The sequence below is a fragment of the Morganella sp. HSTU-ASny43 genome (assembly GCF_022819185.1).
Lineage (GTDB): Bacteria > Pseudomonadota > Gammaproteobacteria > Enterobacterales > Enterobacteriaceae > Morganella > Morganella morganii.
The window spans coordinates 1-57,671 of record NZ_WSPG01000025.1 but is presented as its reverse complement, the minus strand read 5'-3'; the positions used below and the strand labels follow the sequence as shown (position 1 = coordinate 57,671).

The 57,671-nt window shown below is 51.1% G+C and carries 52 protein-coding genes; 27 read left to right on the top strand and 25 right to left on the bottom strand.

What is annotated here, in order from left to right; genetic code table 11:
* The first annotated feature begins 9 nt into the window (after positions 1 to 9).
* From trmA to GN208_RS13525, 6 genes are all read left to right on the top strand, one after another.
* Positions 10 to 1,110, top strand: a complete 1,101-nt coding sequence (trmA, locus tag GN208_RS13550) for a tRNA (uridine(54)-C5)-methyltransferase TrmA (protein ID WP_004237997.1) — start codon at positions 10 to 12, stop codon at positions 1,108 to 1,110.
* 434 nt (positions 1,111 to 1,544) lie between these two features.
* On the top strand, positions 1,545 to 2,234 hold the full coding sequence (locus GN208_RS13545) for a DUF4198 domain-containing protein (protein WP_004237996.1): 690 nt from the start codon (positions 1,545 to 1,547) through the stop codon (positions 2,232 to 2,234).
* A gap of 51 nt (positions 2,235 to 2,285) precedes the next feature.
* Positions 2,286 to 2,756 carry an Additional component NikL of nickel ECF transporter gene (locus tag GN208_RS13540; protein ID WP_227718617.1) on the top strand — a complete coding sequence of 157 codons (471 nt, stop codon included), beginning with the start codon at positions 2,286 to 2,288 and terminating at the stop codon, positions 2,754 to 2,756.
* A gap of 13 nt (positions 2,757 to 2,769) precedes the next feature.
* Positions 2,770 to 3,402 (top strand): cobalt transporter CbiM, encoded by a 633-nt coding sequence (gene cbiM, locus GN208_RS13535; protein ID WP_004237994.1) that lies wholly within the window; start codon positions 2,770 to 2,772, stop codon positions 3,400 to 3,402.
* Complete coding sequence (locus GN208_RS13530; RefSeq protein ID WP_004237993.1) at positions 3,395 to 4,111, top strand: energy-coupling factor transporter transmembrane component T; 717 nt, start codon at positions 3,395 to 3,397, stop codon at positions 4,109 to 4,111. Before cbiM ends, GN208_RS13530 begins: the two co-directional genes overlap by 8 nt.
* A complete protein-coding gene (locus GN208_RS13525) occupies positions 4,026 to 4,670 on the top strand; it encodes an ABC transporter ATP-binding protein (protein ID WP_015422339.1) in 645 nt (214 codons plus the stop codon). Before GN208_RS13530 ends, GN208_RS13525 begins: the two co-directional genes overlap by 86 nt.
* Before the next feature lie 66 nt (positions 4,671 to 4,736).
* Here GN208_RS13525 and GN208_RS13520 read toward each other — a convergent pair whose 3' ends face one another.
* The 4 genes from GN208_RS13520 to GN208_RS13505 form a co-directional block, all read right to left on the bottom strand.
* Complete coding sequence (locus GN208_RS13520; RefSeq protein WP_004237991.1) at positions 4,737 to 6,071, bottom strand: NCS2 family permease; 1,335 nt, start codon at positions 6,069 to 6,071, stop codon at positions 4,737 to 4,739.
* A 129-nt stretch (positions 6,072 to 6,200) separates the two neighbouring features.
* Entirely contained in the window at positions 6,201 to 6,974 is a 774-nt protein-coding gene (locus tag GN208_RS13515) for an amino acid ABC transporter permease (protein ID WP_004237990.1), read from the bottom strand.
* 1 nt (position 6,975) lies between these two features.
* Positions 6,976 to 7,713: an amino acid ABC transporter permease gene (locus GN208_RS13510; protein WP_004237989.1), complete on the bottom strand. Its 738-nt coding sequence runs from the start codon at positions 7,711 to 7,713 to the stop codon at positions 6,976 to 6,978.
* 77 nt (positions 7,714 to 7,790) lie between these two features.
* Positions 7,791 to 8,624 carry an ABC transporter substrate-binding protein gene (locus GN208_RS13505; RefSeq protein ID WP_004237988.1) on the bottom strand — a complete coding sequence of 278 codons (834 nt, stop codon included), beginning with the start codon at positions 8,622 to 8,624 and terminating at the stop codon, positions 7,791 to 7,793.
* A 630-nt stretch (positions 8,625 to 9,254) separates the two neighbouring features.
* Here GN208_RS13505 and GN208_RS13500 point away from each other — a divergent pair.
* Genes GN208_RS13500 through GN208_RS13480 form a run of 5 tightly spaced genes read left to right on the top strand, consistent with a single transcriptional unit; the run spans position 9,255 to position 14,910 of the window.
* A complete protein-coding gene (locus tag GN208_RS13500; protein ID WP_243828443.1) occupies positions 9,255 to 9,842 on the top strand; it encodes a fimbrial protein in 588 nt (195 codons plus the stop codon).
* 55 nt (positions 9,843 to 9,897) lie between these two features.
* Positions 9,898 to 10,590, top strand: coding sequence for a molecular chaperone (locus GN208_RS13495; RefSeq protein ID WP_004237986.1), 693 nt, complete (start codon positions 9,898 to 9,900; stop codon positions 10,588 to 10,590).
* Positions 10,591 to 10,604: 14 nt separating this feature from the next.
* Positions 10,605 to 13,115: a fimbria/pilus outer membrane usher protein gene (locus GN208_RS13490; protein WP_087770044.1), complete on the top strand. Its 2,511-nt coding sequence runs from the start codon at positions 10,605 to 10,607 to the stop codon at positions 13,113 to 13,115.
* 9 nt (positions 13,116 to 13,124) lie between these two features.
* Positions 13,125 to 14,204, top strand: a complete 1,080-nt coding sequence (locus tag GN208_RS13485; protein WP_004237983.1) for a fimbrial protein — start codon at positions 13,125 to 13,127, stop codon at positions 14,202 to 14,204.
* Positions 14,205 to 14,217: 13 nt separating this feature from the next.
* Positions 14,218 to 14,910 (top strand): molecular chaperone, encoded by a 693-nt coding sequence (locus GN208_RS13480; protein ID WP_004237982.1) that lies wholly within the window; start codon positions 14,218 to 14,220, stop codon positions 14,908 to 14,910.
* A 32-nt stretch (positions 14,911 to 14,942) separates the two neighbouring features.
* Here the strand turns inward: GN208_RS13480 and GN208_RS13475 are convergent, their stop codons facing one another.
* The 9 genes from GN208_RS13475 to greB all read right to left on the bottom strand — a co-directional run bounded on the left by GN208_RS13475 (position 14,943) and on the right by greB (position 22,768).
* On the bottom strand, positions 14,943 to 15,203 hold the full coding sequence (locus GN208_RS13475; protein WP_004237981.1) for a zinc-ribbon domain-containing protein: 261 nt from the start codon (positions 15,201 to 15,203) through the stop codon (positions 14,943 to 14,945).
* Positions 15,204 to 15,327: 124 nt separating this feature from the next.
* Positions 15,328 to 16,098: a phosphate signaling complex protein PhoU gene (phoU, locus tag GN208_RS13470; protein ID WP_004904690.1), complete on the bottom strand. Its 771-nt coding sequence runs from the start codon at positions 16,096 to 16,098 to the stop codon at positions 15,328 to 15,330.
* 13 nt (positions 16,099 to 16,111) lie between these two features.
* Positions 16,112 to 16,888 (bottom strand): phosphate ABC transporter ATP-binding protein PstB, encoded by a 777-nt coding sequence (gene pstB, locus GN208_RS13465; RefSeq protein WP_004237979.1) that lies wholly within the window; start codon positions 16,886 to 16,888, stop codon positions 16,112 to 16,114.
* Between the two features lie 31 nt (positions 16,889 to 16,919).
* Positions 16,920 to 17,807: a phosphate ABC transporter permease PstA gene (gene pstA / locus GN208_RS13460; protein WP_004237977.1), complete on the bottom strand. Its 888-nt coding sequence runs from the start codon at positions 17,805 to 17,807 to the stop codon at positions 16,920 to 16,922.
* A 1-nt stretch (position 17,808) separates the two neighbouring features.
* On the bottom strand, positions 17,809 to 18,765 hold the full coding sequence (gene pstC, locus GN208_RS13455) for a phosphate ABC transporter permease PstC (protein WP_004237976.1): 957 nt from the start codon (positions 18,763 to 18,765) through the stop codon (positions 17,809 to 17,811).
* A gap of 80 nt (positions 18,766 to 18,845) precedes the next feature.
* Positions 18,846 to 19,886, bottom strand: a complete 1,041-nt coding sequence (pstS, locus tag GN208_RS13450) for a phosphate ABC transporter substrate-binding protein PstS (RefSeq protein ID WP_004237974.1) — start codon at positions 19,884 to 19,886, stop codon at positions 18,846 to 18,848.
* 295 nt (positions 19,887 to 20,181) lie between these two features.
* Positions 20,182 to 21,516 (bottom strand): two-component system sensor histidine kinase EnvZ, encoded by a 1,335-nt coding sequence (gene envZ / locus GN208_RS13445; protein WP_004237973.1) that lies wholly within the window; start codon positions 21,514 to 21,516, stop codon positions 20,182 to 20,184.
* The gene (gene ompR, locus GN208_RS13440; protein ID WP_004237971.1) at positions 21,513 to 22,232 is read right to left on the bottom strand and encodes a two-component system response regulator OmpR; all 720 of its coding nucleotides are present in this window, start codon (positions 22,230 to 22,232) and stop codon (positions 21,513 to 21,515) included. Before ompR ends, envZ begins: the two co-directional genes overlap by 4 nt.
* 50 nt (positions 22,233 to 22,282) lie before the next feature.
* Positions 22,283 to 22,768, bottom strand: a complete 486-nt coding sequence (gene greB, locus GN208_RS13435; RefSeq protein WP_004237970.1) for a transcription elongation factor GreB — start codon at positions 22,766 to 22,768, stop codon at positions 22,283 to 22,285.
* Between the two features lie 185 nt (positions 22,769 to 22,953).
* Here greB and GN208_RS13430 point away from each other — a divergent pair, with 185 nt between their 5' ends.
* The 4 genes from GN208_RS13430 to GN208_RS13415 all read left to right on the top strand — a co-directional run bounded on the left by GN208_RS13430 (position 22,954) and on the right by GN208_RS13415 (position 28,489).
* Complete coding sequence (locus GN208_RS13430; protein WP_004237968.1) at positions 22,954 to 25,284, top strand: Tex family protein; 2,331 nt, start codon at positions 22,954 to 22,956, stop codon at positions 25,282 to 25,284.
* 325 nt (positions 25,285 to 25,609) lie between these two features.
* On the top strand, positions 25,610 to 25,837 hold the full coding sequence (gene feoA / locus GN208_RS13425) for a ferrous iron transporter A (RefSeq protein ID WP_004237966.1): 228 nt from the start codon (positions 25,610 to 25,612) through the stop codon (positions 25,835 to 25,837).
* 84 nt (positions 25,838 to 25,921) lie between these two features.
* Positions 25,922 to 28,240, top strand: coding sequence for a Fe(2+) transporter permease subunit FeoB (gene feoB, locus GN208_RS13420; protein WP_004237964.1), 2,319 nt, complete (start codon positions 25,922 to 25,924; stop codon positions 28,238 to 28,240).
* A gap of 15 nt (positions 28,241 to 28,255) precedes the next feature.
* Entirely contained in the window at positions 28,256 to 28,489 is a 234-nt protein-coding gene (locus tag GN208_RS13415; protein ID WP_004237963.1) for a FeoC-like transcriptional regulator, read from the top strand.
* A 29-nt stretch (positions 28,490 to 28,518) separates the two neighbouring features.
* Here the strand turns inward: GN208_RS13415 and bioH are convergent, their stop codons facing one another.
* Positions 28,519 to 29,289 (bottom strand): pimeloyl-ACP methyl ester esterase BioH, encoded by a 771-nt coding sequence (bioH, locus tag GN208_RS13410; RefSeq protein ID WP_243828442.1) that lies wholly within the window; start codon positions 29,287 to 29,289, stop codon positions 28,519 to 28,521.
* Positions 29,290 to 29,325: 36 nt separating this feature from the next.
* Here bioH and gntX point away from each other — a divergent pair, with 36 nt between their 5' ends.
* The 6 genes from gntX (at position 29,326) to glpD (ending at position 34,486) form a co-directional block, all read left to right on the top strand.
* A complete protein-coding gene (gene gntX, locus GN208_RS13405) occupies positions 29,326 to 30,009 on the top strand; it encodes a DNA utilization protein GntX (protein ID WP_061057574.1) in 684 nt (227 codons plus the stop codon).
* A 61-nt stretch (positions 30,010 to 30,070) separates the two neighbouring features.
* Complete coding sequence (gene nfuA, locus GN208_RS13400) at positions 30,071 to 30,649, top strand: Fe-S biogenesis protein NfuA (protein ID WP_004237958.1); 579 nt, start codon at positions 30,071 to 30,073, stop codon at positions 30,647 to 30,649.
* 119 nt (positions 30,650 to 30,768) lie between these two features.
* Positions 30,769 to 31,095 carry a thiosulfate sulfurtransferase GlpE gene (gene glpE, locus GN208_RS13395; RefSeq protein WP_004237957.1) on the top strand — a complete coding sequence of 109 codons (327 nt, stop codon included), beginning with the start codon at positions 30,769 to 30,771 and terminating at the stop codon, positions 31,093 to 31,095.
* A 14-nt stretch (positions 31,096 to 31,109) separates the two neighbouring features.
* Positions 31,110 to 31,943: a rhomboid family intramembrane serine protease GlpG gene (gene glpG / locus GN208_RS13390; RefSeq protein ID WP_004237956.1), complete on the top strand. Its 834-nt coding sequence runs from the start codon at positions 31,110 to 31,112 to the stop codon at positions 31,941 to 31,943.
* 83 nt (positions 31,944 to 32,026) lie between these two features.
* The gene (locus GN208_RS13385; RefSeq protein ID WP_004904672.1) at positions 32,027 to 32,785 is read left to right on the top strand and encodes a DeoR/GlpR family transcriptional regulator; all 759 of its coding nucleotides are present in this window, start codon (positions 32,027 to 32,029) and stop codon (positions 32,783 to 32,785) included.
* A 213-nt stretch (positions 32,786 to 32,998) separates the two neighbouring features.
* Positions 32,999 to 34,486: a glycerol-3-phosphate dehydrogenase gene (gene glpD, locus GN208_RS13380; RefSeq protein WP_004237954.1), complete on the top strand. Its 1,488-nt coding sequence runs from the start codon at positions 32,999 to 33,001 to the stop codon at positions 34,484 to 34,486.
* A 48-nt stretch (positions 34,487 to 34,534) separates the two neighbouring features.
* Here glpD and GN208_RS13375 read toward each other — a convergent pair whose 3' ends face one another.
* Together GN208_RS13375 and GN208_RS13370 are read right to left on the bottom strand one after the other, a co-directional pair.
* A complete protein-coding gene (locus GN208_RS13375; protein ID WP_004237953.1) occupies positions 34,535 to 35,167 on the bottom strand; it encodes a LysE family translocator in 633 nt (210 codons plus the stop codon).
* 222 nt (positions 35,168 to 35,389) lie between these two features.
* Positions 35,390 to 36,820, bottom strand: coding sequence for a DUF4026 domain-containing protein (locus GN208_RS13370; protein ID WP_015422345.1), 1,431 nt, complete (start codon positions 36,818 to 36,820; stop codon positions 35,390 to 35,392).
* 212 nt (positions 36,821 to 37,032) lie between these two features.
* On the opposite strand from GN208_RS13370, the gene GN208_RS13365 reads away from it, so the two are divergent.
* The gene (locus GN208_RS13365) at positions 37,033 to 37,944 is read left to right on the top strand and encodes a DNA-3-methyladenine glycosylase 2 (protein WP_004237951.1); all 912 of its coding nucleotides are present in this window, start codon (positions 37,033 to 37,035) and stop codon (positions 37,942 to 37,944) included.
* Positions 37,945 to 37,988: 44 nt separating this feature from the next.
* Here the strand turns inward: GN208_RS13365 and poxB are convergent, their stop codons facing one another.
* The gene (gene poxB / locus GN208_RS13360) at positions 37,989 to 39,710 is read right to left on the bottom strand and encodes a ubiquinone-dependent pyruvate dehydrogenase (RefSeq protein WP_004237950.1); all 1,722 of its coding nucleotides are present in this window, start codon (positions 39,708 to 39,710) and stop codon (positions 37,989 to 37,991) included.
* Positions 39,711 to 40,387: 677 nt separating this feature from the next.
* On the opposite strand from poxB, the gene GN208_RS13355 reads away from it, so the two are divergent.
* Complete coding sequence (locus tag GN208_RS13355) at positions 40,388 to 41,566, top strand: M20 family metallopeptidase (RefSeq protein ID WP_032098644.1); 1,179 nt, start codon at positions 40,388 to 40,390, stop codon at positions 41,564 to 41,566.
* A gap of 75 nt (positions 41,567 to 41,641) precedes the next feature.
* On the opposite strand, the gene GN208_RS13350 is transcribed toward GN208_RS13355, so the two are convergent.
* On the bottom strand, positions 41,642 to 42,619 hold the full coding sequence (locus GN208_RS13350) for a LysR substrate-binding domain-containing protein (RefSeq protein WP_004237948.1): 978 nt from the start codon (positions 42,617 to 42,619) through the stop codon (positions 41,642 to 41,644).
* Between the two features lie 210 nt (positions 42,620 to 42,829).
* A complete protein-coding gene (locus GN208_RS13345) occupies positions 42,830 to 43,141 on the bottom strand; it encodes a helix-turn-helix transcriptional regulator (protein ID WP_004237947.1) in 312 nt (103 codons plus the stop codon).
* 1,231 nt (positions 43,142 to 44,372) lie between these two features.
* Here GN208_RS13345 and proP point away from each other — a divergent pair.
* Together proP and phrB are read left to right on the top strand one after the other, a co-directional pair.
* Complete coding sequence (gene proP, locus GN208_RS13340; protein ID WP_004237946.1) at positions 44,373 to 45,875, top strand: glycine betaine/L-proline transporter ProP; 1,503 nt, start codon at positions 44,373 to 44,375, stop codon at positions 45,873 to 45,875.
* Positions 45,876 to 45,939: 64 nt separating this feature from the next.
* A complete protein-coding gene (phrB, locus tag GN208_RS13335; RefSeq protein WP_004237945.1) occupies positions 45,940 to 47,379 on the top strand; it encodes a deoxyribodipyrimidine photo-lyase in 1,440 nt (479 codons plus the stop codon).
* Here phrB and GN208_RS13330 read toward each other — a convergent pair.
* Positions 47,376 to 49,022 (bottom strand): sigma 54-interacting transcriptional regulator, encoded by a 1,647-nt coding sequence (locus GN208_RS13330; protein ID WP_004237944.1) that lies wholly within the window; start codon positions 49,020 to 49,022, stop codon positions 47,376 to 47,378. The genes phrB and GN208_RS13330 overlap by 4 nt on opposite strands.
* 703 nt (positions 49,023 to 49,725) lie before the next feature.
* Between GN208_RS13330 and megL the strand changes: the two genes are divergently transcribed.
* A complete protein-coding gene (megL, locus tag GN208_RS13325) occupies positions 49,726 to 50,922 on the top strand; it encodes a methionine gamma-lyase (protein ID WP_004904656.1) in 1,197 nt (398 codons plus the stop codon).
* 242 nt (positions 50,923 to 51,164) lie between these two features.
* Positions 51,165 to 52,448, top strand: coding sequence for an amino acid permease (locus GN208_RS13320; RefSeq protein ID WP_004237942.1), 1,284 nt, complete (start codon positions 51,165 to 51,167; stop codon positions 52,446 to 52,448).
* Between the two features lie 352 nt (positions 52,449 to 52,800).
* Here the strand turns inward: GN208_RS13320 and GN208_RS13315 are convergent, their stop codons facing one another.
* The 5 genes from GN208_RS13315 to atoD form a co-directional block, all read right to left on the bottom strand.
* Positions 52,801 to 53,133 carry a helix-turn-helix transcriptional regulator gene (locus tag GN208_RS13315; protein ID WP_243828441.1) on the bottom strand — a complete coding sequence of 111 codons (333 nt, stop codon included), beginning with the start codon at positions 53,131 to 53,133 and terminating at the stop codon, positions 52,801 to 52,803.
* Positions 53,134 to 53,689: 556 nt separating this feature from the next.
* Positions 53,690 to 54,871 carry an acetyl-CoA C-acetyltransferase gene (locus GN208_RS13310; protein ID WP_243828440.1) on the bottom strand — a complete coding sequence of 394 codons (1,182 nt, stop codon included), beginning with the start codon at positions 54,869 to 54,871 and terminating at the stop codon, positions 53,690 to 53,692.
* 27 nt (positions 54,872 to 54,898) lie between these two features.
* Positions 54,899 to 56,221, bottom strand: a complete 1,323-nt coding sequence (locus GN208_RS13305; RefSeq protein ID WP_015422346.1) for a TIGR00366 family protein — start codon at positions 56,219 to 56,221, stop codon at positions 54,899 to 54,901.
* Positions 56,218 to 56,883 carry a 3-oxoacid CoA-transferase subunit B gene (locus tag GN208_RS13300; RefSeq protein ID WP_015422347.1) on the bottom strand — a complete coding sequence of 222 codons (666 nt, stop codon included), beginning with the start codon at positions 56,881 to 56,883 and terminating at the stop codon, positions 56,218 to 56,220. Before GN208_RS13300 ends, GN208_RS13305 begins: the two co-directional genes overlap by 4 nt.
* Before the next feature lie 10 nt (positions 56,884 to 56,893).
* A complete protein-coding gene (gene atoD, locus GN208_RS13295; protein ID WP_004237936.1) occupies positions 56,894 to 57,544 on the bottom strand; it encodes an acetate CoA-transferase subunit alpha in 651 nt (216 codons plus the stop codon).
* Positions 57,545 to 57,671 lie beyond the last annotated feature (127 nt).

Sequence of the window (57,671 nt, the reverse complement as noted above, 5' to 3'; positions counted from 1 at the left end):
CGACGCGCCATGCATAACACGTTACCTATTGAAAATTATGAAGAACAACTTGCGGAGAAGGTAAGAAGTCTGCAAACAATGATGCAGCCTTTTCAGGCGCCGGATGCTCACGTATTTGCGTCACCAGTTTCACACTACCGGATGCGCGCCGAATTCCGTATCTGGCATGAAGGGGATGACCTCTGGCATATCATGTTTGATCAGCAGACCAAACAGCGTATCCGGATTGATACCTTCCCGGCCGCAAGCCAGCTGATTAATGACATGATGCAGGCCATTTTGCCGTTACTGAAACAGACTCATCTTCTGCGTCATAAACTTTTTCAGATTGATTATCTGTCGACACGCAGCAACAAAATTATTGTTTCCCTGCTCTATCATAAAAAACTCGATGACAGCTGGACAGAGGCCGCTAAAACATTACGGGCACAATTGCAGTCACAGGGTTTCGATTTACAGTTGATTGGCCGTGCCTCTAAAACAAAAATCATGCTGGATAATGATTATGTTGATGAAGTTTTACCGGTCGCAGGTAAAGAGATGATTTACCGCCAGGTTGAAAACAGCTTCACGCAGCCGAATGCAGCGGTCAATATTCATATGCTGGAGTGGGCACTTGCCGCGACAGAAGGTTCACAGGGCGATTTGCTGGAGCTGTATTGCGGTAACGGTAATTTCTCACTGGCGCTGGCGCGTAATTTCCGCCGCGTGCTGGCAACCGAAATTGCCAAACCGTCAGTGGCTGCCGCGCAATATAATATCGATGCTAACCATATCGATAATGTGCAGATTATCCGTATGTCCGCGGAAGATTTCACACAGGCGATGCAGGGCGCGCGTGAATTTAACCGCCTGGCGGGAATTGATCTGTCCTCTTATGAATGTAATACCATATTTGTCGATCCGCCGCGCAGCGGACTGGATGCGGAAACCGTTAAACTGGTTCAGGGCTACGAGCGGATTCTGTATATTTCCTGTAATCCGGAAACATTATGTGAAAATCTGGAAACACTGAACCAGACACATGATGTCGTGCGGCTGGCGCTGTTTGATCAGTTTCCGTACACCCCGCACATGGAAAGCGGCGTTTTGTTGATCCGGCGCGGATAAGTTGTTACGTGTTTCCCCGGAAAGTTCTTGATCATTGATCAGGAACTTTTTTACTTTATGAGTTTATATCAATTATTTCTTTATGATCTCCGGCTGGCGCCCCGGTTTTCTTGATTCATCAGAATGATCCACTGAGCCCGCTGATAAACGGTGAAAAATACATCATAAAGTGACATTTAAATCCTGTAAATATTCATTCAACGAATATTCATTACACTCATAACATTTCAGAGACAAAAAATAACCCTCACGCAATAGATTAACAACCCGCCCAAGACCATTAAAAAAAACGTTTGCGGTAAATAAATATTTAACAATTTACTGTGAGCTGTTCCTGATATTAATTATTCTTCTGAATTTAAGGTCTTATTTTCATTTTCACTCATCTATACTCGGCCGTAAATAATCCCGCAACTTAATCGAAAGGTATTTTTATGTCTCTGAAGAAAATGACGTTAATTTCAGCCGCCCTGTTATTTGGTAGTTTTCAGGCAAATGCGCACAATATTTGGATTGAACAAACTGACGGCTCTGATTATGTTGTCCGTTTTGGTCATAATCCGACAGAAAAATATCCGGAAAATAAATTAAAACCGGTTCAGGCTGTAATGCATGACGGTAAAGTGGAAACCGTCAGTACCACCTTTAAAGATGGCGAAGCTTACTTTGTCATGCCTGAGAATGCGTCAATTATATTATTAGGTTACGACAACGGTGTCTGGAGTAAATTAAAGAATGGCCGCACCGTTGAGAAAAATAAAATTGAAGTACCGGATGCGGAGTTCAGCAAGAACCCGATTAAATTCAGCAAAAATATCGTTAAGTGGGATGACAACGCTACAAAAGTCTTTAACACCCCTTATGAGCTGGTACCGATGACTAAACCGGTGGCCGGTCAGGAGTTTGAGATCAAAGCCCTGAAAGATGGTCAGCCGCTGGAAGGCATGAAAATCGCCAAAAGCGAAGAAGACCCGGGTGTGCTGACCAACAAAGACGGCCTGGCAAAATTCAAAGTTGAAAAAGGCGCCAATAAAGTTTACGCCGAATACAAACTGGATACACCGGATAATAAAGAGTACGGATTCCAGCAGCTTGAATATGTTTTATCTTTTGACGCTGAGTAATTAAACGTTATGAAATCTGTTTATTTATTTGCTATTTTACTGATTAACGGGGTGCTGTTGGCAACAACAGCACAAGCTCACTCCATGCATGTGGTTGCACAGCTGGAAGGTAATGTGATCAGCGGCCAGTCTTATTATTCTGATATGTCTCCGGCAAAAGATACTTATGTCGGTACGTATCTGAAAGGCCACGAAGATGATGAAATATCCGGTAAGACTGATGAAAAAGGGTATTTCAAAATCGAAGTCCCGGCGACAGGTGATTATATTCTCTATGTTGAAGGTGATGAAGGGCATAAAGTGGAAACGGAAGTGCCGGTTATTTCCGCTGCAGCCAACACCGGCAGCAGTGATTCCTCTTCCGGTTATATTCAGATCCGCCAGGATATTGACCAGCTGAAGAATAAAATCTATCTGCAGAATATTCTCGGTGGTGTGGGCTATATCGTGGGTATTTTCGGTGTGATTGCATTCTTCCGTGCCCGTGAATTAACAAAGCAGGCCGCTAAAAACGCCGCATAACAGGAGGAAGACCATGCATTTATCTGAAGGCGTATTACATCTTCCTGTTCTGGCCGGTGCCGGTGTGGTGGCTGCGGCCGGGGTTGCCATCGGCATCCGCCAGCTGGATACCTCGCGTCTGTCACTGGCAGCCCTGTTCGGGGCGGCATTCTTTGTTGCCGGTACCATCCATGTGCCGATCGGGGTCAGCAGTGTGCATCTGATCTTAAACGGACTTGCCGGATTGTTCCTCGGCTGGGCGGTTTTCCCGGCATTCCTGATTGCCCTCGCGCTGCAGGTGCTGTTTTTCTCCTTCGGCGGCTTTGCGGTTCTCGGGGTTAACCTGTGTAATATCTCTATCCCGGCGCTGCTGGTCTATTACCTGTTCCGTAACTCCCTGCGTCCGGGGCTGAGTCAGGGACGTCTGGTTTATCTCGGGGTAATGGCCGGGGTTATCGGTACGCTGGGTACGGTGTGCCTGACCTCGCTGGCACTGGTGCTCGACAGCGGTAAATCCTATATCGATCTGGTCTGGCTGCTGTTTATCGGACACCTGCCGATTTTTGTCACCGACTCCCTGATCAGTGTGGGGATCCTGCTGGCGCTGGCCAAAATGCGTCCGGCCTCCCTGATGGTCAATCAGCCCGGGCAGCATACCTATGGATAAATGGCTGCCTCCTCACCGGCGCCTGCTTCTTGCTGTTCTCTGGGCTTTTCTGCTCAGCGGTATCCGGCAGACCGACTGGCTTATTGCCGGTCTGTCGGGTGCTTTTCTGCTGTTTGTTGTCTGCCGCCGCCGTCAGTTGGGCCGTTCACTGCTGACGGTGCTGAAACTGAATATTTTCATCCTGTTTGTCTGGCTGACACTGCCGTGGAAAATTGAGAGTCAGGGCATTGTTCAGTCCCCGGCCGGGGTGTTTCTCGCCCTGCAAATCACGCTGAAAATGAATGCGATTCTGCTGTTTGTCTCTGCGATGCTGACAAACATGACAGATATCGATCTGGCGTGTGCGGTGAAACGTTATCCCCTGCCCGATAAACTGATAAAGCTGTTTATTCTGACTATCCGTTATATCGCGATTTTCAGCGAAACCAAACAACAGCTTGAAACGGCCATGAAAGCCCGGGGATTCCGCAAAGGGATGAATAAACGGACATTTACCATGTTGTCCCAATTGGTCGCCCTGCTGCTGATCAAAGCCATGCACAAAGCGGAAACCACTGAAATGGCGCTGAAAGCCCGGGGTTTTTACGCGCGTCCGTCTTCTGTTAATACAAAAAGGTCTGTTAATGACGTCCCAAAATCCCCTGATTCAGGTCAGCAATCTGGTTGTCAGCCGCAACAATGCGCCGATAATTCAGGATCTGAGCTTTGAACTGAACGCCGGAGAACGGCTTTTTCTGTGCGGTGATATCGGCAGCGGGAAATCAACACTGCTGCACACACTGTTAGGTTTTATCCCGTTCACCGGGGATATTTCGGTTTTCGGTAAATCCCGTCTTTCCGAAGATGATTTCACAGAGGTGCGCGGCCCTCTGGGATTGCTGTTTCAGCATCCGGATGATCAACTGTTCGGCCCGGGTGTGCTGGATGATGTGATGTTTGGTCCGCTGAATATGGGGATGACACAGGATGCGGCGCGGGAACGCGCTTTACAGTGCCTGGAAATGCTGGATATTGTCCGGCTGAAAGACCGCGCTGTGACTGAGATTTCCGGCGGAGAGAAAAACTTCACCGCACTGGCCGGTGTGCTGGCAATGTCGCCGTCTGTTCTGTTGCTGGATGAGCCGACCAACGGACTCAATGAGAAAAATATTCAGCGTCTGGAAGACATTCTTACACAACTGGATCTGCCGATGATTGTGGCCTCGCATAATCAGCAGTTTACACAGCGGATGGCGCACTGCGTGATCCCGTTCCCCTGCCGCTCCTGAGCCTGATATAAAAAACCCCCGGCAGCGGTTGTCCGGCTGCCGGGGGTCTGTTCAGACGGATCGTAATCAGGCGTCCACAAATACCATTTTAAGAATAAACAGCAGCGATACCACCACCACACACAGGTTCAGCTCACGCCAGCGGCCGGTACCCAGCTTCATTGCGCAGTAAGCGATAAACCCTAATGCAATCCCTTCTGTGATAGAGAAGCTGAACGGCATCATCACGGCAGTCACAAACGCCGGAACGGATTCGGTCAGATCATTCCAGTTTACCCGCACCAGGCTGGAGGTCATCAGCACACCGACATAAATCAGTGCCCCTGCAGTCGCATAGGCCGGCACCATTGACGCCAGCGGTGAAATAAAGATAGCCGCGAGGAACAGCAGGCCGACCACGATAGCTGTCAGGCCGGTACGCCCGCCGACAGAAACCCCGGAGGTACTTTCAATAAATGCGGTAACAGAGGACGTCCCCATCGCAGAACCGGCGACGGAGCTGATGCTGTCCACATACAGCGCTTTTTTCATGTTCGGGAAACGACCTTTTTCATCCGCCAGCCCGGCCTTATCAGTCACGCCGATCAGGGTGCCGGAGGAGTCAAACAGGTTCACCAGCATAAACGAGAAGATAATCCCGGCGAGAGATAAATCCAGCGCGCCCATAATATCAACATGGCCGACAACCGAGGTGATTCCCGGCGGCACATCAAACACGCCCTTGTAGGTCACATCCCCGAGGAAAAGTCCGATGGAGGTTGTCACCACAATCGATACCAGCACCGCAGCATGGATATTGCGCGCGGCCAGAATGGCGATAATAAAGAAGCCCAGTGCACCCAGCACCACACTGTGATCGGTAAACTTACCGATAGTCACCAGGGTATCCGGGTTCGGCACAATAATACCGGCGTTTTTCAGCCCCATCATGGCGATAAACAGCCCGATACCACTGGTGATACCGACCCGCAGACTCAGCGGGATATGGGCAATCAGCCAGTAACGGATGCGCAATAAGGTCAGGATAAACAGCCCGACCGCACCCCAGAAAATCGCGCCCATCGCCACTTCCCAGGAGTAGTGCATCGCGCCTACCACCACAAAGGCGAAAAAGGCATTCAGCCCCATTGCCGGCGCAACCGCCACCGGCAGGTTAGCAAATAGCCCCATTCCGATACTGCCGATGGCAGCGATCAGACAGGTGGTGACAAACACCGCTTTGATGTCCATCCCGGCGAACGAGAGGATCTGCGGGTTTACAAAAATGATATACACCATGGTGAGGAAGGTGGTCAGCCCGGCAATAATTTCTGTGCGGACAGTGGTACCGTGTTCCTGTAATTTGAACACGCGCTGGAGCAGGCCCTGATGAGGATCAGTGCCGGAAGTCGGAGTAGTCATGAATAAGAAGTCCCGGAAATTTGTTTTTTTCGGCTTATCCTACCGCATCGTTTTCAAAAAGAAAACGTTTGCGTTTCATTGCGGGAAAATCCCGGCCATTAACCGTACCGGGATTGTTACTGATCAAACTTATGATGAACAGGATGCCGGTTTTTCTGACAGCCGTACCGGTTTCTCTCTTCCCCGGCCAAACAGACGGGCAAGCCACGACTGACGGGGCTGCCGCTGTAATGAATAACGGCGCATCAGCGCATTTGCCCCCAGTTCCAGCCCGGAACACATCACAAAATAGATAAAAGCAACAAACAGGAAAATCTCTGTCGGGTAGACCATACTGCGGTTATTGACCTGAGACGCAAGGAACGACAACTCCCCCACACCGACGATATAGGCCAGCGAGGTATCTTTAATCAGCGCAATCCACTGATTAATAAAGGACGGGATCATCATCCGCAGCGCCTGCGGCAACACGATATGCCACAGCACTTCCCACCGGCTGAAACCGAGAGACATCCCCGCCTGCCACTGCCCTTTGCCTATTGCCAGAATACCGGCCTTCACACCGTGGGCGATATAAGCCGAGGTAACCAGCGCCAGTGCGCAGACGACCGTGGTAATTTCCGGCACATCCACACCAAAGGCAATCGGCAGCAGGAAATAGACCCAAAATATCAGCATAATGATGGGAATAGCGCGGAAAAACCCGAGAAATGCCGCAAACAGGTTTACCCACCAGCCACGCAGCATTGCCAGCATCACTCCGCCGATAGTCCCGAGCACCACGGAAATGGCCCCGGCAATCAGGCTGATCACCAGCGTCAGTGCCGCACCCTCAAGCGGACCGTCCGGGAAAGTGCCGAACAACAGATATTCCCAGTTATCACGAATTACGGAAAAGTCCATCTTAATGCCCCTGTGCCAGTGCCCGTTGTGTCCGCCACTGCCCGAAGGCTTCCATTACGGCAATAATGGCGATATAGAGGATCGTCGCGACTCCGAAGGCTTCAAAGGTTTGTAAGGACTGACTTTCCACCTGACGCGATGCATAAGAGAGTTCAGCCACACCGATCGCCATAGTCAGGGACGAGTTTTTCACCACATTCATATACTGCCCGAGCAGCGGCGGCATGGCGATTCTGACCGCCTGCGGCAGCACCACATAGCGCATGGACTGCCACGGAGTCAGCCCGAGCGCCAGTGCGGCTGATTTTTGCTGCCGTCCGATACCGGCAATTCCCGCCCGTAGTTCTTCCGCAATGAACGGCGCAGAATAGAGTGTCAGCCCGAACCACCCGGCGATAAATTCAAATGACGGCCATGCGAGTGTCAGCCCGGCCAGTTCAATTTCATGCGGCGTGTTCAGCCAGATTTTCAGCGCCTGCGGCAGGATTTCTCCAGAGGCGAAATACCAGAAAAACAGCTGTACCAGCAGCGGCGTATTACGGAATACACTGGTGTAAGCACTGACTAACCAGCGGAGCGGTGCGAGCTGGCTGTCCCGCCCGGCCACCAGCAGGAAACCCAGCAATGTCGCCGCGAGAATCGTCCAGAATGAGATAAGCAGGGTGATCACAAACCCCTGCCCCAGCCATCCCAGATATTCCGGCGCAAGTAAGTGCGCACTTATAAATTGCTCAAACATCCGCTAATCCCGTCTGTTACCGCACAAATGCAGGAAGCCTCACCGGAGTGAGGCCTGATTCAGAAAACACACTCACGTTATTTCGGCTGGTCAGCCAGCGGAGCAAACTTAAATTCACCGCGCGGTTGTTCGGCTTTGGTGCCCGGACCAAACCACTGGTTATAAATCTGCTGTGATTTGCCCTCACTTTCGAGTTTCAGCAGGGTTTTGTTCACTGCTTCCACCAGACGGGTTTCTCCTTTCGGTGCTGCCAGCGCCTGGTATTCACGGGTCAGACTGAACGGAGAGAGTTCAAACTCCGCTTTTACTGACTCCGGCAGGTTACCGAGCAACCCGACCAGTTTGGCATCATCCTGTGTGATAGCATCGACGTTACCATTGCGCAGTGCTGCGAAGGCCAGCGGGGTATCATCATAAGAAATCACTTTGGTGCCCGGATATTTCTCGCGCAGCGTCACTTCCTGAACGGTACCTTTATCCGCGCCGATGCGCAGTTTTGCCACATCTTCCGGGGTTTTCAGCACACCTTTGCGGGCAATAAATTTTTGTCCGGTCTGAAAATCAGGAATGGAGAAATCCACCTGTTTGGCGCGCTCACCGGTAATGGTGAAATTCGCCCCGATTAAATCCACTTTGCCGGAGACCAGCAGCGGAATGCGGTTTGCCGGGTTAGTCGGACGCAGTTCCAGCTTCACGCCGAGATCATCGGCAACAGCCTGTGCAATATCCACGTCATAACCTGCCAGTTTTTTGGTCTGCGGGTCGATAAATCCGAACGGCGGGTTGCTGTCAAAAACCGAAATGCGGATCACGCCGGCTTTCTGAATATCATCAAGCTTATCAGCCTGTGCTGTACCACTTACTAATGCTAAACCGGCAAGCAGAGCCGGAACAAATAATGTCGGTTTCATACACCCCCCTGGAATCAGTCACGGAAAACGTCAATTTGTGTAAATCACCATCTCACGCTATCAACTCCTGCTTAGTTCCTGAAATACTAAGAAAGAATAATTCCATAACTGATTGTTCTAAGATGAATACAAGAACAGAGCCACTCTCCTCAATAACAAGCTATTATCTTTAATTTATCCATTTTTATTAAAAAAATTAATTACATTACTTATGATTATTTATCGAAATAAAATCATACGTTATTTTTTCTACGGAAATATTCACTGACCATGATAAGAGATACTAAACGCTCCATACAGCTGTTAATTAAAATTAATATCTAAAAGAAATTACTTATCAGAAAACCGTTAATAAACAATCACATCTTATTATTTGTATATTTATCTTTCCATTACCACCAAAATAAAAAATGAATACGAACTTATAAAAAATACAAGTTCTGAAAATGAAAATTTATAAACCTTGACAATAATCACATATCTGTAAATTTAAAAATTAAGAACTGGTAAATATCCCTAATGATTATAGATTTAAAGAGACTGATTCTTATTAGTCTCTTTAAATGAAAATCCGCAAAAATAGCCTCTTATTTTTGTCAGTCTGGTATCTTATTTTTACCGGAGTTAACCATGTTAAAGAAAACGCTTATTACGGCATTAGTTTCTGCCGCCTTTTTTTCAGGCTCAGCGTCTGCGGTCACTGCTGCGGGCCGGATTATAAACATCACAGGTGCTATCAGTGACACCACCTGTACTATTAACGGAGGCAACAGCGCCGACTTCGCCGTATTATTAGATCCGATTACAGTAACGGATGCCGGGGTAACCGCAAATACCGTCATTACCAAAAATCAGAAAGCATTTACCATGACATTCTCTGATTGTGCACCTGCTTCAGTCCCGCCCGGAAGTAACCTGAAAATACATTTCGCGTCCCCCAACAATATATCGTCAACCGGAAACTACCTGATTAACGATACCGTTAATGAAGGGGATCCGTCTGTCGCGAAAAATGTCGGGTTCAGTTTATCGTCAACAACCGCACCGTCAGTGGCACTTTCACTGAATGCGGCGTATGACACCGGAGTGAAGGGAGATAAAACCGCACCAGCATCGGATCAGGTGACATTAATTGCCAGTTATTACAAAACCAATACCTCTCCTGCAAAAGTCGGGCCTGTACATTCCAACGTGATTTATACAGTCTCTTATTTATAACCATTGTCAGACAGTCAGGCTTGTCAAAAAGCCTGACTGTTTACAGGGGAATATAATGAAACGCCGATTCTTTTTTCTGATGATGCTTATTTTATCAGGTAATGCTACCGCCAATATCGTGATTAACGGAACGCGGCTTATTTATCATGAAGAAAATGACAGCATTACTGTTCAGCTGAATAATAACAGCCAGACATCATCATTAGCCCAGAGCTGGACAGATGACGGTGACATTAATGCCACACCGGAAAACAGCAGTTCCCCGTTTTATGTTTATCCGCCGATTGTCAAAATAGACGGAATGCAGGGACAGCAGCTTAAAATAAAGAAAAATAATGAAAAACTACCGGATGACCGGGAAAGTGTCTTTTATCTCAGTGTGCTGGATATTCCGGCCACGCCCGCCAATGCCAAAGGAAAAAGTGTGTTACAGGTGGCCCTGCGGTCACGGATAAAGCTGTTTTACCGCCCAGCCGGGCTGACGGCAAATCCGGAAACGGTTATTGATAATATTCAGTGGAAGCTCAACGGTGACCATTTATCCGTCACTAATAATTCCCCGTATCATTTTACCATTGCGGCGGTCAATGCTAATGACAGCAGCCACACCTGGCTGGCCGCCTCCGAAATGATTCCGCCATTTTCTGAAAAACAATTACCACTGAAAAATAAACCCGCAGCCCGTAATGCCTCAGTGACCTATGTGGATGATTACGGTGTGTATAAGTCGAAGAATATTACCTTCTGACGGACGATAATAACGTGAAAACACAACACTGCCTGCCGATTCTGATTATTGCCGGATTATGGAGCTATCCCCGCGAAGGCTTCACGGAAGAGTTCGATACCACCCTGCTGGCCGGTGAATCCGCTAAAGGGGATATTTCACGTTTATATCAGGAAAATACACTGCCGTCCGGCGATCAACTGATGGACGTTTATGTCAATAACACCTGGAAAGGTCAGTTTACCGTTGAAGTAGGGGAGCATAATAATGCCCTGAATTTTCAGCCGGAAGATATTAATAAGCTCGGGCTGAATCTTTCTGATGACGCGAAAACATTATCCGCAGAGAAACAGCCGGTTCCGGCAGATGATCTGACTTCCGGACTGACTTACCACCTGAATAAAAGTACATTACGGTTAGATTTGTCCGTGCCGCAAATCGGGGTAAAGACCGCCGATGCCGGTTATATTGATCCGGAATTATGGGATCACGGGCAGCCCGCCGTTATTCTCGGCTATAACGTTAATTACTATAACGCCAGACAAAAAAAGAATAACAAACAGAGCAATGACAGCTTTTTTGCCACAGTAAACTCCGGGCTGAACCTCGGTGTCTGGCAATTCCGCGATGAATCGGTTTACACCTCTTATTCCGGCGGACATAAAGGCTGGAAAAATAACAGCCGTTATCTTTACCGTCCGATCAGCCGTATTTTATCTGCGCTGACGCTGGGGGATTTTTATACGCCGCCTTCTATGTTCGGCAGCTTTAAATTCAGAGGCGCATCACTGGGAACGGATATGAATATGCTGCCGCCGTCCGGCCAGGGATTCGCACCAATCATCCGGGGTGTTGCTCAGACCAACGCCCTCGTCAGTATTTACCAGAACGGCAATCTTATTTTTCAGGAAAACGTACCGCCGGGTGAGTTTATGTTCCGTGATATTCAGCCGACCGGCGGCAGCGGCGATTTTTCCGTCATTATTCAGGAAGCAGACGGACGGAAAGAATCATTTACCGTCCCCTTCTCCGCTGTACCCGATATGCTGAAAGAGGGAATTTATAATTACAGTCTGACCGCCGGTCAGGCACGCCTGGATAATACACACTACCGCCCGGAGTTTGTGCAGGGGGAATTCCGTTACGGGCTGAATAATACCGTGACACTGTATACCGGCGGGATTGCCGGAAAAGATTACCGCTCTCTTTTGGCGGGCAGTGCCTGGAATCTGCCGTTCGGTGCGCTTTCTGTTGATGTGACACAGGCGGATGCGGACTTTAAAACCGGCCGCAAAAGCGGCCAGAGCTACCGTATCGCCTACAGTAAGTTTGTCAGCACCACCTCCACCAACCTGACTCTCGCGACATACCGCTACTCCACCGGGAATTTTTACAGTTTCACCGATGCCATCTATCAGCAGGATAACTACCGGGCGTGGGATGCTTACCGTAATGAGCAGGAAAACCTCACCGATAACACGCCGCGTCAGATACCGGATCTGATGACAATGGATGCCATGCGCGGTGCTCGCGCTAAAAATACCTTCACCGTGAATTTAAATCAGTATCTGGGAGAGAACCGGGGGGTGATTTATATCTCCGGCACACACCGGGATTACTGGAATTCCGGCGGCAGCAACCGGGAATATCAGCTTGGATATTCAAACAGTTATAACGAGATCAGCTATACCGTGTCTGCATCACGCACCCGCAATTTTGATGATAAAAATGAAACCCGGTTTTACCTGAATGTCAGCGTGCCGATTTCTGTTTTCGGTAAAAGTGCATCACTCAGCAGCGGTATTTACGCCACCGATTCCCGTTATCAGCAGGCTACTGTCAGCCTGAGCGGCACAGCCGGTAAAGATGATTTGGTTAACTACACGCTGACCGGCTCAAACCAGAACGGCGGCAGTAATCTTGCAGGCGCAAACCTTACTTACCGTAACCCGTACAGCACCCTGTCCGGCTCATTCAGTGAGGGTAACGATTACCGTCAGGCGGGCGCCGGGGCAAAAGGAACTATCGTCGCGATCCCGGGCCACATCGCCATGTCCGGTGACACCGGCAATACCTATACCATTATTGATGCCCCGCAGGCCGGTAACCGGATGGTGAATTCGGATAAAGCATCCCTGACAAACAGTGATGGTGTGGTGCTGATGACACAATCTGTTCCTTACCGCGCCAATTCTTACACTCTGTCAGACACAGAAAAAAGTTCCGGTGCCGAAGTGACCGGTAATATCGGCCAGGTCAGCCCGTATAAAGGTGCGGTCAGTTATATCCGCATGGAAACCGATCCCCGTCAGACTTTCATTCTGCGGGCGGCGCGGGAAAACGGCAGCACACTGCCGTTCGGCACAGAAGTGACTGATGAGCAGCATCAGCCGCTGGGATATGTCGGGCAGTCAGGGCTGCTCTATCTGAAAAGCGGGCAGTTGCCGTCATCACTGATCATAAAACTGACGGCAGACGGGAAACAGCAGTGTGTTATCCGCAATCCGGTGGTCACACCGGATAAAAATCACAATATCTGCCGGTAAAAGGAAACAATGATGAAAACATCCGCCGCTGTATTACTTTTATTCCTGACGGTGATAAGCAGCAGGGCGGCTTATGCCACCTGCTCGGTAACATCCACCCAGACAGCACCGGCCGTGGCGCTGGATCTTTCGGCTGATCTGATCGGCGCCACCACAACCGTATCCAAAGTATCTCAGACCAACTTCAGCGGCCCGTTTACCTGTACGACAGCATTGCCGCTGTTTCCGAATACCATCGGGATCGACTCTCCCTTTAATGGCCGGACAGCGACAATCGGGTTTAATAACGGCGCACAACTCGTCAATATCACCCTGACCGCACTGACAAAAAATAATGTTTCCGGCCTGGCGGCCGGTACTCACAACGGAACAGAACTCAATACCGGTTTCACACTGCGTTTTGATCTGGTCACCACGCCGACCGGCAACTACACCAAAGTTCCGGGTAATACTGTGACGATCACACCGGTCATTTTTGCCTCTGATGCCACCACCCTGGGGCTGGTGGGCTGGCTGGCAGCACTTCTCAATAAGATTTTGCAGTTTTTACTGACACTGCAATGGCCGTCCGATCCGAATGATATGTTTTTGCAGCCGGTGCAGATTACTTACAATCCGCCGGTGACCACCTGTACCTTTACCAATGCCGGGCTGACCGTCAGCCTGCCGCTGATGAGTATCAATGCCGTTAAAACCACGGATAAAGCCGGATACACCCCGTTCCGCCTCAATTTTACCTGTGGCGGCCTCCTCCCGGGTAACACCGCGTCCCGGGATATTGCCATGTTCCTGTCGTCGTCCAATTTACAGCCGTCCGATAAAACCGTGCTGACCAATACCATTTCCGGCGGTGCCGGTGGTGTCGGCTTCCGGGTGGTGAAAGCCAATAATCTCAGCAGTCCGGTACAGTTTTCTGACAGTGCCAATGCTCAGGGCAGTGCCACCAGCATTTTCACTGCCGCCAAAGGCAGCGCGGTTTCACCAGCGTTCTCTGTCGATCTCGGCGCGTATTATTATCCCTACAATCCGACTGCGGTAACACAGGGAAAAATAAGCAGTTCCGCGACTCTGGTTTTTTCCTACAACTGAACCGGTGGAGGACATGATGCGGACAGGCATTCTGATCATTCTGCTCCTGTGCATACAGGTGGGATACGCTGGTGTTGTCATCAATACCACGCGGGTGATTTTTCCGGGTAATCAGGAAAATACAGAAATCCAGCTGACCAACAGCGGGGACATGCCGTCACTGGTGCAGAGCTGGGTGGATGAGGGGGATATCAATTCCTCGCCGGAAACCAGCAGTGCACCCTTTATGGTGGTACCGCCGGTGACGCGGATTGCAGGGAGCGGCGGACAACAGCTGAAAATCCGTGTTCTGAAAAATAATCTTCCCCGCGACCGGGAATCGGTTTTTTATCTCAATGTGGTGGATATTCCGGCGAAGACGGCCACCACCGGTAATACCCTGCAATTTGCCCTGCGGACACGGATAAAGCTGTTTTACCGGCCGGATGATCTTTTGCAGCCGCCGGATGCAGTCCCGGAACAGATTTCAGCCTCGTTATCAGGAGAAACACTGATTCTGAAAAACCCCACGCCTTACTATTTCACATTATCCGCGCTCGTCTCCGGCGGAGATAATGCGCCGTCACATATCAGCACCGTGATGCTCGCCCCTTATTCAGAGAGCCGGGTGGCATACACCGGGCATTTATCTGCGGGAGAGTCCGTCACGCTGATCAGCATTAATGATAAAGGGCGCAATGTGCGGACAGAGAAAAAGCTGAACTGAGAATGCCGGTCAGGTAATGACCGGCTTTTGCATTACGGGTTGAGTGCATTACCGCACCGGCCGCAGAAGCGGCTGTCCGACGGGTAACCGGTACCGCACTTCTGACAATATCCGCTGATATTCTGCGGAGTATTGTTGTTTAACAGCTCCGGATAACCATTATTGTCACGGCCATGCTTATTGTAACCCGTATTACCATGTTTGCTGCCATGACCGCTGCTGCCGTGGCCGCCGCTGCGGTTCCCGTGACCGGATCCGCCTCCGCTGTTAAAAAACCGGCTGAATAAACCCATCGTACACCTCCGGAAACACTGTTTTGTCTGTTTCAGAAAGTATAAACCCCGGAGTTAACTCCAGGGTCAAATCAGAACAGGGACTTTTACAAAAACAGACAATATCGCCGGAGAAACCACCCGGTTATGCCGGATCATTCCCTTTTTCGCCGTTATTACTGTGTGCGGAGACTTCAATCACATGCTCGCCGAGCAGGATACGTTCCACATCATCCCCTTTCACATGACGGAAATCCTGTCCCTTCACATAATAGAAGATAAATTCGCAGATATTCTGGCAGCGATCACCGATACGCTCGATAGAGCGGGCACAGAACAGCGCGGTCAGGACACTCGGGATAGTGCGCGGATCTTCCATCATATAGGTCATCAGCTGACGGACAATCCCTTCATATTCCTGATCCACTTTCTGGTCTTCGCGGTAGATGCGGATAGCTTCCTGAATATCCATACGCGCAAAGGCATCCAGCACATCATGCAGCATCTGAATGGCATGGCGGCCGAGGGATTCCAGACTGACCAGCAACGGCTGATGCTGCTGTGAAAATTTTTCCAGCGCGGTTTTGGCAATTTTATCCGCCACATCCCCGATCCGTTCCAGTTCGGCGATGGTTTTGGAAATCGCCATAATCAGGCGCAGGTCGCTCGCGGTCGGCTGGCGTTTGGCAATAATGCGGACACAGGCTTCATCAATCATCACTTCCATGATGTTGACCTGCTTGTCACCAGCGATAACCTCACGCGCCAGGTCTTCGTCCTGGTTATGCATGGCGGTGATCGCTTTGCTGAGCTGCTCTTCCACCAGCCCGCCCATTGTCATCATTTCTGTGCGGATATGCTCTAATTCAGCATTAAACTGCCCGGAAATATGTTTATTGTGATTCAGATTTTCCATGATTGTCTCCGCATCAGCCATAACGACCGGTGATGTAATCTTCGGTTTGTTTCTTGCCCGGGGTGGTAAACAGAGTATCAGTATCACTGAATTCAATTAGTTCGCCCAGATACATAAATGCAGTGTGGTCAGAACAGCGCGCCGCCTGCTGCATGTTATGCGTGACGATCACCACGGTGTATTCCGATTTCAGCTCGCTGATAAGCTCTTCAATACGCCCGGTGGAGATAGGATCCAGTGCCGAGCACGGCTCATCCAGCAGGAGAACCTCAGGGCGGATAGCAATACCGCGGGCAATACACAGACGCTGCTGCTGACCGCCGGAGAGGCTGTAGCCGCTCTGATGCAGTTTATCTTTGGTTTCGTTCCACAGTGCCGCTTTGGTCAGTGCCCACTGTACCCGCTCATCCATCTCGGCGCGCGGCAGTTTTTCAAACAGACGGACACCAAAGGCAATATTGTCATAAATAGACATCGGGAACGGTGTTGGTTTCTGGAACACCATGCCGACTTTGGCGCGTAATAACGCGATATCCTGGGTATCGGTCAGAATATTGGTGCCATCCAGCAGGATTTCGCCTTCCGCACGCTGTTCATTATACAGTGCGTACATTTTGTTGAAGGTACGCAGCAGGGTCGATTTCCCGCAACCGGACGGGCCGATAAAGGCCGTGACTTTATTTTTGGCGATATCCAGCGAAATGTTTTTCAGCGCGTGGAACTGGCCGTAATAGAAGTTCAGATCACGAACCTGAATTTTGCTTTCAGTTACGTTTTGAATTTTACTCATGACTCTCTCTCATTCATCCGCAGTCATTTAATCAGTGCTTTTTCTTCGCAAACAGCACACGCGCCACGATATTAATTAACAGCACACACAGTGTGATCAGCAGGACACCCGCCCAGGCCAGACTCTGCCACTCCGCAAACGGACTCATGGCAAACTTGAAGATAGTGACCGGCAGGTTGGCAATCGGCTGCATCAGATCCGTACTCCAGAACTGGTTGGAGAGGGAGGTAAAGAGCAGCGGCGCCGTTTCCCCGGCAATACGGGCAATCGCCAGCAGCACCCCGGTGATAATCCCGGAGACCGAGGCTTTCAGGGTAATCGCTGAAATCATTTTCCATTTTGGTGTGCCGAGGGCATACGCCGCTTCGCGCAGGCTGTCCGGCACCAGACGCAGCATGTTTTCCGTGGTACGGATAACAATCGGGATCTGTAACAGTGCCAGGGCAATCACCCCCGCCCAGCCGGAGAAGTGCTGCATCTGCATCACCACGATGGTGTAAACAAACAGTCCGACCACAATCGACGGTGCGGATAACAAAATGTCATTAATAAACCGGGTGACTTCCGCCAGCCAGGATTTACGGCCGTATTCCGCCAGATAAATCCCGGCAAGAATACCCAGCGGTGTCCCGATAACGGTCGCCCATAAGATCAGCAGGCCGGAACCGACAATGGCGTTCGCCAGACCCCCGCCTTCGGTATTCGGCGGCGGTGTCATTTCGGTGAACAGCGCCAGCGACATGCCGTCCATCCCTTTGGTGACGGTCGAGAACAGGATCCAGATTAACCAGAACAGCCCGAATGCCATCGTGGACATGGATAAAAACAGGGCAACGCGGTTTTTCTGACGGCGCCAGAACTGGCGTTTCTGCCGTGCGCTGATATCCACTTTTGGTTGTTGAATATTCATTTCAGCCATCTCAGCGCCCCTCTTTCTTATTCAGACGCATCACCATAAATTTGGAGATAGCAAGGACGATAAAGGTGATGACAAACAGAATCAGCCCCAGCTCCATCAGTGCCGCAGTGTGCAGCCCGGATTCCGCTTCCGCGAACTCGTTTGCCAGCGCCGAGGTAATACTGTTGCCCGGCATATACAGCGAGAAGCTGTCCAGCTGATAGGTGTTACCGATGATAAAGGTCACCGCCATGGTCTCCCCCAGGGCACGACCCAGACCCAGCATCACGCCGCCGATCACCCCGTTCTTGGTGTACGGCAGTACAATCCGCCAGATCACCTCCCAGGTGGTACAGCCGATGCCGTAAGCCGATTCTTTCATCATCACCGGCGTCTGCTCGAACACATCGCGCATCACCGAGGCAATATACGGAATGATCATGATGGCGAGGATAACGCCCGCCGCCAGGATCCCGATCCCGAAGGCCGGACCGGAGAACAGCTCGCCGACAATCGGGATGCTCGACATCACCTCGCCGACCGGCTGCTGGAAATAGGTGGCAAACAGCGGGGCAAAGACAAACAGTCCCCACATGCCGTAAACGATACTCGGAATAGCGGCTAACAGCTCGATCGCGATACCCAGTGGACGGCGCAGCCAGTTCGGTGCCAGTTCTGTCAGGAACAGCGCAATCCCGAAACTCACCGGGACCGCAATCAGCAGGGCGATAACCGAGGTCACGATGGTGCCGTAAATCGGTACCAGTGCCCCGTACTCTTCCGCCGGCGGGTTCCACTCTTTATTCCATAAGAAACCTAAGCCGAATTTTTCAATGCTCGGCCATGACGCAATAATCAGTGAAATAATAATTCCGCCAAGTAACAATAGCGTAATCAGCGCTGCCAGTTTTACCAGAGCACTGAAAAGTTGGTCGCCGCGTTTGCCTGGTGGTTTCATTGCCGTTTTCAGTTCGGCCATAGTCGCTTCCGTTTTTACACAGATCCCCCCGGTGCGGGGGGATCAATTACTGATAAATCGTTACTTCATCATCTGCCGTATCAGTACAGCGGCTTACCGCTGCTGTCTTTGACACTGGTTTTCCATGATGCACGGACCTGTTCAATCACTTCTTTCGGCAGTACCGCGTAATCCAGTTTTTCTGCCTGCTCACCGCCGTTCTTGTATGCCCAGTCAAAGAATTTCAGAACTTCCTGACCTTTGGCAGCATCTTTCTGATTGGTATGAACCAGGATGAAGGTGGTGGAAGTAATCGGCCATGCATTCGGACCCGGCTGGTTAGTCAGATCCTGAGCGAAGCTTTTTGACCACTCGGCTTTACGTGCTGCGTTACTGAAGCTTTCGCCGGTCGGGGATACCGCATCACCGTCCGCAGAAATCAGTTTGGTGTAAGCCAGTTTATTCTGTTTGGCGTAGGCGTATTCCACGTAACCGATAGAGCCCGGCAGACGCTGAACGAATGCTGCGATACCGTCGTTGCCTTTACCGCCCAGACCAACCGGCCAGTTAACGGTAGAACCTGCACCGACCTGCTCTTTCCAGTCAGGGCTGACTTTTGACAGGTAGCTGGTGAAGACGAAAGAGGTACCGGAACCATCCGCACGGCGGACAACCGCGATATCCTGATCCGGCAGCTTAACTGACGGGTTCAGTTTGGTGATCGCTGGGTCATTCCATTTTTTGATTTTACCCAGGTAGATATCACCCAGGGTTTTGCCGTCGAGCACCAGTTCACCGGACTTCAGACCCGGCAGGTTGACGGCCAGTACCACACCGCCGATCACGGTCGGGAACTGGAATAAATTATCTGCGGCCAGTTTATCTTCGGACAGCGGCGCATCTGACGCCCCGAAATCAACGGTATTGGCCACAATCTGCTTCACACCGCCGGAGGAACCAATCCCCTGGTAGTTAACTTTGTTACCGGTTTCTTTCTGGTAAGTATCAGCCCATTGCGCATACACCGGCGCAGGGAATGTTGCACCCGCCCCGGTCAGACTGGTCGCGGCAAATGCAGAAAATGCAGAGAGAGAAAGTGTCGCTGCCATAACAGTGGCTACTGCGGTACGCATCGGTTTCATGATCCCTCCTGACGGGATTTATAGATAATGACGATAAACGTTGTATCTGGTTAATGTCGGAACATGAGGGAAAATAGGACAATCTGGTGACAATAATATGTAGGTTATATGACAGTTTTATGACATTGCAGGTGCGCGGGGACACAAAACCGGAAAAATGACGGGGAAACACAAAAACGAGGCAAGGCTGTAATTTTATGATTTTATTGATATTAAAAGTAAAACCCCTGCGATAATTGCTTACCGCAGGGGTTTATGACAGTCATATGACGATGACATGCTGCTGTCATAATAATTAATCATCTCTGTCATCCGGCAGCGGCAGCATCACGCGGATACGGAATCCGCCGCGCTGACTGCGGCCGACATCAATTTTGCCGTCATGCGCATCCACAATCCGGCGCAGAATTGCCAGCCCCAGCCCGGTACCTTTATTACTGCGTGCTTTTTCACCCTGCACAAACGGCTGGAACAGATCCGGAATATCCGCCTCGTCAATACCGTTGCCGTCATCTTCCACCTGGAACCAGGCGAAATGCTCATCACTGCCGCTGCTGACACGGATCCAGCCGTTGCCGTAGCGGGTGGCATTGACCAGCATATTGCCCAGTGCGCGTTTAATCGCAATCGGGTTACCGGTGAGATAAACCGGGGCCTGAATAACATCATTCTGAATCGTCACATCCGAGTGGATGTGCGCTTCAATCACCTCATTGAGGACAGATGTCAGTTCCAGATGCACCATCTCCATCTCACGGCCGGTGCGCAGATACGCCATAAACTGCTCAATGATACCGTCACACTCTTCAATATCATTGTTGATGGATTCCGCCAGATAATCGTCATCCGGGTTCATCATTTCCGTTGCCAGGCGGATGCGGGTCAGCGGCGTGCGCAGATCATGGCTGACACCGGCCATCAGCACGGTGCGATCCTGCTCCAGAGTTTTGATATCTCTGGACATCTGGTTAAACGAGCGGATAACCGAGCGCACTTCTGCCGCCCCGGCTTCCCGTACCGGAACCAGCGGACCGCCGGTACCGATTTGCCGGGCTGCGGATTCCAGCTCGGTCAGCGGACGGTTCTGATAGCGGATAAACACCCAGACACCTGCAAAGACAATCAGCAGAAAGGCAAAAATATAACGGAAGACCGGCGAGAACTGATCCTGACCGATTTCAGTCAGCGGCACTCTCACCCAGACATCCGGGGCAATATAGGAGTTCAGCCACAGCACGGGATAATCGCGGCTGACTTCCAGCCGGACATCCGCATAACCGTCCAGATAATGGCTCATCTGTTTACTGAGGGATTCAAAATGACGCGCCCAGCGCAGTCCGCCCTCATCGGCTGTCTTTTCGGTAAAAAAGGTAATGCCCAGCTCTTCATAAATTTTCTTACGCAGCGCCGGAGAAACACGTACCGCGGTTCCGTCCTTCAGCACCATCTCTTCGCTCATCAGTGTGCGTACTTCATAGGCCAGCACCCGGTTAAACTGCTGCAGGCTGGGCATCACAATGAAGTTCACAACGGCCAGATAACTTGTTGTTATGGTTGCAAACAACAGAAAGATGACCAGAAATAACGAGCGCGAAAAGGTGCTCCTCGGCGAGAACCGCAGCCGCTTCATGCCTTGTTGCCGTCCGGAACGAACACGTAACCCAGTCCCCAGACGGTCTGGATATAACGCGGATGTGTCGGATCTTCCTCAATCATGCGGCGCAGACGGGAAATCTGCACGTCGATTGAACGTTCCATCGCACTGTACTCACGGCCGCGCGCCAGGCTCATCAGCTTATCGCGGGACAGCGGTTCACGCGGGTGTGACACCAGCACTTTCAGCACGGCGAACTCACCGCTGGTCAGCGGCATGTTTTCATCTTCATGGAACATCTCACGGGTGCCGAGGTTCAGTTTGAACTTACCGAACTGAATCACCGCATCATCCTGGGATGGTGCACCCGGCAGTTCATTCGCCTGACGGCGCAGCACAGCACGGATACGCGCCAGCAGTTCACGCGGGTTAAACGGCTTCGGAATATAATCATCCGCACCGATTTCCAGCCCGACGATGCGATCCACTTCTTCCCCTTTCGCCGTCACCATAATGATCGGAATCGGGTTATTCTGGCTTCTCAGACGGCGGCAGATAGACAGCCCGTCTTCGCCCGGTAACATCAGATCCAGGACAATAAGATGGATAGATTCACGCGTCAGCAGGCGATCCATCTGTTCCGCATTCGCGGCGGTACGGACCTGGAAACCCTGCTCACTCAGATAGCGCTCAAGCAGCGCACGCAGACGCATGTCATCATCAACGACAAGGACCTTATAACTTTCCTGCATGTTTGACTCCCGGGTTCATTTTTTCATGCAACTCTTCAGATTAATTGTGCCTATTCAGCAATCGGCTGATAGCGGATAGACAAAATGACATAATTCACTTCACCGTTAGGTGTTATTACCGTTACTTCATCATCCGCCTGTTTTCCGATTAATGCCCGGGCCACAGGGGAATCAACAGAAATCCATTTCTTTGCCGGGGAAAATTCATCGGGTCCGACGATGCGAAAAGTCTGAATTTCTTCATCATCATTTTCCAGTTCCACCCACGCCCCGAAAAATACTTTTCCTTCCTGGCGGGGATCCGGCTCGACTATCTTTAAGTTATCCAGACGTTTTGAAAGAAACCGGACGCGTCTGTCTATTTCACGCAGACGTTTCTTTCCGTATATATACTCGGCATTTTCCGAGCGATCCCCCTGTGCAGCGGCTTCTGACACTGCCTGAGTGACCTGCGGACGTTCTGTTTTCCAGAGATATTTTAACTCCTGATCCAGCGCATCCCATCCTTCACGGGTAATCAGGTTACTTTTTGCCATATGTTACCTAAACAAAAAATAAATTATTTAAATAAATTGTAATACTAAATGCATTTTCTGAAAGATAACAGCTATGCATAATTCATTTATATTACTTTATATCGGCTGGTAATTCCCGTTTTGAACACGTATAACTGTCCCCTGAAATTTTTTTACGTCAATTTATCGCAGCCGGAAAGAATATCATGATGAATGAATCTCTGAGCCAGATTATTGCCGGTGAACTGAATGCGCAAACCCGCCAGGTCACCGCCGCGATTACCCTGCTGGATGAGGGAAATACTGTCCCTTTTATCGCCCGCTACCGGAAAGAAGTCACCGGCGGCCTGGATGATACTCAGCTGCGTCAGCTGGAAACCCGTCTCAGCTACCTGCGCGAACTGAACGACCGCCGCCGGGCCATCCTCAAATCCATTGAGGAACAGGGCAAACTGACCCCTGAACTGGCGGGGGCGATTAACGGCACGCTCAGCAAAACAGAGCTGGAAGACCTCTACCTGCCTTACAAACCCAAGCGCCGCACACGCGGACAGATTGCGGCGGAAGCCGGTCTGGAACCGCTGGCAGACACTCTGTGGCAGGATCCGTCACAGGATCCGGAAATCCTCGCCGCCACCTATGTGGACAGCGAAAAAGGGGTTGCCGACACCAAAGCCGCCCTCGACGGCGCCCGCTACATCCTGATGGAGCGTTTCGCGGAAGATGCCGGTCTGCTGGGGAAAGTCCGTGATTATCTGTGGCGCAATGCGCATCTGGTTTCCGTTGTGATCAGCGGAAAAGAGGCGGAAGGCGCAAAATTCAGTGATTATTTCGATCACCATGAACCGATTGCCAATGTCCCGTCACACCGCGCTCTGGCGATGTTCCGTGGTCGCAATGAAGGCATTCTGCAACTCTCCCTCAATGCCGACCCGCAGTGTGAGGAGCCGCCGAAAGAGAGCTATTGCGAAGAGTTAATCCGCGATTATCTCGGCTTCCGCTTTAACAATGCTCCGGCGGACAGCTGGCGCAAAGCGGTGGTGAGCTGGACATGGCGGGTCAAGGTGCTGCTGCACCTGGAAACCGAGTTAATGGCCGCGCTGCGCGAGAAAGCAGAAGATGAGGCAATTAATGTCTTCGCCCGCAACCTCAGTGATCTGCTGATGGCGGCACCGGCCGGGATGCGCGCCACAATGGGGCTGGATCCGGGTCTGCGTACCGGGGTGAAAGTCGCGGTGGTCGATGCCACCGGTAAAGTGCTGGCCACCGACACCATTTATCCGCACACCGGCCAGACTGCCAAAGCAGCGGCATCCGTCGCGGCGCTCTGCCTGAAATACCATGTGGAACTGGTGGCGATCGGTAACGGGACAGCATCCCGTGAAACTGAACGTTTCTTTGCCGATGTGCAGAAGCAGTTCCCGGATATCAAAGCCCAGAAAGTGATTGTCAGTGAAGCCGGTGCCTCCGTTTACTCTGCGTCAGAACTGGCAGCGGCAGAATTCCCGGACCTGGATGTATCACTGCGCGGTGCCGTTTCTATCGCCCGCCGGTTACAGGATCCGCTGGCCGAACTGGTGAAAATCGACCCGAAATCCATCGGGGTCGGCCAGTATCAGCATGATGTCAGCCAGACACAACTTGCCCGTAAACTGGATGCGGTAGTGGAAGACTGCGTAAACGCCGTCGGCGTTGACCTCAACACCGCATCTGTCGCCCTGCTGACCCGCGTTGCCGGGCTGAGCAAAGTGATCGCACAGAATATTGTTGACTGGCGTGATGAAAACGGCCGTTTTGCTGACCGCAAGCAGCTGCTGAAAGTCGCGCGTCTCGGCCCGAAAGCCTTTGAGCAGTGCGCCGGGTTCCTGCGTATTGCCGGCGGTAAAAATGCGCTGGATGCCTCCACCGTTCACCCGGAAGCCTATCCGGTGGTGGAAAAAATCCTGCAGGCCACACAGAAAACCCTCAGTGATCTGATGGGTAACAGTGATGTGCTGCGCAATCTGAAAGCACAGGATTTTGTCACTGAACAATTCGGTGTGCCGACCGTTTCCGACATCCTCAAAGAACTGCAAAAACCCGGTCGTGACCCGCGTCCGGAGTTTAAAACCGCCACCTTTGCCGATGGCATTGAAACCATGAATGATTTGCGTCCGGGCATGGTTATGGAAGGCGCGGTCACCAACGTCACCAATTTCGGTGCTTTTGTGGATATCGGTGTTCATCAGGACGGACTGGTGCATATCTCCTCGCTGGCCAACCGCTATGTGGAAGATCCGCATACCGTGGTCAAAGCCGGGGATATCGTCAGTGTCAAAGTGCTGGATGTGGATATCGCCCGTAAGCGTATCGCGCTGACCATGCGGATGGATGAGGAGCCGGAAACGGCAGCCCGCCGCGGTGGCGGCGGCAGCGATAAACCACGGGCGGAAAAGCGTCAGAACAACCGCCCTGCCCGTAACGGTAATAATGACACCTCTGCCGGTAACAGTGCGATGGGTGATGCCCTCGCCGCGGCATTCGGTAAGCGTAAGTAATTCCCCTGCTATCATGTACGCGGCAGCCCCGGCTGCCCGTACATTTCCCTCCTGTTAGTCACATATTGCGTTAATTAGTCGTAAAAATTGTTATTAACGTAAATCAATACGTGAAATATCTGCTCTCAATTGTTTTATACGCCGGATATCTTGATGCACATCAAACTTTGCTGGTTAATTTTCGGGCTAAATAGGTAAAATATTGTTGGTTATGATTTGCATTTACAGTATCAATTAAATTTGTAAGGGATATTTTTCTGCCAAACTGTTCGTGCAATAATCATTTGCAATATCATTCCTGTTTGCATGGTTAACCGGAGCCTTTATGACACTTCAGCCACAACACAGTTATAAAATTCTGGGCTTTTCCGGGCAAATCAGCCCGGCATACCGTCAGAAATTATTGTCTCTGGGCATGCTGCCCGGCTCTGTTTTCCGGGTGATCCGCAGCGCACCGCTGGGCGATCCGATCCAAATCGAAACCCGGCACGTCAACCTGATGCTCAGAAAAAAAGACCTGGCGCTGCTGATGCTTGATGACGTGCAGGCGTAATCCGCCGCACATCCCGCGCTGACTCACTCTTTTCCCTCTGCCGCCGGCAGAGGGGTTTGTATTTATTGATTGGCATACGACACTATGAAAGCACTCACCCTGGGACTCATCGGTAATCCCAATTCAGGGAAGACCACGCTGTTTAACCAGTTAACCGGATCCAAACAACGCGTCGGCAACTGGGCCGGTGTAACTGTGGAACGGAAAATCGGTTATTTCACCACGCCGGAACACAAGATTGAGCTGGTGGATTTACCCGGCACCTATTCACTGACCACCATCTCTGAACAAACATCCTTAGACGAACAGATTGCCTGCCACTTTATCCTCAGCGGTGAAGCGGACATGCTGATTAACGTTGTCGACGCATCCAATCTCGAGCGTAACCTGTATCTGACGCTGCAGCTGCTGGAACTGGGTGTTCCCTGCATTATTGCCCTCAATATGCTGGATATCGCCGATAAAGCGAATATCAATATTGATGTCAAAGCGCTGTCAGAACGCCTCGGCTGCCCGGTGATCCCACTGGTTTCCACCCGCGCGTCCGGTATCTGTGAGCTGAAAGCCGCGATCGACAAACACACAATGACACCTCATGAAGTGCTGGTGAACTATCCGGCTGCGCTGCTCGACAGCATGAACACTCTCGCACAGTCGATTCCTGCGGAAGAGTTCAGCGCCACACAGCGCCGCTGGCTGGCACTGCAAAGCCTGGAGGGGGATATCTACAGCCAGGCACGCGCCGGTTTCACCCCGGAGCATGTGCAGTCTGTCCGTGACGCGATGCAGGCACAGCAGCAGGAAGAGCCGGAACTGGTGATTGCGGATGCCCGTTACCAGACCATCGCGGATATCTGCGAAACAACCATTGATAACAGCCATTCCGAGCCGAATAAACTGACCGCAGCGATGGACAGAATTGTCCTCAACCGCTGGCTGGGCGTGCCGGTATTCCTGTTTGTGATGTATCTGATGTTCGTGCTCGCCATCAATATCGGCGGGGCATTGCAGCCGCTGTTTGAAGGCGGTTCGGAAGCCATTTTCATTAACGGCACACAATGGCTGGGGATGACGCTCGGCTTCCCGGACTGGCTGACCATTTTCCTCGCCCAGGGGGTCGGCGGCGGTATCAACACCGTGCTGCCGCTGGTACCGCAAATCGGGATGATGTACCTGTTCCTCTCTTTCCTGGAAGATTCCGGTTATATGGCCCGCGCGGCATTTGTGATGGACAGACTGATGCAGGCACTCGGACTGCCGGGTAAATCCTTCGTGCCGCTGATTGTCGGTTTCGGCTGTAACGTGCCGTCCATTATGGGTGCCAGAACCCTGGATGCACCGCGTGAACGTCTTATCACCGTCCTGATGGCACCGTTTATGTCCTGCGGCGCGCGGCTGGCTATCTTCGCGGTTTTCGCGGCTGCCTTCTTCGGCAAAAACGGCGCGAGCATCGTGTTCTCCCTGTATATCCTCGGGATTGTGGTGGCTATCCTTACCGGTCTGCTGCTCAAACACACTATTATGCGCGGCGAAGCATCACCGTTTGTGATGGAACTGCCGGTGTACCACGTACCGCATATGAAAACCCTGTTTATGCAGACCTGGCAGCGCCTGAAAGGCTTTGTGGTGCGTGCGGGTAAAGTCATTATTGTCGCCAGTATGGTAATCGGCGCACTGAACAGCTTCAGTTTCTCCGGTAAACCGGCGGACAGCATTAATGATTCCGCACTGGCCTCAGTCAGTAAAGTGGTCACTCCGCTGCTCAGCCCGATTGGTGTCACCAATGATAACTGGCAGGCGACTGTCGGCCTGATCACCGGTGCGATGGCAAAAGAAGTTGTGGTCGGGACACTGAATACCCTCTACACCGCTGAAAGTATCACCAACGAACCGTTTGATCCGGAATCCTTTGATTTATGGGATGAACTGGGTGATGCGGTAAATGAAACCCTGGATTCCCTGGCGGAAACCTTCACGCTCGCGGCATTATCCAACCCGATTGAAGCCAGCAAAGGCGACGGCGAGATGGACGGCGGTACCATGGGCACCATGGCCGCGAAATTCGGCTCTGATGTTGCTGCTTACAGCTATCTGATCTTTGTGCTGCTGTATGTGCCGTGTGTCTCTGTGATGGGGGCTATCGCCCGTGAAACCAGCCGCGGCTGGATGACCTTCTCCATCCTGTGGGGTCTGAACGTGGCTTACTCACTGGCCGCCCTGTTCTACCAGGCCGCCACATTCAGTACCCATCCGGGGAGCAGTTCAGTGATTATCGCTGTAGTGGTGATTTTCAACCTGATCCTGTTTGCACTGCTGCGCCGCACACGCAGCCGGGTGAATCTCAGCTTCCGCCGTGATGCACACAGCCGCTGTGGCGGCTGCTCCGGCAACGAGTGTCACTGATAAAAGGACACGGACATGATTAGCCTGATCGCAGTACGTGACGCCATTGCACTGAACGGCCGGGCAGATGCCCGGCTGCTCAGCCACCAGTTGAATGCCCCGGAAGCCCTGGTGCAGGCCATCATGGAAAAGCTGGCTGCCATGGGAAAAATTGAAGCGGTGGATGTCAGCAGCTGTCTGAGCAGCAGCTGCAAACAGTGCCCTGAAAGTCAGGGCTGTGACACAAAGGTGTATCAGATTCATTCATAAAACTTACCCGCCGTTGTGCGGGTATTTTTTTATTTAACAAACTCCGTCAGTACCTCACAAAACTCATCCGGATGTGAAATAAACGGTGCGTGAGCGCTGTTACGCATAATAACGGATGGAGAGGACGGCAGTTGCTCATCCAGCAGTGACGCGACTTTACGCGGCACCAGGCCATCGAGATAACCATAGATCCGCAGGAACGGCATTGTCAGGGACGGCAGTCCGCTGCGCAGATCGGCGGTTCTCAGAATCTCCAGCCCGGCATTCAGTACTGACACACCCGGCATCGGCTGTCCCAGTACCACTGATTTCAGTGTACGGGCATCCTGACGGGCACTTGCGGTTCCCAGTGTCTGCAGTGCCAGAAAACGCTCAACAGTACGCTGAAAATCGGTCGCCAGCTGATGCTGAAAGCCGCTCAGCACCGTCGGTTTGATCCCCGGCCAGCCTTCCTCTTCCTGTGCACCAAAATACGGCGATGAACAGATTGTCACCAGATGGCTCACTGCCTGCGGGTAACGCAGTGCAATATCCGCAGCCACCAGCCCGCCCAGTGACCAGCCTGCCAGCACCGCATTTTCCGGCATCTGCGCGAAAACAGTATCCGACATCTCCGTCAGTGACATTTCACCAAATTCCTGACTGCGCCCGTAACCCAGTAAATCAACCTTGTGAATACGGAAATGCGGTGCGAGCCGCAATTCAATGCTGTTCCATACTTCGCTGTTCAGTCCCCAGCCGTGTAACAGCACAAGATCGCGCGAACCCTGTCCGCTCTGCTGCCAAAAAAGCGTTGCCATCGTTATTGTTTCCTTATTTATCCGGAGGGAAGACGGATGGTTATTATTGAGAATTACTGCCTGCTGTGCAATCAGCCGCTGGCAATTGCCGCACACGGTATCTGCGGATTCTGCGAACGGGGACTGCCGGAGATGCCGCCGGTCTGCCGTCGCTGCGGCCTGCCGCTGGTGACACCGGAGCCGGAATGCGGCCGCTGTCTGCAATCCCCGCCGCCGTGGCAGAGCCTGCTGGCCGTAACCGGCTATCAGCCGCCGCTGGCCGCCCTGGTTCACCGCCTCAAATACAGCGGGCAGACACACATTGCCCGTGCACTGGCACGGCTGCTGCTGCGCCGGGTGCTGGCAGCTTACCGCGCCGGGGAATGTCCGAAGCCGGATCTGCTGCTCAGCGTCCCGCTTTACCGTTACCGGCAATGGCGGCGCGGGTTTAATCAGAGTGATCTTATCACCCGTCCGCTGGCAAAATGGCTGCGCTGCCCTTATGACAGTTCCGGCCTTATCCGCACCCGTGCTACACTGAGCCAGCGGATGCTGTCCCGCACGCAGCGCCTGACAAACCTGTCCTCTGCGTTTGCCGTCACCCGTAATGTCCGCGGACTGCATATTGCGCTGACCGATGATGTCATCACAACAGGGGCGACCATGACAGCGCTGTCTGAATTGCTCATTCGTGCGGGCGCGGCGGCAGTCCGGGTGTGGTGCCTTTGCCGCACCTTGTAGTGAACCCGCAAATGGGCGTATTATAACCAACCGGAACAGTCAACTATTTTTGGGCAATGTTATGATTACTATTACTGACGCTGCGCAGGCACATTTTTCCAAACTGCTTGCCAACCAGGAACCCGGCACACAAATCCGTGTTTTTGTTATTAACCCGGGCACTCCCAACGCGGAATGCGGAGTCTCTTATTGTCCGCCTGATGCTGTGGAAGCGACCGATACCGCGCTGCCGTTTGAGCAGCTGACCGCCTATGTTGATGAACTGAGCGCACCGTTCCTTGACGAAGCCGTGATCGACTTCGTGACCGATCAGCTCGGCTCTCAGCTCACCTTAAAAGCCCCGAACGCCAAAATGCGTAAAGTGGCGGATGATGCCCCGCTGATCGAGCGTGTCGAGTACGTTCTGCAATCTCAGATCAACCCGCAGCTGGCCGGGCACGGCGGCCGTGTTTCCCTGATGGAAATCACGGACGAAGGCTATGCCATCCTCCAGTTCGGCGGCGGCTGTAACGGCTGCTCCATGGTGGATGTCACCCTGAAAGAAGGGATCGAAAAAGAGTTACTGAATATGTTTGCCGGTGAACTGAAAGGCGTTAAAGACCTGACTGAACATCAGCGCGGCGAACACTCTTATTACTGATAGTGCTGTACCGGCCGGATATCGCACGGCCGTGATAATACACTGCCCGGTTATCCGCCGGGCAGGTTTCCGGTGGTGCTCTGTCACCGCTGATATTCACCTGCATACGAAAAATCATTATGGAACAAATCCGCTTAATCACACCGGATACGGCGTATGAACTCTGGCAGCAGAACGGGGCTGTCCTGGTTGATATCCGTGATCCGCAAAGCTTCCGTGCCGGTCATACTGACGGCGCATTTCACCTGACAAACGACACCGTGAATACCTTCATGGATCAGACAGATTATGAGCAGCCGGTTATGGTCATGTGTTACCATGGGCACAGCAGTCAGGGCGCGGCTCAGTATCTGCTTAATGTCGGCTATGAAACGGTATACAGCATCAACGGCGGCTTTGAGGCCTGGTTGCGCAATTACCCGGACACAGTCAGGTCACTTGCTTAACAACGGACAGCTATATGGTTTATCTGATCACCATCGCCAACCCGCGGATTGCCCAGTCATTTATTGATTATATGGCCGCCCGGGATATTGAGCTCACTATGCGTGCCACCCGCGAAGGGCGCGGCGCGGAATTGTGGCTCGACGACGAAAGCAAACTGGCACAGACACAGGCTGAGCTGGAAACCTTTATGCGTGATCCGATGAATAAACGCTATCTCGCTGCCAGCTGGGAATCCGGTGAAACCGATTCCCCGTTCCGCTACCCGGCCTCTCATGCCTTCAGTAACCTGGTGACCCCGGCCGGGCCGCTGACCATCACCATTACCGTACTGTGCGCACTGGTTTTTCTGTGGATGCAGATAAGCGGCACTGACGCGGTGATGGACTATCTGGCCTGGCCGCAGCCTGACCAGCAGGGTGAACTGTGGCGGTGGATAAGCCCGGTGTTCCTGCATTTCGGCCTGACCCATATTCTGATGAACCTGGCGCTGTGGTGGTATCTCGGCGGTCAGGTGGAAAAACAGCTCGGCAGCGGACGGCTGCTGGTGATCACCCTGATTTCTGCCCTGGTCAGTTGCTGGTCGCAATCCTTTTTCAGCGGCTCATCCTTCGGCGGCCTGTCCGGCGTGGTTTTCGCGCTGATCGCTTATGTCTGGTACACCGGCGCGCGCAATCCGTCCGCCGGTATTTATCTGCCCGCCGCCATGATGGTATTTTCGGTATTATGGCTGGTTATCGGTTACTTTGATTTATTTGGTACAATGCCGATTGCAAACATGGCCCATGCATCCGGTCTCGCGACCGGCCTGCTGATGGCGGTATGGGATAACCGCCGCCGGACGGCCTGAATAATAATGAAAATATGACATCACCGCCGCATATCACGGCACAGCCCTGAATATGCGCGGTACTGATCTGACCGGGGGATTTTGTGAAACAAACACAGCGTCATGATGCTATCGTTGAGTTAGTCAGTAAACAGGGCTATGTCAGCACAGAAGAGCTGGTCGAGCACTTTAAGGTCAGTCCGCAGACCATCCGCCGTGATCTCAATGAGCTGGCGGAGCAGAATAAAATCCATCGTCACCACGGCGGGGCGGCACAGCCGTCCAGCTCGGTGAATGCCGCCTATCATGAGCGTAAAAGCATGTGGTCGGATGAAAAACGCCGGATTGCCCGCCGTGTCGCGGCGCTGATCCCGGACGGTGCCACACTCTTTATCGATATCGGCACCACACCGGAAGCGGTCGCGCATGAACTGCTGGAACACAAAAATCTGCGCATCGTCACCAATAACCTCAATGTCGCCACTCTGCTGATGGCGAAAGATGATTTCCGGCTGATCCTGGCCGGTGGTGAAGTCCGTTCCCGTGACGGCGGAATTGTCGGTGAGGCCACGCTCGATTTTATCTCTCAGTTCCGTCTGGATTTCGGGATTCTCGGGATCAGCGGCATTGATACTGACGGCTCCCTGCTGGAATTTGATTATCACGAAGTCCGCACCAAACGGGCGATTATTGAAAACTCCCGCTGTGTGATGCTCGTGACCGACCACTCCAAATTCGGCCGCAACGCCATGGTCAACCTCGGTAATATGGGGCTGATCGATTGCCTGTTTACCGACAAACGCCCGCCGGAAAGCATTATCAAAATCCTGGACGAACAACAGGTGCAGCTCGAAGTCTGCTGATTATCTCTGCCCGTGCCACCGCCCGGTGGCGCGGTTTTCCTCCCTTTTCCCTCTGCCGTAATTCATTATTCTTTGTATGGATATGCTAACGAATTGTTATCCATGTCACGGAGAACGTTTTTTTATGTCCTGAATGTTGGAATATCGTTCACATTGCACTATCATGAGCGATAACGAACATTAAAGAACAAATATGGTCATGCGGGAGTGAGGATGGAAACGAAAGATTTGATCGTTATCGGGGGCGGAATCAACGGTGCAGGTATTGCCGCTGATGCCGCCGGACGCGGGCTGTCTGTGCTGATGCTGGAAGCACGGGATCTCGCCTGTGCCACCTCATCAGCCAGCTCAAAACTGATCCACGGCGGATTGCGCTATCTCGAACATTATGAGTTTCGTTTGGTGAGCGAAGCACTGGCTGAACGCGAAGTATTATTAAAAATGGCGCCGCATATCGCCTTCCCGATGCGTTTCCGTCTGCCGCATCAGCCGCATCTGCGCCCGGCGTGGATGATCCGCGCGGGGCTGTTTCTGTATGACCATCTCGGTAAACGCACCACACTGCCGGGCAGCCGCGGCCTGACCTTCAGTACTGCCTCCCCGCTGAAAGCAGAGTTTAAAAAAGGCTTTGAATATTCCGACTGCTGGGTGGACGATGCCCGCCTGGTGGTGCTGAATGCACAGGAAGTCGTGCGGCAGGGCGGCGAAGTCCGCACACGGACAAAAGTCACCCGCGCATGGCGCGAAAACGGTTTATGGCAGGTGGAAGCGGAAAATGCCCTGACCGGCGAAACCCTGCGCTGGCAGGCAAAAGGGCTGGTCAACGCCGCCGGACCGTGGGTGAAAACCTTCTTTGATGACGGATTACAGCTCAAATCCCCTTATGGTATCCGTCTTATCAAAGGCAGCCATATTGTGGTACCGCGCGCTCACGACGAGCCGCAGGCCTATATCCTGCAAAATGAAGATCACCGCATTGTGTTTGTCATTCCGTGGATGGATGAATTTTCGATTATCGGCACGACCGATGTGGAATATCACGGCGATCCGGCAGACGTTAAAATCGATGATAACGAAATTAATTATCTGCTGGATGTGTATAACGACCACTTCCGCAAAACCCTGACCCGCGATGATATCCGCTGGACATACTCCGGTGTGCGTCCGCTGTGTGATGATGAATCGGACTCGCCACAGGCAATCACCCGCGATTACACGCTTGATTTGCATGATGACAACGGACAGGCGCCGCTGTTGTCCGTCTTCGGCGGCAAACTCACCACTTACCGCAAGCTGGGCGAACACGCGCTGGATAAACTGGCGGCCTACTATCCGCACGCCGGGAAAGCATGGACAAAACAGGCGGTACTGACCGGCGGTGAACTGAACGGCCGGAGCCGTGACGATTATGCCCGGGTGCTGACAGAACGCTGGTCCTGGCTGCCGAACGGACTGGCGCTGCGCCTGGCCCGCACCTACGGCAGTCAGACAGAAAAAATTATCGGTACTGCGCAATCCCTCAGCGACCTCGGGCAGTTATTCGGCCATAACCTGTATGAATCCGAGCTGCGCTATCTGGTACAGCACGAGTGGGTGATCACCGCAGAAGATGCGCTCTGGCGCAGAACCAAACTGGGAATGTGGCTCACACAGGAAGAGCAGCTGCAGGTGGAGCAGTGGCTCCGCCGGGAAGAGCAATAACGGAAACGAAACAGACCGGCTCAAAAAGCCGGTCTTTTTTTTATCGCCTCAGCGCCGGGATTCCAGCGCCATCCGGACAGCCAGCCCGGCCAGCACAGTCCCCATCAGCCAGCGCTGCACCACCTGCCAGAACGGACGGCCCGTCATAAAGACAGCCACCGAGCCCGCCATCAGAATAATCAGTCCGTTAACTGTCAGGCTGATCATAATCTGTATTGTTCCGAGCGCCAGAGACTGTACCAGCACACTGCCGTGCCCCGGCACAATAAACTGCGGCAGCAGCGATAAATACATCACCGCCACTTTCGGGTTCGCCAGGCTGGTCAGAAACCCCATGGTGAACAATTTTTCCGGCTTATCTTCCGGTAAATCCCGCACCGAAAATGCAGAGCGTCCGCCCGGTTTGACCGACTGCCACGCCAGCCAGAGCAGATACAATGCCCCCGCAATACGCAAAGCATCATAGGCATAAGGAACAGCAAAAAAGAGCGCGGTGATACCAAATGCCGCACTGAGCATATAAAAAATAAATGCCAGGCCGACACCGGCAAGAGAAATATATCCGGCCCGCTTTCCCTGACAGAGTGAGCGGGAGATCAGATAAATCATATTAGGGCCGGGCGTTAATACCATTCCCAGTGCAACCAGGGCAAATCCGAGCAATGACGTCAAATCAGGCATAATGCACTCCATGACAGATAATGCATAACAGATTATAAGATAGATTATTGGTTTTACAGGATATATAACCACCCGGAACAGGCGATCATTGATTATAGCCGGAACAAAAAAAAAGCAGCAACGATATAATTCAGTATGTATTAATAACGTGGGTTACTGCACAAAATCGCAGGCATAAAAAAAGCGCCTTCATTTCAGCGCTTTTTCCGGGACCGTCTGTTCTCAGTGAACCTGTGACGGGCTGAGCAGCTGATAAATGGTATCCGGGGTATATTTCTCACCGGAAAAATAGATATTCCAGTCAGTCAGCATCTCCGTATTCAGCGGATATACGCCCCCCTCTTCCATCTCTTCAACATAAAACGGCTGGTTGATCAGTTTGCCGGTAAACACGTCATTATCCAGAGTTTCCGGGATAAACCACATGTGCTCCAGGTCATCCTCATCCCCGTACGGAATGCCGCATTTGACCATAAACGCCCACGGATGTTCATCTTCTTCATCACGGGCTTTTTTACCGAATAATCCACCGAGCAGACCTTTTTTCGTTTTGACCACCGGCTGACCGTATTCCGCAAACATCTGGGCAAAATAGTGCCAGCGCAGGCGGGCTTTTACCGCCATTTCATGGGTTTCACTGTTCGGGCGGTAAAACATAATGGCGGCATCGTCGTCGAAACCACGGAAAAATGTCTGTAACACCGGCGAACTTTCATTTACACGGAATAGCATACAGGATGGATGGTCATGCTGATCGTCGCGATCTCCGCGATCGCCGAGAAATTCATTTTCCGGCATATTATCGTGAGAGTAATCGATCTCTTCGAGAGGCTTCAGCTGGTCGATCGGGGTATTTTTGTTGATCTGGCGGATCCCTTCCTGATATGGCAGCGCCACAATATATTCCAGCTGTTTTTCCGTCTGGCCGCACAGCATCGGCTCATTAAACAGCACTTTGCCTTCATTAAGACTCTGCCCGATAAAACTGCGCAGCAGATCAGGAATGCCATAGTACGCATTAATGGTATGCGGCAGCAGCAGTTCCACTTCCGGGATCCCGCAGCGCAGCAGGCCGTGTGTGTGGAACCAGTACATGGTCGGCGGGGAATTTTCCGTGTCATAGATTGCATGAATGGTATACAGAGATTCAATGTTCAGCTGCACGTCGTTTTCCAGCTGAAAATTGAGCCACTCACGGGTAAAACCGCGCCCGGCTGCCGAGATATCGATACCCAGTAATAAATCCGGCACCAGAATCTGTACCATCTTCAGCTGGTACCGGTAACTTCGCAGCACGTCATTCTGTAAAAGGCATTCAACATAAATATCCTGTTCGGTCTGGTTGACCTCGGCCAGCAGTCCGGCAGACAGCGGATCGGTTGAATAGTAAGGATTGATTTCCAGTTCCGGTGCCCGCGGTGCCAGTGACACCAGAAACAGCAGTTCTTCATCACCGTAATGACAGGTGTAATAAAAGCTGTTCTCATCATGTTCCGCGTATTCAATATCACTCTGTGTGAAAAAGGTTTGTGATGCCAGACGCTCTTCTAACTCTGCCAGGTTGAGCCGCGAGGGAGAGAATGCCACAACCTCCGACGTCATCCTCTTACCTTTACCTTCCGCAACCTCAAGGTAATATTGTTTTATATCCATCGGTAATGCCTTTATCCGTTCTGAGTTGTGCTGCTGTGCTGAAATTAAACTCATTTGTTCATACGTATAAGTACCACATTTTGTATGCGGAGTTCATTCAGAATAATCCACCTATTATTCTGTAAATATACATTTTGACCAAAATCGTACGTCCGGGAGCAAAAACGGCTATAATCCGGTCAATTGCCCGCCCTGTTCTGAGGTATGAAAAGTTGAATAATAACAAAAACTTAACGATTACCGTTCCGTTACCTGAGCCCTATCATACAGCGGATTTTCTCGCATTTCATTTACGTGATAATCACCATGTGGCCGAAGAGGTCACGGAAAACCGGGTGATGAAAGGAATTTGCCTGCACGGCCACCCCGCGTTACTGACACTGGAAATCAGTTCAGGAGAAGCGCGTGTCACCCTCAGCACTGACGGCCCGGGGCCACTGCCGGAAGACGAAGCCCGTATGCAGCATCTCGCCCGGCATATGCTCGGTCTGATCCAGCCGGTGGAGGAATTCGAGACACAATATCAGGATCACCCGCTGGCCGGTCCCCTTATCCGGCAACAGAAAGGGCTGCGGATCTACCAGTCCGCCACACCGTTTGAAGCCATTAACTGGGCGATTATCGGTCAGCAAATCAGCGTTCAGGCCGCGATTTCCATCCGCCGCCGCCTGATTCAGCATATCGGCCTGCGCCACTCCTCCGGACTGTGGTGCTACCCGGATGCGGCACATATTTTACAGACCGATTTTGACGGGCTGCGCAGCTGCGGTTTCTCTGTCGGTAAAGCCAATGCCCTGCTGGCACTGAGTGAGCAACTGGAAAGCGGAGCGCTGGTGCTGCCGGATGTGGTCACACCGGAGAATGCAGACGCGGTTTCCGCCTCACTGACGGCGATCAAAGGTATCGGCACCTGGACGGTCAGCTATGCCCTGCTGCGCGGCTTTAACTATCTGAACGGCTCACTGCACGGTGATGTTGCGGTACGGCGTAATCTGCAGCGCCTGCTGGCGCGGGATGAAAAAATAACGGCGGATGAAACTCAGGAATGGCTGGCAGATTTCGCCCCGTGGCGGGCTCTGATGGCTGCTCATCTGTGGCGGCTGGAGTCTGCCGCCGGGTACTGAGCAAAAAAAATGCCGCAAATGCGGCATTTTTTCTCTCTGTGAACTCAGCGCAGCCAGTTGGTTTTTGCCAGCTCCACAATCTCATCACCGCGCCCGTTGATAATCGCGCGCAGCATATACAGACTGAAGCCTTTGGCCTGCTCAAACTTAATTTCCGGCGGCATGGCCAGTTCCTGTTTGGCCGTCACCACATCCACCAGAACCGGGCCGTCATGGGCAAATGCGGTTTTCAGCGCATCGTCCAGTGACTCGCTGTCTTCAACGCGGATCCCTTTGATCCCCATGGCATTTGCCATCGCGGCAAAATCCGGGTTGTGCAGATCGGTTCCGTCAGTCAGATAACCGCCCGCTTTCATCTCCATCGCCACAAAACCCAGCACGCTGTTGTTAAAGATGACAATTTTCACCGGCAGCTGCATCTGTGCCAGGGAAATGAAATCCCCCATCAGCATACTGAATCCGCCGTCACCGCACATCGCCACCACCTGACGCTTGCGGTCAGGCGCCTGAGCGCCGATAGCCTGCGCCATGGCGTTTGCCATCGAGCCGTGGTTAAAGGAGCCTATCAGCCGCCGTTTGCCGTTCATGGTGAGATAACGCGCCGCCCAGACCGTCGGGGTGCCCACATCACAGGTGAATACGGTGTCATCATCCGCCAGCTCACTGATTTTCTTCGCCAGATACTGCGGATGGATCAGTTCCCGTTTGCTTGCGGTTGCCAGTGCATCGAGGTCACTGCGGGCGGTCTGATAGTGTTTCAGCGCCGCATCCAGATGGGTGCGATCCTCTTTGGCCTGCAGGCGCGGCTGAATAGCGTTGAGTGTGGCTTTGATATCCCCGATAACCGCCATATCCACCGCACAGTGTGCACCGAGGCTGCCCGGGTTGATATCCACCTGAATAATTTTTGCTTTGGCCGGATAAAACGCGCGGTACGGGAAGTGCGTGCCGAGCAGCACCAGGGTATCCGCATTTTCCATCGCATAATACCCGGAGGAAAATCCGATAAGCCCGGTCATCCCGACACTGTACGGGTTATCATACTCAATATGCTCTTTGCCGCGCAGTGCATGCACCACCGGTGCTTTCAGGGTTTCCGCCAGTTTGATAACTTCATCATGTGCCCCTGCACACCCGGCTCCGCACATCAGTGTGATGTTTTTCGCACCGTTAAGGGCATCCGCCAGTTTCACCAGCTCATCCCGCTGCGGCATCACCAGCGGCAGAGACGGCTCATACCAGACATTGCGGGCCGATTCCGGTGCCGGTCTTAATGCCACATCCCCCGGAATGACCACCACGGCCACGCCGCGCTCCAGAATCGCCTTGCGCATGGCAATACCCAGCACCTGCTGGATCTGCTCAGGATTGGAAACCAGCTCACAATAGACGCTGCATTCACGGAACAGCTCCTGCGGATGAGTTTCCTGGAAGTAATGGCTGCCGATTTCGCCGGAAGGAATATGTGCGGCAATTGCCAGCACCGGCACGCGGTTGCGCTGACAATCAAATAATCCGTTGATTAAGTGGAGGTTACCCGGCCCGCAGGAACCGGCGCACACCGCCAGTTTACCGGTCAGATGGGCTTCCGCCCCGGCGGCAAACGCGGCCACTTCCTCATGCCGGGTGCCCATCCATTCAATGCTGCCCAGTTTACGTAAGCTGTCACTTAACCCGTTCAGTGAGTCTCCGGTGACACCCCAGATACGGTTGATTCCTGCATCCGCCAACATTTTTGCGATATAACCCGCTACAGTCTGCTTCATCGTAAATCTTCCCTCATACTGGTGATAAATCTGATTCGCAATAAGATGCTGCACAGAACAATACAAGCCTGCTCTGTGTGTTTATCCTGTCATTTCAGTGTAGCCCGGGCTCGCCGCAGATAAAACCACCAGTAATAAGGGAAATTTTCAGCACTAATTCAGGATATTGCCGGAGATCCGGCGGAATAATACAAAAATGGCTGCAAGGATATATAAATACACTTTTCTTAATTTCTGTTTAATAATATTAATATTATTGTTATTTCGGGTGACGAATTTATATTTCACGCAGAATAAACATAAAAAACCGGGAAATCAAAATTTCTATAAAATATTGATATTAATAAATAATATAATATCAATTTATCACTGTGATATTATTTTTTAACGATATCATCCTTATTATTCATGCACCATGAAATACTGATATGATATAAACACGATCTCCGTCACGCTCACTTTTTTAATACTGACGTTAAAATCCCTCCTGCAAATAATAACGAAAACAGCTGCTGACAGAAACCCGCCGGTTCCGGAAGGCAGACCTTTTTTCGTAAAAATAAAATGTACTCATGTTGCGCCGGCGCTGTGGTATGACCGGTTTCCGGTCATACCCGCGCTTACATCAGGGATTCTTTATCAGCACACAAACCGGTTTCAGTTACGGGGTAAATGTAATGACCAATAAATACAATGTCAGTGAAAAACTCTTTGCGCTTGAGGCGTTCAGCAAGAAAACGCGCCAGGATTTGCATAAAATCCCTGAGCTGTCCGGTGAAGAATATAAAACCTCAAAATACTGCCGCGAACTGATGGAAAGCTTCGGCTACACCATCCGTCAGTTTGAGGGATACACCGGCTTTACCGCTGAACTGACCGTCAATCCGGCATACCGCCTGATTGCTTACCGCACCGACATCGACGGCCTGGAAATGCCGGACATGACCTGCAACGAGCACAGTTCCGTACACGAAGGCTGCGCCCACAACTGTGGTCACGACACCCATATGACCATCGCGCTGACTGCGGCAAAATACCTCAGCGAACACCGCGATGAACTGACACACAATGTCCGTTTTGTCTTCCAGATGGCGGAAGAAGATATGCGTGTGCCGGGTGCGGATAAAATGGTGGAAATGGGCTGCATGGACGGTGTGGATGAAGTCTACGGGCTGCATAACGACGCCGCGATTGAAACCGGCTGCATCCGTTTTAACGCGGGTGTGATGTCCTCTTACGGCTCCGCCTGGACGCTGGATGTACACGGTGTTTCCGCGCACGGCTCCACGCCGCACAAAGGGCTGGATGCTATCCGCGAAGCCACCCGTATCATTGATTACATGGATTATATCGTCGCCAAGAAAACCGATCCTTTCAGCCCGGCTGTTTTCGGCTGCGGTATGATCAACGGCGGTACCATCCCGAATGCGCTGGCTGATTATGTGCAGGCACGCGGCACCATCCGTTCTATGGATGAAGAAACCGATAAAATCTTAAAAGCCAGCTTTAAAGAGATTGTTGCCCGCAGTGAAGCCGGTGGTTTTAAAACCACACTGGAAGCCTGCGGTTACCCGGCCGTAATTAACCATCCGCAGGCAGCGGAAGTCATTAAAAACGCGGCAGCGGCCTTCTTACCGGCTGAAAATATTGACTCAAACGGTAAGCCGATGACCGGCAGTGAAGATTTCAGCTATATGATTAATGCCACCAAAGACAGATTAGGTGCCATGTATTTCCTCGGCAGCGGTAACAAAGCCAAAGGAATTAATAACTATCTGCATGCCAATCCGTATTTTGTTGATGACGATTGCCTGCTGATCGGTGCGCAAATCTTTATTAATATTGCCACCCGCTAAAAAAGATTACACACAGCAAACACAAAGCCCGGTAACAGACGTTACCGGGCTTTTTTTATCCGGAATACAAAGGAATCAGAGCTCAGGCAATGCGCGGTAAAGCCGGTCACGGGCTTTAGGATCAACCGGCAGCCACTGTTCCGGCTGGTGAATATAATTCAGGTCAAGATGCGGCGCATAACAGGAAATAAAGTCATACATATAATCCTTCAGATGTGTATGACGGCTGATACAAATATGGGTATAGCTCGGTTTCACCAGATTACCGATATTAATACAGCGCAGTGAGTCACTGTCTTCCGCCGGATCAAACGCCACGGTGGAAATAACACCGACACCCGCTCCGCGCTTCACATAGAATTTAATAATTTCCGTATCGACCGCGGTTAATACCACATTCGGCGTCAGGTGGTTCTGATAAAATACCTGATCCAGCTTGGAACGGCCGGTGAATCCGAATACATAGGTGATCAGCGGATAATGAGCCAGCTCCTGAATCGTCAGCTGCTCATTCTGTGCCAGCGGGTGATCGTGCGGTACAATCGCACTGCGGGACCACTGATAGCACGGCAGTGTCAGTAAATCGTCATACAGATGCAGGGATTCGGTGGCGATTGCAAAATCCACATCCCCGTTTTTCACCATTTCCGCCAGCTGTGCCGGAGCACCCTGATGGAAATGCAGCGAAATGTTCGGGTAACGCGCATTAAAGCGTTCAATCACTTTCGGTAATTTATAACGGATTTGCGTGTGGGTGGTGGCAATACGGAGATTCTGTTTTGTCGTGGTATCTTCGTGTGATACCAGACTTTTAATTTTATCAAACTGCGCCAGAATATCGCAGGCAACACGATGAACTTCTTCACCAATCGGACTGAGCGATAATAAGTTATTATTTTTCCGGTTGAATAAAGAAACGTTCAGTTCATCTTCAAGAATTTTAAGCTGCTTGCTCACTGTCGGCTGCGAGGTATACAGCTTCTCGGCGGCATTCGTGATATTAAAGTCACTCCTGACCACCTCAACAAAACTTTTGAGCTGATTAATGTTCATTGCTTATTTATCCAGTTATAAAACGGATTCAAAATATTAAAATTATTGATAAACAGGGTTATAAGAGTAATACAACATGCTGTGTATCAGGATGATAGCACAAGGCGGGTGATGAAGAAATAAACACGTCCCGCAAAAAGCGGTATCCGTTATTAGCAGGCTAATAACGGATTTTTGAGATGAGATTCAGTATCACTCAATATCACGAAATTACATCAGTTCAGATTCGACCGGCAAAATAACGGTTTCTGCTTTCCAGGATTCCCGTTCATTTCCGCTGTCGCGTTTACCCCGGCCTTCAATCTCGGTGAAGAACCAGCCAACCGGTACTTCAAAGATATCCGCAATACGGACTAAACAATCCACATCAACACGGTTTACACCACGTTCATAACGTGACATCTGCTGCTGACTGATTTCAATCATTTCAGCCAGTCTTGCTGCAGTAATGCCGTGATCTTTCCGTAACACCTGAATTTTTTGCCCGACGGCGCGTGCTATCGAGTTTTTTGCTTTGGTCATGTCGCTATCCCTCACATATGGCTGTGATAACCATCAGATTCCTCTCTGATGACTAACAAAAATATGCGTTTATTAAAGAAAGTGGACCAATTGATATTCACAAAGTTTTACTCTTTGTTGTTGTTTTAACTGCCGCATGTATGTACTTATGCAAACCAGCCTCGTACACATGTTGAAACACATATTACATATTCATTTACCAAATTGAAACCTACCGCTCCGGCACCTAACGAATTGTAAAAAAAAGAATTATTCGGTGTCCGAAAGAGTGATAACCCTATGTATTATAGTATATTTACCTTTTCTTTCACCCCCGTACCAGGTATAAACCACTAAAAATAAAATGACTCATTAGTGGTATAAAATAGTAATTATTTAGCTTTAATAGAGTAACAAACCACAATTAAATGGAAAAAAAACGATATATCTTGAAACATTTATATCTTTCTTAAATTGCTGTTGGCAGATATCACTGCATGATTTTCATATTCAGCAGATAACACCAAAGTTTATCTTATTATTACGTAAAGAAATCATTGAGGACTGTGATTATGCGTTAATTACATCAGATGTAATTATCAGGAAAACGCATACAGAAAATTGAGAAATCAGGTGAAACATACTGATAACATTGTCTGTTTTCTGAAACCACCCTATATATTGCTTAAATTTAAACCATTCACATTATAATTATGCTGATAATTTAAAATACATCGGATTGTGATACTAAACACGTTCCGTTTCACACAACAAAATATGTTGAAAAGCATCCGTTTAAGATGCCTTATTTCCGGGGTGATCTGCACTTCCGTTGATTTTTCAGAAAAAAATAGCATTGAACACTTTACGATACAGAGAAGTTAAATGCCAAATACACGATATTAATTAGTACAAAAACCCACTAATTTTACAAAAATTATGATTTATGCTAAATTAGGTGACCTCGTTTCAAAACAAAGGTGCTTTTTTTGGTTATTACAACACAATACTTTCCTATTCTTCCTGTCCTGTCTGCGGTTTCCTGTACCGTCTGCCGTTAGCGTCACATATTCAACAATCAATCTATTTAACGGGAAACATGAATACGGGAAAAAATACGTATTTATACTTACCAATTTAGTATTAAACATCTCCTGCTGCCGATGAATTCACTATCACACAAAAAGTCATTGCAGATTTGAGTGAAATCTCAGTTACGTGAATCCCCGTCATAAAACAAAAGGATACAACGATGAGACGCAAGAAAACAAAACAAAAACCTTTAAATATCAATGATATTACTATCATTGATGATGGAAAATTAAAGAAAGCCATCACCGCTGCCTCACTGGGTAATGCCATGGAGTGGTTTGATTTCGGGGTCTACGGCTTCCTGGCGTATGTGCTGGGTCAGGTCTTCTTCCCTTCCGCCTCCCCGGGCATACAGATGATCGCGGCGTTAGCGACGTTCTCCGTACCGTTTTTGGTACGTCCGCTGGGCGGGGTCTTTTTCGGCATTATGGGCGACAAATTCGGCCGCCAGAAAGTGCTTTCCGTCACCATCATTATTATGGCTGTCAGTACCTTCTGTATCGGTCTCATCCCGTCTTATGAAAGTATCGGGATCTGGGCACCGGTGCTGTTACTGCTGGCAAAACTGGCTCAGGGTTTCTCCGTGGGCGGTGAGTATTCCGGTGCAGCTATCTTTGTAGCGGAATATTCACCGGATCGTAAACGCGGATTTATGGGCAGCTGGCTGGACTTCGGCTCGATTGCCGGTTTCGTCTGCGGTGCCGGTGTGGTGGTGCTGATCTCCAGTATTCTCGGTGAGGAAACCTTCCGTGAATGGGGCTGGCGTATCCCGTTCTTCCTGGCGCTGCCGCTGGGCGTTATCGGCCTGTATCTGCGTCATGCCCTGGAGGAAACACCGGCTTTCCAGCAGCATGTTGAGGATATGAAAAATGCCAACCCGGAAACCGGCGAAGATAAGCCCCGCGTTTCACTGCGCAGCATTGCCTCACAGTACGGTAAGGGTCTGATGATTTGTGTCGGGCTGGTGATTGCCACCAACGTCACTTATTACATGCTGCTGACCTATATGCCGAGTTATCTGTCGCATAACCTGAATTACAGTGCGGATCACGGTGTGCTGATTATTATCGCGATTATGATTGGCATGCTGTTCGTACAGCCTCTGATCGGGATGATGAGTGACCGCATCGGCCGTAAACCGTTTGTCCTCGCGGGCAGTATCGGGTTATTTGTGCTGGCCATTCCGGCATTTATGCTGATTAACAGTGGTGTCATCGGCCTGATTTTCTTAGGCTTACTGATCCTGGCGGTGCTGCTTAACTGCTTTACCGGTGTGATGGCCTCTATTTTACCGGCCATTTTCCCGACAAAAATCCGTTACAGTGCACTGGCTATCTCATTCAATATCTCAGTGCTGATTGCCGGTGCCACCCCGACCGCCGCCGCCTGGCTGGTCGAGGCGACCAATAATCTGTATATGCCGGCCTATTATCTGATGGTGATTGCCGTTATCGGGATGATTACTGCGATTGTGATGAAAGAAACCGCCAATAAGCCATTACGCGGCGCCACACCGGCCGCATCTGACCGCGCGGAAGCCAAAGAGATTTTGCTCGAGCATTACGATAATATCGAACACAAGATTGAGGCGATTGATGAGGAGATTGCCGCGTTGCAGAAACGCCGTCAGTCACTGATTGATCAGCACCCTAAACTGGACTGATGTCCTGCTCAGGCCCGCCTCTCCGGATGCGGGCCCTTTTATTGTTTATGCGGGAGGTAAAGTTATGACGGATTCAGCACCGGCCGTTGTCTGGCTGCAGCACGATCTGCGGCTGACAGATAACACGGCGCTTTACGCCGCCTGTCAGGCACACCGGCAGGTAAAACTGATTTTTACACTCACGCCGGGACAGTGGGAGCAGCACACTATGTCCCCGTCACAGCAGGCGCTGATTTTCTGTCAGCTGCACGCGCTGAACACATCCGCAGCCGCACTCGGGATCACCCTGCATGTGCAGCCGTGCCATACCTTTGAGGATGCCGCTGACTGGCTGGCCGCGTGGTGCCGCGAACATCGTATCCCCGCTGTCTATGTCAATAAACAGTACGGGCTGAATGAACAGCGCCGTGATGCCCGCTTTGCCGCGCGTCTGCCGGACACCTGCCGCTTTTATGCCTTTGATGACAGTGTCCTGCTGCCGCCGGGCAGTGTGAGCACACAACAAGGCGGACTCTACAAAGTGTTCACCCCGTTCCGGCGCGCATTTCTCACCGCACTGATGCAGACCACCGTCCGCGTGCTGCCGGTACCGGAGGCCAAAGGCCAGCCGGTCTCCCCGGCACCGCTTAATCTGCCGCAGCAGGAGCATGCCCTCTTCCCTTCCGGAGAAGAGGCCGCACTGCAGCGGCTGGCGGATTTTTGTCAGAAACAGGCTGCGGATTACAAAACAGAACGGGATTTTCCGGCGATTGACGGCACCAGCCGCATCTCCGCGTATCTCGCTACCGGAATTTTGTCCCCCCGCCAGTGCCTGAGCCGTCTGCGCCTGCATTTCCCGATGGTCGCTGATGAGCCGGAAAGCGGCGCTTATACCTGGCTCAGTGAGCTTATCTGGCGGGAATTTTATCTGCATCAGCTGGCACAGTACCCGGATATCAGCCGTCACCGCCCGATGCAGCGCTGGACAGAGTCCATTATCTGGTCACCGGATAACAGCGGGCTGCTTGCCTGGCAGCAGGGTAAAACCGGGTTCCCGCTGGTCGATGCGGCCATGCGCCAGCTGAATGAAACCGGCTGGATGCATAACCGCCTGCGGATGATCACGGCCAGTTTTCTGGTCAAGGATTTACTGACTGACTGGCGGCGCGGCGAGCACTATTTTATGTCACAGCTGATTGACGGTGAATTTGCCGCCAATAACGGCGGCTGGCAGTGGGCAGCCTCCACCGGTCATGATTCGGTGCCGTATTTCCGGATTTTCAACCCGGTCACGCAGGGAAAACGGTTTGATCCGGACGGCAGCTTTATCCGCCGCTGGCTGCCGGAGCTGGCAGAAGTACCTGCGAAATACATTCATACACCCCATGAATGGGCGGAGAAAAATCAGCGTGAGATTGATTATCCGAAACCGGTGGTGGATCACCGGATGGCGAGGATCCGCGCTATCGATGCTTACGAAACCGCCCGCCGGACCGCTGCCGGCGGGGATGATAATCCGTATTAATCTGTTTTGTCTGCTGACCGGCGCACAGTGCTGTAGGTCAGCAGATGCTCCAGATTATAGTAACGGGCTTTATTCAGTACGGTGGTGTGAGACATCCCGATTTCACGGGACACTTTGCGGGCCGAACCGTAGCGGCGCAGATAATCTTCCAGCAGGCTTTTTTCCTGCCGCGCAAGAGACTCTTTCAGGTTGATATCTTCCTGCACCGGCAATACCGCAGGGGGTATTTCCGTTTTCGGTACCGGCTGCGGCCTGAGCACCGGAGAGGCCATCACTTCCTCATGGGGCAGCCACAGATCCCCGACGGTAATTTCCCGGCCGGAAGCCAGATGGATGGCCCGCAAAATCACGTTTTGCAGTTCCCGCACGTTACCCGGCCAGGAATAGGCCATTAACTGGTGATATGCATCCTGGGACAGACTGAGCTGTTTATTCAGCTCTGTCGTGTATTTGCTGATAAAGCGCTGCAGTAACAGCGGGATATCCGTCTTCCGCTCTTTCAGCGGCGGGATATTAATCGGGATCACGTTGATCCGGTAATAGAGATCTTCACGGAACGATTTGTTCTCGATCATCTCTTCCAGATTCCGGTTGGTGGCGACAATGATCCGCACATCCACCGGGATCTCTTTGTGCCCGCCGACGCGGCGGATCACGCCTTCCTGTAATACCCGCAGTAATTTACTTTGCAGGATAAGGGAAAGCTCGCCGAATTCATCCAGAAACACGGTGCCGTGGTTGGCGGATTCAAACAACCCCATCTTTCCGCCCTTGCTGGCGCCGCTGAACGCGCCGCCCTCATAACCGAACAGCTCACTTTCAATCAGGTTTTCCGGCAGTGCCGCACAGTTAATCGGCGCAAACGGGTGAGCGCTGCGGTCGCTGGCGTTATGAATGGCGCGGGCAAACAGCTCTTTACCGGTACCGGTTTCACCGCGGATCAGTACCGTATACGGGCTTATTGAGATTTTTTTAGCGAAATCAATCAGGTTCATCATGATTTCGCTTTCACAGATAATGTCATCAAAGCTGAACGGCAGGCTTTTATTCACCGAAGACGCCATTTGCTGCACTGAGCGCAGACTCTTGAAGGTGATAACCGCCCCCATCACCTGAGACTCTTCACTCAGAATCGGACGGCCGGAGCAGATATAGTACAACTCCCCTTTCGGCGTACTGGTGACCATCTGATAGTGATCGAAACTGTTGCCGCCGAGCAGTTTGGTGAGCACCGACTGGTTTTTGCCGCTGAGAATTTTGCTGATATTGACGCCGACAATATTTTCCCGTGAGATCGAGAAAAAGTCTTCCGCCACTTTGTTGAAGTAGTTGATATTACCCTGATTATTGATACCGATAATGCCGTCCGTGGTGGATTCCAGAATCGCCTGTAATTCTTTTTCTTTACGCTCGTAGGGCTGTAATTTGGAACGGGTGACACTGATAACATCAGGATTAAGCAGGAGTTTGCTCAGCAGCAGCTTAACATCCCGCTCGCACTCCGTATTGAATTTGACATAAATTTTGCACGGAAAGACTTCCATGGAATTAATGCTGATTTCGGAGGCCGAAAATTCATTGATGACTTCTTCCACCATGGCGACGCGGTCAATGGTATTAATTAACCATCTATATGCAGACATGTGATTAGTCACTCCCGGTTAGTGTATGTAGTGCTCATTTTTCACCCACCCGACCAGGGTTAACCCATCTTAGGTAATCACTGAGAGGTGAACAAAGGGTGAAATACAACAAAATAGTGCGCAATAAAAAAACCATATGATAAGTAGCCTTATCATACAGAGTGTAATTGTTATTTTGGGTTTTGTTACGTTACTTACTATAAACAAGTTCAGTCGGCTTGTACCCGCCAGATATCTCAATTCTATGAAAAAAAGTCCGCAGATTGTCAGGTTTACACCTGCATTTATTGGAGTGGCAAATCATTAAACGCGCGGTAATTAATGGAATTGATTATTCATGGCTTTGATCATTATCAACCGCCGGACGTATCGATTCAGGAAAAAATTTAAAAAGAGATCTGGATCACCCTTCCCTTTTGGGGCTATAATGTGACGCAAGTCCGGTTTTATCCCTCAATGTGATTAACCTCACTATCAGAAAGTGGCAACTTACTGTCAACTTTCTTTCCACTTTGTCATTTTTACTTACAGTCCGCTTTCCACTTCCTCCGCACTGACTTTGTCTAATCTATACCTTAAAATTATTTATCTCTTTTAATTCAATGTGTTATAAAAATAACTCCTGAGTTGGCACGGCTATTGCTTTTATTACTGCAACAACAACACATGTTGGCATAATAAAAAATTATTCTTTGGAGGATTTATGCACGATTATACGAATAAAGGTTATGACACTAAGATTGTTCACGCTGGCCAGCAGGCTGATCCACTGACTGGTGCGTTATCAACCCCAATCTATCAGACCTCTACATTCGTCTTCGACAGCGCAGCACAAGGGGCAGCACGTTTCGCATTAGAAGAAGAAGGTTATATCTACTCACGTTTAGGTAACCCTACTAACGCAGCATTAGAAGAAAAAATGCGTGTACTGGAAAACGGCGAAGCAGCTCTGGCGACTTCTTCCGGTATCGCAGCTATCTCTACCACTATCCTGACTATGTGCGGCCAGGGCGACCATATCGTTGCTTCTGACACTCTGTACGGCTGTACTTATGCTCTGCTGTCTCACACCCTGCCTAAATTCGGTATCGAAGTCACTTTCGTTCGTGCAAATGACCCTGCGAACATCAAAGCGGCGATGAAACCAAACACCAAAATGGTTTACGTCGAAACTCCGGCTAACCCGACTCTGGCAATGATCGACCTCGAAGCAGCGGCAAATGTTGCTCACGAAGGCGGCGCAATGCTGGTTGTGGATAACACCTTCATGTCTCCGTACTGCCAGCGTCCTCTGGAATTAGGTGCAGACATCGTGGTTCACAGTGTGACCAAATACATCAACGGCCACGGCGACGTTATCGGTGGTGTGATTGTCGGTCCTGCTGACTTCCTGGTTCCTGCCCGTCTGGTTGGTGTTAAAGACATCACCGGTGGTGTAATGAGCCCGTTCAACGCATGGTTAACCCTGCGCGGTCTGAAAACACTGCACGTCCGTATGGAACGTCACTGCTCTAACGCAATGAAAGTGGCTAAATATCTGGAATCTAACCCGAACGTAGAAGCAGTATTCTACCCTGGTCTGCCGTCTCACCCGCAGCACGAGTTAGCGAAAAAACAGATGAGCAACTTCGGCGGTATGATCAGCTTTGAAATCAAAGGCGGTATCGAAGCAGGCCGTAAAGTGATGGACTCTGTTGAGTTATGCATGCTGGCAGTAAGCCTGGGCGATACTGAAACTCTGATTCAGCACCCTGCATCAATGACTCACTCTCCGGTTCCGGCTGAAGAGCGTCTGAAAGCAGGTATCACCGATGGTCTGATTCGTATCTCTGTCGGTCTGGAAACACCTGAAGACATCATTGCTGACCTGGAACAGGCTATTGCGAAAGCAGTTGCTTAAGACCAGAGCGGAAAATTAAGTCCTGCAGTATGTACTCACCTCATTTGCCGTTAACACACAGACGGGGTGAGTACACGAAGCACGCGGAAAAATTCATTGAGAGCCACTCTGAATTCTCTCCGGCGTGCTTTTTAAGTATTTAACAGGTTATTTTTAGCGGTAATAAAAAGAACAACGCAGTGCTGAAATTTTTTAGAAACCATAATCACAATAAATTATTATGAAAACCAAGGGGGCTTAGTATGGCGGACATGACCTCAACCGAGAATTCCGCGAAAGCGCTGGGCAAAATACCATTTACAATGTATGACGCCGGCTGGGTAGTACTTTGTATTGGTATGGCGATCGGTGCCGGTACCGTTGTAATGCCGATTCAGATCGGTCTGAAAGGTATTTGGGTATTTATTTTAGCTTTCATGATTGCGTATCCGGCAACCTATATGTTGCAGAAGCTGTACATGAATACGCTGTCTGAAAGTGAAGAATGTGAAGACTACACAAACATAATCACACAGTATCTGGGCAGTAACTGGGGTGTGGCGCTGGGAGTTATTTACTTCCTGATGCTTATCCACGGTATCTTTATTTACTCTCTCTCTGTTATTTTCGACAGTGCCTCTTATCTCCATACGTTTGGTGTTACAGAGGGTGTGCTTTCAAGCTCACTGATCTATCGTGTGGCTGTCTTTGCCGCGCTGATTTTCATTGCCTCCAAGGGCGAGAAACTGCTGTTTAAAATCTCCGGTCCGATGGTTATCGTCAAAGTCGGTATCATTGTATCGCTGGGTCTGGTGATGATCCCTCACTGGGATTTCAATAACATCACTGCATTCCCGCCGATTGGTGACTTTACCCGTGACGTGCTGCTGACTGTACCGTTTGCGTTCTTCTCTGCGGTCTTCGTTCAGATTCTGAACCCGATGAACATCGCGTACCGTAAACTGGAATCAGACAAACGTGTTGCCACCTACCGTGCTATCCGCGCTCACCGCGTGGCCTATATCACCCTGGTGACAATCATCCTGTTCTTCTCATTCTCCTTTACGTTCTCTATCAGTCATGAGCAGGCCGTATCCGCGTTTGAACAGAACATTTCTGCACTGGCTATTGCTGCTCAGGTTATCCCGGGCGCGGTCGTGAGTGTGATGACCACCGTTCTGAACATCTTTGCAGTTCTGACAGCATTCTTCGGTATCTATCTGGGCTTCCAGGAATCAGTGAAAGGCCTTGCGGTTAACATCCTTTCCCGCTTCATGGATAAAGAGAAAATCAACCACACCGTATTAAACATCTGTATCTCTGTCTTCATCGTTGCATTACTGACTGCATGGGTGTCAACAGGGTTCTCCGTGGTTGTCTTCTTCCAGATTGGTAGTCCGTTATACGCTATCGTTTCCTGCTTAATTCCTGTTTACCTGGTATTCCGTGTCGCGAAACTGAAAAAATTCAAAGACTGGAAAGCCTGGTGTGTTATGGGCTTCGGTATCCTGCTGCTCATCGCACCGTTCTTCAAATACCTTGAGTGACGGGTAAGAGAAAACAGGCCATCCGTCGGTGTCCCGCACTGACTGAAATAAAGTAAAACCCGGAACCGGTCACAGCACCGGTTCCGGAAAGTTAAAAAACTCAGCACCGCAGTCTGAATAAAAAAACCTCTGTCCTTCTGACCAATATATTATTAAGTTCCTTGATTGGTTAGCATGTTGCGGGAGATATTATCTCCCGCTTTTTTTCGCCTGAAATTTGTCCCGGTGCTGCTCTGTCATCTGTATTACAGTTTTATTTCTGCCGGATGGCGGGCACGGCAAACCCGTACAGTAATCCGCAAATCAGCTGTACTGGTCTGTCTTTTTTATTTAAAAGCGGAAATTATGGTGATTAAAAATCGCGCGGGGAAATAATACTGTCCGCAATAAGGCTCATCCGGATTTCCTGAATATCCCCTTCTTCATTTTCATAAAGAATGTCATCCAGCCCGGTGCCGGTCATATTCATTTCCTCAAAGAAACGACCCGAAGTGAGTTTAAAGGCCAGACTGACACGCAACAACGTATCCACATCAATACGGTTTACCCCCCGCTCATAACGCGAGAGCTGCTGCTGGCTAATCCCTATTCTGTGTGCCAGCTGCTTTGTGGTTAAACCTGCATTGGTCCGGTATTGTCTGATAACCTGTCCGATAGCTTCGGATATCGCATATTTCTTCATCATTAATCAATAACCCTATAAAGACCATCACTAAAATTCCTTATTTAGCTCACTGATCATAGAAAAAACACTTAAAACTATAAGTAGTTTATCGTACATAGGGCCATTTTTGAAAAACCAAAGGTTATGCTGTTTGTGAGTACATGAGGGGGTAAATGAGACTGAATGTTTCGATATATTTCGCCTTTAAAATCATAGTGTAACGAAATAATATTACAAAATATTAATCGATTGAAAGTACAATGAATTAGTAGAATAAGTGTTACATACCAAATAATTAGAAAAAAAATATGTTTTCACTCCATTCAAATACAAATTCCGAGTTTTTACAGGATGTGAAAAAGTGTGTTTGATCCCACACATCGGATTTCAGCATAATAGGTTGATGACTCATCCTAATATGAACAGCAAACCGCAGTTAATAAATTAAATTAATGTAAATATTTTACACGAAAAATTAACTTAATTCGAATTTTGTCAGAAACACAGAAACCGGCACAAAAAAGCCGGTGACAGTTACCCTGCCACCGGCTGAATATCCGCCTGTTATTTCACCGGATTACAGACGTTCAATCACCATCGCGATCCCCTGCCCGCCACCGATACAGAGTGTCGCCAGACCGGTGGTTTTATTCTGAGCCTGTAATGCATGCAGCAGTGTCACCAGGATACGGGCACCACTCGCACCAATCGGGTGACCCAGGGCAATCGCCCCGCCGTTGATGTTTACTTTGTCAGGATCAAAACCCAGGTCACGGCCGACCGCGAGAAATTGGGAGGCAAATGCTTCGTTGGCTTCGATAAGATCGATATCCTTCAGTGACAGCCCCGTTTTCTCCAGCACTTTCCGCGTGGCCGGAACCGGCCCCAGCCCCATCATCGACGGTGAAACCCCGCCGGAGGCATAACCCCGGATGCGGGCAAGCGGTGTCAGTCCCAGTGATTTAGCACGGGTTTCCGTCATCAGCATCAGAGCTGCCGCACCGTCATTGATACCGGAGGCATTACCGGCAGTCACCGTTCCCGCTTTATCAAAGGCCGGGCGCAGTTTCGCCAGCCCTTCTGCCGTTGATCCGGCTTTCGGGAATTCATCGGTATCCACCACGATATCCCCTTTACGGCTTTTCACCGTCACCAGCACGATTTCAGCCTTAAAGGCGCCGCGCTCAATCGCGCTGACGGCTTTCTGCTGTGATGACAGTGCCAGTGCATCCTGCTCTTCGCGGGTCAGGTTATAGGCTTTGGCGATGTTCTCCGCTGTGATCCCCATGTGATAGTTATTCTCGGCACATAACAGCCCGTCACGCAGAATCACATCATGCACTGCACCGTCGCCCAGGCGGTAACCCCAGCGGGCACGGCTGTCGAGCAGATACGGCGCCTGACTCATATTTTCCGTGCCGCCCGCGATAATAATGTCCGCGTCACCGCTGCTGATCGCCTGTGCGCCCAGCGCAACACTCTTCAGGCCGGAGCCGCACACTTTATTGACGGTGAAAGCACAGGCGCTTTCCGGTATACCGCTGCGCAGCAGGATCTGGCGCGCAGGGTTCTGTCCGAGTCCGGCCTGTAGCACGTTCCCCATAATCACTTCATCCACCAGCCCCGGTTCCAGCTGCGTTTTTTTCAGTAACGCGCTGACCACTGCCGAGCCGAGTTCCACGGCACTGACACCCGCCAGTGCGCCGTTAAAGTTGCCGATTGCGGTACGCACGGCACTGACAATAACGATATTTTCCATTGCGAAATCCTTACTGTTTAGTATCTGTCAGAAGAAAGCGAGGCCGATAATGAAAATCGGTGCCGAGAGCAGCAGGGCGGTGATGCAGTACCCCATAATGTCCCTGACCCCCAGCCCGGCGATCGCCAGTGCAGGAAGCGCCCAGAACGGCTGCGCCATGTTCATCCACTGTTCACCGTAGGCAATCGCCATCACGGACTTACCGAGATCAGCCCCCAGCGCCTGGGCAGCCGGAATAACAAACGGCCCCTGAATCACCCAGTGACCGCCGCCTGACGGCACGGCAAAGTTGATCAGCGCAGAGCTGAAGAACGTCATCAGCGGGAAGGTTTCTTTGTTGGCGACGTTGATAAAGAATTCAGTGATAAGCCCGCCCAGTCCGGAGCCTTCCATCATGAGCTGGATACCGGCATAGAACGGGAACTGCACGAGGATCCCGGCGGTACTGCGGGCGGCGGCACTGACGGCACGCATATACGCCATAGGGGTTTTATGCAGCAGCAGACCGGTCAGCAGGAAAATCATATTCACGGTGTTAATGGTGATGTTGAAACCGTTTTTGATGAAATACATGCCGAGGAACGTGAAGCCCAGAATCCCGATAATCCATGCGATAAGGCGGCTTTCTTCCATCCGGAGAGAAACCGGCGCGTCTTCCGGTAATTTTTTCTGGAAATCCGGCTCTTCTTCGAGCAGCGCAGGGTCGATCATCATGATGTCGTCTTTGCGCGGCATCATCATGCGGGTGACAAACGGCATCACCAGAATCAGTGTCAGGGTGATAAACAGGTTATACCCGGTGAACATGGTCTGGCTGACAGGAATAAGCCCGGCGATATGCTCGACAGGGTTACCCGGTGTGGCGGCCAGCAGCGGCATAGAGCCGGAGAAACCGCCACCCCAGGTCATAAACCCGATATAGGCACAGGCGATCAGCAGCGGGTAGTCAGAGCCCGGTACACGGCGGGCCACTTCGCGGGCAAACATCGCCCCGACCACCAGCCCGAATCCCCAGTTAATGACACAGGCAACCGAGCCGAAAAACGTCACCAGCATCACACCCTGAACCGGGGTTTTTGCCAGTGAGGCAGTCAGCCGCAGAATACGTTTAACCGGCGGGGAGCTGGCCAGCGCGTGACCGGTCACGATGATCAGCGCCATCTGCATCCCGAACGCCAGCAGGTTCCAGAATCCGTTTCCCCATAAGTTCACCAGATCCATTGGTGTGCTTGGTGTGAGTGCCAGCGCGATGATAAACGTCAGCATGGTCAGCAGCATTGCGAAGATCAGCGGATCCGGCAGATAGCGGCTCACCACACGGGTCATGACTCGTGAGATGCGTCCTATCATACGGCTTCCCCCGCAGTCACCAGCGGCATTTCACAGACATCCGGTGACACAATAAAATGCGCTGCGGTTTTTTCGCGGATGGTATCGATATCCGTACCCGGCGCGTATTCGCACAAAATCATCTGATCGTTTTCAAAGCGGAATAACGCCAGTTCCGTCACCAGTACATCCACCGCTTTTACGGCGGTCAGCGGCATGGTGCACTCCGGCAGGATTTTGGCGGAACCGTCTTTTGCACAGTGCTCCATGGCTATGATCACTTTGCGCGCACCGGTCACGAGATCCATCGCACCGCCCATACCCGGCACCATTTTGCCCGGTACCACCCAGTTGGCGAGGTTTGCCTGTTCATCCACCTGTAAGCCGCCCAGTACGCTGGCATCCACATGACCGCCGCGGATCAGCGCGAAAGAGAAGGCGCTGTCAAACATCGACGCGCCCGGCAGAATACCGCACGGCTGACCGCCTGCATTGACCAGATTCTTATCCGGCGTTGTTACCGGCCCGAGACCGAGAAAACCGTTTTCTGACTGTAATGTGATATGCACGCCTTCCGGCAGATAGTTCGCCACCTGTGTCGGCAGCCCGATCCCGAGGTTCACCACATCACCGTCATTCAGTTCAAGTGCCACACGGCGGGCGATTAATTCTTTTGCATTCATGATGTTTTCCTTATTCTGCAATCAGCCAGTCAATAATTGCCCCTGGTGTGGCAACACAATCCGGGTCGATATCCCCCACCGCGACCATTTCGTCCGGTTCGGCAATGGTGATATCCGCCGCCAGCGCCATCAGCGGGTTAAAGTTGCGGGCACTGAGGTCATAGGTGAGGTTGCCGAGCGGGTCGGCTTTTTGTGCCTGAATCAGCGCCAGATCAGCGCGGAGGGGAAGTTCAAGGAGGTAATCACGGCCATCGAGGGTAATTTTCTGTTTGCCTTCTTCCACGACCGTACCGACACCGGTCGGGGTGAGGAATCCGCCCAGTCCGGCACCGCCGCAGCGGATTTGCTCTGCCAGCGTGCCCTGCGGGATCAGCTGTACTTCCATTTCACCGGCGATCATGCGCCGCCCGGTTTCCGGGTTTGTCCCGATGTGGGAAGCGATGACTTTTTTCACCCGTCCGTTGACAATCAGCGGGCCCAGGCCGGTATCCACGAATGCGGTATCATTGGCGATAATGGTTAACTCTTTGACGCCGGATTCTAATAATTCAGTCATTAAACGCGGCGGTGTACCAACGCCCATAAATCCGCCGACCATAATTGTCATGCCGTCACGAAAAAATTCACCGGCTTTTTTCACCGTTATTTGTTTATTCTTCATAGCACTTCCCTTTTATAAAAAAATATAGACACAAAGGTAATAGCAAGCGCTATGCCAATAATAAAACCTGTATTTTGTTATATTTACATCACTCTAACTTACTGATATATATTGCTTTAAATATTAT

Coding starts and splice junctions, on each gene's coding strand:
- GN208_RS13320 (WP_004237942.1), top strand. CDS start 51,165: ATGGCGGACATGACCTCAACCGAGAATTCCGCGAAAGCGCTGGGCAAA.
- GN208_RS13520 (WP_004237991.1), bottom strand. CDS start 6,071: ATGACTACTCCGACTTCCGGCACTGATCCTCATCAGGGCCTGCTCCAG.
- GN208_RS13355 (WP_032098644.1), top strand. CDS start 40,388: ATGACCAATAAATACAATGTCAGTGAAAAACTCTTTGCGCTTGAGGCG.
- envZ (WP_004237973.1), bottom strand. CDS start 21,516: ATGAAGCGGCTGCGGTTCTCGCCGAGGAGCACCTTTTCGCGCTCGTTA.
- pstC (WP_004237976.1), bottom strand. CDS start 18,765: ATGGCCGAACTGAAAACGGCAATGAAACCACCAGGCAAACGCGGCGAC.
- phrB (WP_004237945.1), top strand. CDS start 45,940: ATGACGGATTCAGCACCGGCCGTTGTCTGGCTGCAGCACGATCTGCGG.
- cbiM (WP_004237994.1), top strand. CDS start 2,770: ATGCATTTATCTGAAGGCGTATTACATCTTCCTGTTCTGGCCGGTGCC.
- GN208_RS13305 (WP_015422346.1), bottom strand. CDS start 56,221: ATGATAGGACGCATCTCACGAGTCATGACCCGTGTGGTGAGCCGCTAT.
- GN208_RS13300 (WP_015422347.1), bottom strand. CDS start 56,883: ATGAATGCAAAAGAATTAATCGCCCGCCGTGTGGCACTTGAACTGAAT.
- pstS (WP_004237974.1), bottom strand. CDS start 19,886: ATGAAACCGATGCGTACCGCAGTAGCCACTGTTATGGCAGCGACACTT.
- GN208_RS13315 (WP_243828441.1), bottom strand. CDS start 53,133: ATGATGAAGAAATATGCGATATCCGAAGCTATCGGACAGGTTATCAGA.
- GN208_RS13330 (WP_004237944.1), bottom strand. CDS start 49,022: ATGTCTGCATATAGATGGTTAATTAATACCATTGACCGCGTCGCCATG.
- pstB (WP_004237979.1), bottom strand. CDS start 16,888: ATGAGTAAAATTCAAAACGTAACTGAAAGCAAAATTCAGGTTCGTGAT.
- GN208_RS13500 (WP_243828443.1), top strand. CDS start 9,255: ATGTTAAAGAAAACGCTTATTACGGCATTAGTTTCTGCCGCCTTTTTT.
- GN208_RS13480 (WP_004237982.1), top strand. CDS start 14,218: ATGATGCGGACAGGCATTCTGATCATTCTGCTCCTGTGCATACAGGTG.
- greB (WP_004237970.1), bottom strand. CDS start 22,768: ATGGCAAAAAGTAACCTGATTACCCGTGAAGGATGGGATGCGCTGGAT.
- glpE (WP_004237957.1), top strand. CDS start 30,769: ATGGAACAAATCCGCTTAATCACACCGGATACGGCGTATGAACTCTGG.
- GN208_RS13545 (WP_004237996.1), top strand. CDS start 1,545: ATGTCTCTGAAGAAAATGACGTTAATTTCAGCCGCCCTGTTATTTGGT.
- GN208_RS13485 (WP_004237983.1), top strand. CDS start 13,125: ATGATGAAAACATCCGCCGCTGTATTACTTTTATTCCTGACGGTGATA.
- GN208_RS13310 (WP_243828440.1), bottom strand. CDS start 54,871: ATGGAAAATATCGTTATTGTCAGTGCCGTGCGTACCGCAATCGGCAAC.
- gntX (WP_061057574.1), top strand. CDS start 29,326: ATGGTTATTATTGAGAATTACTGCCTGCTGTGCAATCAGCCGCTGGCA.
- GN208_RS13530 (WP_004237993.1), top strand. CDS start 3,395: ATGGATAAATGGCTGCCTCCTCACCGGCGCCTGCTTCTTGCTGTTCTC.
- GN208_RS13495 (WP_004237986.1), top strand. CDS start 9,898: ATGAAACGCCGATTCTTTTTTCTGATGATGCTTATTTTATCAGGTAAT.
- GN208_RS13350 (WP_004237948.1), bottom strand. CDS start 42,619: ATGAACATTAATCAGCTCAAAAGTTTTGTTGAGGTGGTCAGGAGTGAC.
- GN208_RS13525 (WP_015422339.1), top strand. CDS start 4,026: ATGACGTCCCAAAATCCCCTGATTCAGGTCAGCAATCTGGTTGTCAGC.
- GN208_RS13475 (WP_004237981.1), bottom strand. CDS start 15,203: ATGGGTTTATTCAGCCGGTTTTTTAACAGCGGAGGCGGATCCGGTCAC.
- glpD (WP_004237954.1), top strand. CDS start 32,999: ATGGAAACGAAAGATTTGATCGTTATCGGGGGCGGAATCAACGGTGCA.
- GN208_RS13375 (WP_004237953.1), bottom strand. CDS start 35,167: ATGCCTGATTTGACGTCATTGCTCGGATTTGCCCTGGTTGCACTGGGA.
- GN208_RS13510 (WP_004237989.1), bottom strand. CDS start 7,713: ATGTTTGAGCAATTTATAAGTGCGCACTTACTTGCGCCGGAATATCTG.
- GN208_RS13505 (WP_004237988.1), bottom strand. CDS start 8,624: ATGAAACCGACATTATTTGTTCCGGCTCTGCTTGCCGGTTTAGCATTA.
- GN208_RS13430 (WP_004237968.1), top strand. CDS start 22,954: ATGATGAATGAATCTCTGAGCCAGATTATTGCCGGTGAACTGAATGCG.
- GN208_RS13515 (WP_004237990.1), bottom strand. CDS start 6,974: ATGGACTTTTCCGTAATTCGTGATAACTGGGAATATCTGTTGTTCGGC.
- phoU (WP_004904690.1), bottom strand. CDS start 16,098: ATGGAAAATCTGAATCACAATAAACATATTTCCGGGCAGTTTAATGCT.
- atoD (WP_004237936.1), bottom strand. CDS start 57,544: ATGAAGAATAAACAAATAACGGTGAAAAAAGCCGGTGAATTTTTTCGT.
- feoB (WP_004237964.1), top strand. CDS start 25,922: ATGAAAGCACTCACCCTGGGACTCATCGGTAATCCCAATTCAGGGAAG.
- proP (WP_004237946.1), top strand. CDS start 44,373: ATGAGACGCAAGAAAACAAAACAAAAACCTTTAAATATCAATGATATT.
- GN208_RS13415 (WP_004237963.1), top strand. CDS start 28,256: ATGATTAGCCTGATCGCAGTACGTGACGCCATTGCACTGAACGGCCGG.
- trmA (WP_004237997.1), top strand. CDS start 10: ATGCATAACACGTTACCTATTGAAAATTATGAAGAACAACTTGCGGAG.
- feoA (WP_004237966.1), top strand. CDS start 25,610: ATGACACTTCAGCCACAACACAGTTATAAAATTCTGGGCTTTTCCGGG.
- megL (WP_004904656.1), top strand. CDS start 49,726: ATGCACGATTATACGAATAAAGGTTATGACACTAAGATTGTTCACGCT.
- ompR (WP_004237971.1), bottom strand. CDS start 22,232: ATGCAGGAAAGTTATAAGGTCCTTGTCGTTGATGATGACATGCGTCTG.
- pstA (WP_004237977.1), bottom strand. CDS start 17,807: ATGGCTGAAATGAATATTCAACAACCAAAAGTGGATATCAGCGCACGG.
- nfuA (WP_004237958.1), top strand. CDS start 30,071: ATGATTACTATTACTGACGCTGCGCAGGCACATTTTTCCAAACTGCTT.
- poxB (WP_004237950.1), bottom strand. CDS start 39,710: ATGAAGCAGACTGTAGCGGGTTATATCGCAAAAATGTTGGCGGATGCA.
- GN208_RS13345 (WP_004237947.1), bottom strand. CDS start 43,141: ATGACCAAAGCAAAAAACTCGATAGCACGCGCCGTCGGGCAAAAAATT.
- glpG (WP_004237956.1), top strand. CDS start 31,110: ATGGTTTATCTGATCACCATCGCCAACCCGCGGATTGCCCAGTCATTT.
- GN208_RS13370 (WP_015422345.1), bottom strand. CDS start 36,820: ATGGATATAAAACAATATTACCTTGAGGTTGCGGAAGGTAAAGGTAAG.
- bioH (WP_243828442.1), bottom strand. CDS start 29,289: ATGGCAACGCTTTTTTGGCAGCAGAGCGGACAGGGTTCGCGCGATCTT.